The sequence below is a fragment of the Streptomyces sp. NPDC127092 genome, assembly GCF_042722475.1.
GTDB lineage: Bacteria > Actinomycetota > Actinomycetes > Streptomycetales > Streptomycetaceae > Streptomyces.
Window position 1 is genome coordinate 72,321 of sequence record NZ_JBHXFE010000025.1, and the last position, 51,799, is coordinate 124,119.

40 protein-coding genes are annotated in these 51,799 nt (G+C 71.4%); 19 read left to right on the top strand and 21 right to left on the bottom strand.

Annotated features, from left to right (window positions below; all coding sequences use genetic code 11):
- Nucleotides 1-153: 153 nt before the first annotated feature.
- Nucleotides 154-2,325, bottom strand: coding sequence for a M4 family metallopeptidase (locus ACFWJO_RS21505; RefSeq protein WP_386867357.1), 2,172 nt, complete (start codon nucleotides 2,323-2,325; stop codon nucleotides 154-156).
- 178 nt (nucleotides 2,326-2,503) lie between these two features.
- Here ACFWJO_RS21505 and ACFWJO_RS21510 point away from each other — a divergent pair, with 178 nt between their 5' ends.
- Nucleotides 2,504-5,239: a LuxR C-terminal-related transcriptional regulator gene (locus ACFWJO_RS21510; RefSeq protein ID WP_386867359.1), complete on the top strand. Its 2,736-nt coding sequence runs from the start codon at nucleotides 2,504-2,506 to the stop codon at nucleotides 5,237-5,239.
- A gap of 121 nt (nucleotides 5,240-5,360) precedes the next feature.
- On the opposite strand, the gene ACFWJO_RS21515 is transcribed toward ACFWJO_RS21510, so the two are convergent.
- The 3 genes from ACFWJO_RS21515 to ACFWJO_RS21525 form a co-directional block, all read right to left on the bottom strand.
- On the bottom strand, nucleotides 5,361-5,807 hold the full coding sequence (locus ACFWJO_RS21515; RefSeq protein WP_356549230.1) for an Lrp/AsnC family transcriptional regulator: 447 nt from the start codon (nucleotides 5,805-5,807) through the stop codon (nucleotides 5,361-5,363).
- A gap of 1,563 nt (nucleotides 5,808-7,370) precedes the next feature.
- The gene (locus ACFWJO_RS21520) at nucleotides 7,371-7,625 is read right to left on the bottom strand and encodes a hypothetical protein (protein ID WP_386867362.1); all 255 of its coding nucleotides are present in this window, start codon (nucleotides 7,623-7,625) and stop codon (nucleotides 7,371-7,373) included.
- Between the two features lie 1,007 nt (nucleotides 7,626-8,632).
- Complete coding sequence (locus ACFWJO_RS21525) at nucleotides 8,633-9,346, bottom strand: MFS transporter (protein ID WP_386867364.1); 714 nt, start codon at nucleotides 9,344-9,346, stop codon at nucleotides 8,633-8,635.
- 209 nt (nucleotides 9,347-9,555) lie between these two features.
- On the opposite strand from ACFWJO_RS21525, the gene ACFWJO_RS21530 reads away from it, so the two are divergent.
- The 4 genes from ACFWJO_RS21530 (at nucleotide 9,556) to ACFWJO_RS21545 (ending at nucleotide 18,347) form a co-directional block, all read left to right on the top strand.
- Nucleotides 9,556-10,074 carry a DUF4396 domain-containing protein gene (locus ACFWJO_RS21530; protein WP_386867366.1) on the top strand — a complete coding sequence of 173 codons (519 nt, stop codon included), beginning with the start codon at nucleotides 9,556-9,558 and terminating at the stop codon, nucleotides 10,072-10,074.
- A gap of 325 nt (nucleotides 10,075-10,399) precedes the next feature.
- The gene (locus ACFWJO_RS21535; protein WP_386867368.1) at nucleotides 10,400-14,125 is read left to right on the top strand and encodes an amino acid adenylation domain-containing protein; all 3,726 of its coding nucleotides are present in this window, start codon (nucleotides 10,400-10,402) and stop codon (nucleotides 14,123-14,125) included.
- Complete coding sequence (locus tag ACFWJO_RS21540) at nucleotides 14,118-15,416, top strand: condensation domain-containing protein (protein ID WP_386867369.1); 1,299 nt, start codon at nucleotides 14,118-14,120, stop codon at nucleotides 15,414-15,416. Before ACFWJO_RS21535 ends, ACFWJO_RS21540 begins: the two co-directional genes overlap by 8 nt.
- Nucleotides 15,417-15,590: 174 nt before the next feature.
- On the top strand, nucleotides 15,591-18,347 hold the full coding sequence (locus tag ACFWJO_RS21545; RefSeq protein WP_386867371.1) for an AAA family ATPase: 2,757 nt from the start codon (nucleotides 15,591-15,593) through the stop codon (nucleotides 18,345-18,347).
- A 26-nt stretch (nucleotides 18,348-18,373) separates the two neighbouring features.
- On the opposite strand, the gene ACFWJO_RS21550 is transcribed toward ACFWJO_RS21545, so the two are convergent.
- Both ACFWJO_RS21550 and ACFWJO_RS21555 read right to left on the bottom strand, forming a co-directional pair.
- Nucleotides 18,374-19,363 (bottom strand): helix-turn-helix domain-containing protein, encoded by a 990-nt coding sequence (locus tag ACFWJO_RS21550; RefSeq protein WP_386867373.1) that lies wholly within the window; start codon nucleotides 19,361-19,363, stop codon nucleotides 18,374-18,376.
- A gap of 110 nt (nucleotides 19,364-19,473) precedes the next feature.
- A complete protein-coding gene (locus ACFWJO_RS21555; protein WP_386867374.1) occupies nucleotides 19,474-20,466 on the bottom strand; it encodes a helix-turn-helix domain-containing protein in 993 nt (330 codons plus the stop codon).
- A gap of 365 nt (nucleotides 20,467-20,831) precedes the next feature.
- Between ACFWJO_RS21555 and ACFWJO_RS21560 the strand changes: the two genes are divergently transcribed.
- From ACFWJO_RS21560 to ACFWJO_RS21610, 11 genes are all read left to right on the top strand, one after another.
- Nucleotides 20,832-21,803: an alpha/beta hydrolase gene (locus ACFWJO_RS21560; RefSeq protein ID WP_386867376.1), complete on the top strand. Its 972-nt coding sequence runs from the start codon at nucleotides 20,832-20,834 to the stop codon at nucleotides 21,801-21,803.
- Between the two features lie 168 nt (nucleotides 21,804-21,971).
- The gene (locus ACFWJO_RS21565) at nucleotides 21,972-22,940 is read left to right on the top strand and encodes an alpha/beta hydrolase (RefSeq protein WP_386867378.1); all 969 of its coding nucleotides are present in this window, start codon (nucleotides 21,972-21,974) and stop codon (nucleotides 22,938-22,940) included.
- Between the two features lie 123 nt (nucleotides 22,941-23,063).
- Entirely contained in the window at nucleotides 23,064-23,813 is a 750-nt protein-coding gene (locus ACFWJO_RS21570; RefSeq protein ID WP_386867380.1) for a GPR1/FUN34/YaaH family transporter, read from the top strand.
- Between the two features lie 73 nt (nucleotides 23,814-23,886).
- Nucleotides 23,887-24,303, top strand: a complete 417-nt coding sequence (locus ACFWJO_RS21575) for an SsgA family sporulation/cell division regulator (protein WP_386867382.1) — start codon at nucleotides 23,887-23,889, stop codon at nucleotides 24,301-24,303.
- 80 nt (nucleotides 24,304-24,383) lie between these two features.
- Nucleotides 24,384-26,282 carry an amidohydrolase gene (locus tag ACFWJO_RS21580; RefSeq protein WP_386867384.1) on the top strand — a complete coding sequence of 633 codons (1,899 nt, stop codon included), beginning with the start codon at nucleotides 24,384-24,386 and terminating at the stop codon, nucleotides 26,280-26,282.
- Between the two features lie 204 nt (nucleotides 26,283-26,486).
- Complete coding sequence (locus tag ACFWJO_RS21585; RefSeq protein ID WP_386867386.1) at nucleotides 26,487-27,149, top strand: hydrolase; 663 nt, start codon at nucleotides 26,487-26,489, stop codon at nucleotides 27,147-27,149.
- 37 nt (nucleotides 27,150-27,186) lie between these two features.
- Nucleotides 27,187-27,729: a DoxX family protein gene (locus ACFWJO_RS21590; RefSeq protein ID WP_386867388.1), complete on the top strand. Its 543-nt coding sequence runs from the start codon at nucleotides 27,187-27,189 to the stop codon at nucleotides 27,727-27,729.
- Nucleotides 27,726-28,301: a Dps family protein gene (locus tag ACFWJO_RS21595; protein WP_386867390.1), complete on the top strand. Its 576-nt coding sequence runs from the start codon at nucleotides 27,726-27,728 to the stop codon at nucleotides 28,299-28,301. Before ACFWJO_RS21590 ends, ACFWJO_RS21595 begins: the two co-directional genes overlap by 4 nt.
- A 53-nt stretch (nucleotides 28,302-28,354) precedes the next feature.
- Nucleotides 28,355-29,212: an alpha/beta fold hydrolase gene (locus ACFWJO_RS21600; protein WP_386867392.1), complete on the top strand. Its 858-nt coding sequence runs from the start codon at nucleotides 28,355-28,357 to the stop codon at nucleotides 29,210-29,212.
- Between the two features lie 23 nt (nucleotides 29,213-29,235).
- A complete protein-coding gene (locus tag ACFWJO_RS21605; RefSeq protein ID WP_386867394.1) occupies nucleotides 29,236-30,117 on the top strand; it encodes an alpha/beta hydrolase in 882 nt (293 codons plus the stop codon).
- Between the two features lie 320 nt (nucleotides 30,118-30,437).
- Complete coding sequence (locus tag ACFWJO_RS21610; RefSeq protein ID WP_386867396.1) at nucleotides 30,438-33,203, top strand: LuxR C-terminal-related transcriptional regulator; 2,766 nt, start codon at nucleotides 30,438-30,440, stop codon at nucleotides 33,201-33,203.
- Nucleotides 33,204-33,285: 82 nt separating this feature from the next.
- On the opposite strand, the gene ACFWJO_RS21615 is transcribed toward ACFWJO_RS21610, so the two are convergent.
- The 4 genes from ACFWJO_RS21615 to ACFWJO_RS21630 form a co-directional block, all read right to left on the bottom strand.
- On the bottom strand, nucleotides 33,286-34,266 hold the full coding sequence (locus ACFWJO_RS21615; RefSeq protein WP_386867398.1) for an AraC family transcriptional regulator: 981 nt from the start codon (nucleotides 34,264-34,266) through the stop codon (nucleotides 33,286-33,288).
- Between the two features lie 63 nt (nucleotides 34,267-34,329).
- Entirely contained in the window at nucleotides 34,330-34,848 is a 519-nt protein-coding gene (locus ACFWJO_RS21620; protein ID WP_386867399.1) for a hypothetical protein, read from the bottom strand.
- A 729-nt stretch (nucleotides 34,849-35,577) separates the two neighbouring features.
- On the bottom strand, nucleotides 35,578-36,906 hold the full coding sequence (locus tag ACFWJO_RS21625; RefSeq protein ID WP_386867401.1) for a class I SAM-dependent RNA methyltransferase: 1,329 nt from the start codon (nucleotides 36,904-36,906) through the stop codon (nucleotides 35,578-35,580).
- Between the two features lie 60 nt (nucleotides 36,907-36,966).
- A complete protein-coding gene (locus ACFWJO_RS21630) occupies nucleotides 36,967-39,018 on the bottom strand; it encodes an APC family permease (RefSeq protein ID WP_386867403.1) in 2,052 nt (683 codons plus the stop codon).
- Nucleotides 39,019-39,270: 252 nt separating this feature from the next.
- On the opposite strand from ACFWJO_RS21630, the gene ACFWJO_RS21635 reads away from it, so the two are divergent.
- A complete protein-coding gene (locus tag ACFWJO_RS21635; protein WP_384418065.1) occupies nucleotides 39,271-39,939 on the top strand; it encodes a potassium channel family protein in 669 nt (222 codons plus the stop codon).
- Complete coding sequence (locus tag ACFWJO_RS21640) at nucleotides 39,939-40,613, top strand: potassium channel family protein (RefSeq protein WP_384418062.1); 675 nt, start codon at nucleotides 39,939-39,941, stop codon at nucleotides 40,611-40,613. The genes ACFWJO_RS21635 and ACFWJO_RS21640 overlap by 1 nt, the downstream gene beginning before the upstream one ends.
- A gap of 151 nt (nucleotides 40,614-40,764) precedes the next feature.
- Here the strand turns inward: ACFWJO_RS21640 and ACFWJO_RS21645 are convergent, their stop codons facing one another.
- The 8 genes from ACFWJO_RS21645 to ACFWJO_RS21680 form a co-directional block, all read right to left on the bottom strand.
- Entirely contained in the window at nucleotides 40,765-41,529 is a 765-nt protein-coding gene (locus tag ACFWJO_RS21645) for a DUF3159 domain-containing protein (RefSeq protein ID WP_386867406.1), read from the bottom strand.
- A 3-nt stretch (nucleotides 41,530-41,532) separates the two neighbouring features.
- Nucleotides 41,533-41,931 carry an OB-fold nucleic acid binding domain-containing protein gene (locus tag ACFWJO_RS21650; RefSeq protein WP_384418057.1) on the bottom strand — a complete coding sequence of 133 codons (399 nt, stop codon included), beginning with the start codon at nucleotides 41,929-41,931 and terminating at the stop codon, nucleotides 41,533-41,535.
- Between the two features lie 71 nt (nucleotides 41,932-42,002).
- Entirely contained in the window at nucleotides 42,003-42,686 is a 684-nt protein-coding gene (locus tag ACFWJO_RS21655; protein WP_386867408.1) for a response regulator, read from the bottom strand.
- A gap of 151 nt (nucleotides 42,687-42,837) precedes the next feature.
- Nucleotides 42,838-45,396, bottom strand: a complete 2,559-nt coding sequence (locus ACFWJO_RS21660; RefSeq protein WP_386867410.1) for a DUF4118 domain-containing protein — start codon at nucleotides 45,394-45,396, stop codon at nucleotides 42,838-42,840.
- 185 nt (nucleotides 45,397-45,581) lie between these two features.
- On the bottom strand, nucleotides 45,582-46,274 hold the full coding sequence (locus ACFWJO_RS21665; protein ID WP_386867426.1) for an ABC transporter ATP-binding protein: 693 nt from the start codon (nucleotides 46,272-46,274) through the stop codon (nucleotides 45,582-45,584).
- A gap of 261 nt (nucleotides 46,275-46,535) precedes the next feature.
- Nucleotides 46,536-47,312 (bottom strand): DUF3710 domain-containing protein, encoded by a 777-nt coding sequence (locus ACFWJO_RS21670; protein WP_386867412.1) that lies wholly within the window; start codon nucleotides 47,310-47,312, stop codon nucleotides 46,536-46,538.
- 1 nt (nucleotide 47,313) lies between these two features.
- A complete protein-coding gene (gene dut / locus ACFWJO_RS21675; RefSeq protein ID WP_128977708.1) occupies nucleotides 47,314-47,826 on the bottom strand; it encodes a dUTP diphosphatase in 513 nt (170 codons plus the stop codon).
- The gene (locus ACFWJO_RS21680) at nucleotides 47,826-48,410 is read right to left on the bottom strand and encodes a PaaI family thioesterase (RefSeq protein WP_386867414.1); all 585 of its coding nucleotides are present in this window, start codon (nucleotides 48,408-48,410) and stop codon (nucleotides 47,826-47,828) included. Before ACFWJO_RS21680 ends, dut begins: the two co-directional genes overlap by 1 nt.
- Nucleotides 48,411-48,467: 57 nt before the next feature.
- On the opposite strand from ACFWJO_RS21680, the gene ACFWJO_RS21685 reads away from it, so the two are divergent.
- Nucleotides 48,468-48,953, top strand: a complete 486-nt coding sequence (locus ACFWJO_RS21685; protein ID WP_386867416.1) for a DUF3093 domain-containing protein — start codon at nucleotides 48,468-48,470, stop codon at nucleotides 48,951-48,953.
- A 58-nt stretch (nucleotides 48,954-49,011) separates the two neighbouring features.
- Here ACFWJO_RS21685 and ACFWJO_RS21690 read toward each other — a convergent pair whose 3' ends face one another.
- From ACFWJO_RS21690 to ACFWJO_RS21700, 3 genes are all read right to left on the bottom strand, one after another.
- A complete protein-coding gene (locus ACFWJO_RS21690) occupies nucleotides 49,012-50,091 on the bottom strand; it encodes a hypothetical protein (RefSeq protein WP_386867417.1) in 1,080 nt (359 codons plus the stop codon).
- Nucleotides 50,092-50,103: 12 nt separating this feature from the next.
- Nucleotides 50,104-50,400: a DUF4193 domain-containing protein gene (locus ACFWJO_RS21695; protein WP_003955561.1), complete on the bottom strand. Its 297-nt coding sequence runs from the start codon at nucleotides 50,398-50,400 to the stop codon at nucleotides 50,104-50,106.
- 396 nt (nucleotides 50,401-50,796) lie between these two features.
- Nucleotides 50,797-51,799, bottom strand: a 1,003-nt coding sequence (locus ACFWJO_RS21700) for a sensor histidine kinase (RefSeq protein WP_386867419.1), incomplete at its 5' end; no start/stop codon positions are given.

A 51,799-nucleotide genomic window follows, 5' to 3' on the forward strand; every position in this document is an offset into this window, starting at 1 on the left:
GGGTAGGGCGGGGGGGGGGGGGGTGGAGGGTTAAACGCACAGGAAGCCCCGCGGAGGGGAAACCGGCCCCCCCTGGCGCGTGTGTTGCCCCCCGCGGCAGAAACCCCCGAGCGGGCCCCCGCCCCCGGGAGCACGGGTGGTGAGCGGGATCGGTCAGCCGATGGTGATGCCGTCGAGCAGGAAGATGGTGGACAGGTAGGTGTCTTCGGTGCCGGTGAACTCCAGCTTCACCGTCTGGCCCCTGTGGGCGGACAGGTCGACGGTCTTCTGGACGTATCCGGAACTCGCGTCGGCGTTGGAGTAGGTGGCCAGCGTGGCGCCGTTGACGTTGACCTTGAGGGTGTCGTAGGCGGTGGAGCCGGACTCCTGGGTGGAGACCTTCAGCCAGAAGGTGAGCTTGGGGGTGCCGGTGGAGGGCACCGCGACGTTCGACTGGGAGAGGGACTCGATGGCGTCGGCGCCGTAGCCCATCATCCAGGCGTACCAGGACCCGTCACGTGCGGCCTGCAGGGACGAGTTGGTGATGATGCTGTCGCTCTGGGTCCAGCCGCTGGTGCCCTGTTCGAAGCTGCCGTTGGTCAGCGCGTTCCCGCTGGGGGGCGTGGACGGCGAGGGGGTGGGCGTGGACGGCGAGGGGGTGGGGGTGCCGGTGCCGGGGTCGGGCAGGGCGGTGCCGACGCTGACGGCCGCCCATGCCTTGGAGAGGAGGTACCGCTCCTGGGAGTTGGCGCCGTACAGGTCGGCGGCGGCCTGCAGGGTGGCGGTGCGGGCCCCGGCGTAGTTGGTGGTGGAGGTCATGTAGGTGGTAAGCGCCCGGTACCAGACGGCTGCGGCCTTGTCCTTGCCGATGCCCGCGAAGGTGTCGTTGTTGCAGGTGGTGCCGGTGTGCGAGCGTCCGCCGATGGTCTTCGCCCCGGTGCCTTCGGCGGCGAGGTAGAAGAAGTGGTTGCCGATGCCGGAGGAGAGGTGCACGTCCACCGAGCCGGCGCCGGAGTTCCAGCAGGACAGGGATCTGCCGTCGGCGGCGGGGTTGTCCATCCGGCGCAGGGAGCCGCCGGACATGTTGAGCTTCTCGCCGATGTAGTAGTCGCCCGGGTCGCCGGCGTTGTTGGCGTAGAACTCGACCATGGTGCCGAAGATGTCGCTGGTGGCCTCGTTGAGGCCGCCGGACTCGCCGGAGTAGGTGAGGTTGGCGGTGGCGGCGGTGACGCCGTGGCTCATCTCGTGGCCCGCCACGTCCACCGCGGTGACCGGGGTGTTGCCGTTCTGCGAGGAGCCGTCGCCGAAGTACATGCAGAAGCAGTTGTCGTCGTAGAAGGCGTTGACCAGGCTGTTGTCGACGTGGACGTAGGCGCGGGCACCTCGGCCGTCGTTGCGGATGCCGGAGCGGTTGAAGGAGTCCTTGTAGTAGTCCCAGGTCTTCGCCAGGCCGTAGGAGGCGTCCACGGCGGCGCTCTCGCGGCTGGAGCTGGTGCCGTTGCCCCAGGAGTTGGTGGTCTTGGAGAAGGGCCGCGCGTTCTGCCGGGGGTTCGACTGCGGGCTGTTGTACGAGTCGTAGACGATCGTGCCGCCGTGCGCGGCGTCGGTGAGGGTGTAGCCGCCGGCGGTCTGGGTGGTCTCGATGGAGACCTGCCCGACGGTGACGCCGTTGCCGGTGCCCGTGACGCTCTGGTGCAGCTCGTACTGGTCCAGCGCCGCGCCGCTGGACGCGTCGACGATCACCGCCTCCCGCGAGGCCGGACCGTTCTCGCCCTCGCCGGTGACGGTCGAACGGTAGGCGAGGACGGGGATCTTGCCGACCGCGTACACCACCAGGGCGCTGTCCTTGCTGCTGGCCTTCGCCTTCTTCACGTGCTTGGCGTGCTTCACGGCCTTGGCGGAGGCGTCGGCGGCCGTCAGTTTCGGGGTGGTGCCGACGATCCGGACCGCGCCCTGGTGCGCCAGGTCCGAGCCGGTGATCGTGCCGTCCTCGGCAAAGTGCACCACCAGGTCTCCGCCGATCACCGGCAGGCCCCTGTAGGTGCGGTCGTAGCGCACGTGCCGGGAGCCGTCGGCGTCGATCAGGACGTCCTTGGCCACCAGGCGCTCGTCGGGGCCCAGGCCGAGCTCGCGGGCGGTGGCGGCCGCGTTCCGGCCGGCCGTGCGTATCGCCTCGCCGCGCGCGTCGGCCGTCATCGCCTTGAACCCTGCGCCGGGTTGGCCGGCGGAGGCGCCGGCGGCCGCGGTGGGGCGGGGGGCCGCGGTGGACTGGGTGGCCACCATGGTCACGGAGCCGAGGGCGAGGGCTGCCGCGACACCGGCTGCCAGGGCGTTCTTGCGGTTCATCGCAATCCTTCCGCCGGGCCTTGTCGGGGATGTGCCGCAGAACGTCATCTGGGGTGCGGGGGGCGTTCGGCAGCGGTTGGCCCGGCTGTGGCCATGAGGCTAGGGACGCGGGGCCCGGCCGACATCGGGGCAATCCCTTGACCTGGACGGCGAGGGCCGGCGGGCGCACCATGGCCCGATGCCAGACTCCGAGATGTGGATGAGCGCGTCCCACGAGGCCGGTCCCGGGCTGCCGGTGGTGCCGGAAGTCGTCGACGGCACCCGCCGGGTGGTCCTGTTCGGGCCGCCCGGAAGCGGCAAGACCACCGCGGCCAGGGCCCTGGGAAGACGGCTGGGCCTGCCCCTCCTGCGGCTGGCCCCGGGCCCACAGGACACCGGGATCCCGTACACCGGGTTGCTCGAACTCGCGCTGGCCCTCCAAACGCTGCCCGCGGCACGGAAGCTGATGGCGGGACTCGACGAGGCCGCCGACCGGCCGGGCTCCCCGGACAATGCCGGCTCGGCCCTGCGGCTGCGCCGGCAGACCGCCGCTCTGCTGCGGGAGGCACCGCCCATGACGCTGATGGTGGACAACGCCCAGTGGCTGGACCCGGCCAGCGCGGCCGTCCTGGGCTGGGCGCTGCGCCTGGCCCCGGACCTTCCCGTCATCGCGGCCGAGCGCACCTGGCGCCCGGAGGCCGCGGGTCACTGGTGCGGGGAGAACGCGTACGCGGTGCGTGTTCCGGCTCTGACGGTAGACCAGGTCGCGGCTCTGCTGTCCCCGTACCCTCTCGTCCCCCGTGAGGTCACGCGCATCCACACCCACAGCGGCGGGAACCCTGCGCTGGCTCTGGCACTCGCCCAGGTGCGCGGCCACACCGCCGCCGTGCCGATCGCCTCGGACGCCGAGGACCGCCCGGTCCTTCCTCCCCCGGGCCGCCGGTTGGTGGGCGAATGGCTGGGAACCGTGTCGGGGGAGGTCCGGGAACTGCTGACGTTCGCCGCACTCGACGACCGGCCCGACCTCGACCTGCTGAGTCGTCTCGCCGGGCCGGCAGCCGAAAGCCTCCTGGCCGAGGCCGAGGCAGCCGGACTCGTCGACCTCGAACAGCCCGACCGGACGGTGCGGTTCACCGCCTCCGCGATCGGCACCGAACTCGCGGCCCGGCTGCCGGGCCACGCACGCAGGCTTCTGCACGCCCGCCTGGCCGAGGCCAGCCACGACAGCGTCCGCCGCGACCGGCACACCGTGCTGGCGGCCGACGCCACCGACCCGCGGTCGGCCCGCCACGCCGCCCGCGCCGCCGCACGCGCCCGGCGGCGCGGCGACCACGCACTCGCGGCAGAGCTCTCCCTCCTCGCCGCTCAGCGCACCCCGTACGACGACGGCGAACTGCTCACCGAACGGGCCCTGACCGCCGTACGCGACGCCGCCCACTACGGCGACCTTCCCCGCGGCCGGACCGCCGCCCGCCTCGTCCTGGGCCACGACACCACCCCCGCCCAACGCGTCGAAGCCCTCGTCGCCCTGATCGACGCGAGCGGCCAGCACCTGCAGAGTGCGGACGAACTGTTCGCCGACGCACTCCACGCGGCGGCCGGACGATCCGACCTCACCGCGCAGATCCTCATCCGCCAATCCATCTGGGCCAACGTCAACGAGGGCGACCCCCACCGGGCGTGTGCCCTGGCCGGCCGGGCCGCCGCCCTCGCCGAGGCCGTAGGCGACACCGCCACCACCGTCATGGCCCTCACGATGCAGGCCCGCCTTCAACGCGTCCTCGGACACCCCGACGCCGAGACCACGCTCAGCCGCGCCCTGTCCCTGCCACGCGCCGCCTCCATTCCGGTCAACGGCACACCTCAGCACCTCGCCGCCCGGCACGCCCTCTTCGACGATCGCCCCGAGGAGGCCCGCGCCGCGCTGCTCCCCCTGCTCGTCGAAGCCGAGCGGACGGGAGACGCCGAGGCGACCGTGGACATCCGGCGCAGCCTCGCCGAGGCCGAACTCCGCGCCGGACGGTGCGCCAGGGCGCTCGACCACGCCCACCGCGCCCAGGCGCTGACCGACGGGACCGCCCTGTCACCCGCACCGGCGTGCTACACCTCCGCCCTCGTCGAAGGCACCGCCGGGCGGACCGACCTGGCCCTCGTCCACGCACGCCGCGGAGTCGACGCCGCCCGGCAGGAGGACAACAAGGTCTTCCTCTCCCGCAGCCTCTTCGCCCTCGGCCACCTCCTCCTGGCCACCGGCCGCCCCAAAGAGGCTCTGGAGGCCCTGGAGGAGGTGCGGGACCTCGAGGAACTCCAGCAGGTCCGCGACCCGTCCGTCCTGCGCTGGCACCCCGAACTCGCCGAGACCCTCATCGCCCTCGGCCACCTCGACCGGGCGCAGGGCCTCCTGGACGACACCCGCCGCACCGCGACCGACCTCGGCAGGCACATGGTCCTCCCCCCGCTCGAACGCGCCCAGGCGCTCCTGGACGCCGCCCGCGGCGACTACGACACCGCGGCCCGGCGCCTCACCGTCGCAGCTGACCGGCTTCGCCACCTCCCCCTCGAACGCGGCAGGACCCTGCTGGCGCTCAGCCACACCGAACGGCGCGGGCGCCGACGCGCCAGCGCCCGCGCCGCCGCGCAAAAAGCCGCCGACCTCTTCACCGCCCACCAGGCACACCCGTGGGCCGAAACCGCCGCGCACACGCTCAGCCGACTGGAAGCCGTCCCGGCGGGCGAAGACGCCCACCCCCGCCTTACCTCCGCCGAGCAACGCTGCGCCGAACTCGCCGCCGCCGGAGCGAGCAACCGCGACATCGCCACCACCCTCACCGTCAGCGTCAAGACGGTCGAAGCGACCCTCACCCGCGTCTACCGGAAACTCGGCCTGCACTCACGCGTCCAACTCGCGCACACCGTCACACCGGCACACGAGTGACCCGCCCGGACGGCTCCAGCCGCATCCGGGTTCAGTCGTGTACCGGGCGACGACGTCGGGCCCGCACCACCGATCGGGCAGACGGACGGCCTCCGGGCCCCAGCACGACGTCGTTTCGGGGTTACGGGCTGCCGGCTTGCTCGGTCGGGCGGGTCCAGGTGTTCATGATGATGAAGGTCTTGGTGCCCTCCACCTTGCCGGTCCGGCGTACGGCGTTGATCACCTGCTGAAGATGCTTCACGTCCCGGACCCGGAGCCTGAGCAGGGCGTCGGAGGTGCCGGCGATGCTGTGGCTCTCCTCGATCTCCGGGATGCTCTGGGCGATGCCCTGGATCTCGTCACTGTCGGTCGCGCCGAGCAGGCGGATCTCGATGAACGCCTGAAGCATGCCCGCCCGGCTGTCCTCGATGACCGCGGTATAGCCGCGGATCACACCCTCCCTCTCCATGCGCTCGATGCGGCGGGCGCACGGAGCCGCCGAGAGTCCCACAGCACGCGCGATCTCCGACACGGGCGCCCGCCCGTCCCTGCGGAGGATGTTCAGTATGTGGCGGTCGATCGTGTCCACGGCCAACTCCCCAAATCGTGCGCGCCACGCACGAGTCGCGCGTCGAAAGCCCCATAGCTTCTTGCAGGTCGAGTGAACCACGCTCGACATGTGCGTGATGATGCCCGGCCTGTCGCCTGGAGGGCGTCGCCCTGTCATCGTCTTGGTGTCCGGGTGATCCCGGCAGGAGGCTCGCACCGGCCAACCCCTACGGCGCGAACTCCGACCAGGTGACAGGTGCGCGGGTATCCCCAGCACCCCCCGCGGCCGGCCCCACATCCTGGGGTCGGCCGGGCACCGAGCCAGGCCCGCCGGCAGCGATCACCGCGTGGGGACCTCATTCCGCCTCCCTGCGTCGCGGCGAGCTCGCTGTGGACCTGTGAGAGCTGGCCGAGGCCGTCCGCACGCACCCACGGTGCGCGTCCTGGACGCCGGAATAGCCCAGGAGCATCCGCTGCTGAAGGCGGCGCTGCAGGAACGCCCTACAGTGTGCTGCCCGGCGGAGCCCCGGCTGACCGAAATGGACACGGCACAGTTCCCAGAACGGGAATCGGACGCTTCCGCCGATGCCTTGATACGCCGTGCCAGCCCAGTATTTGAGTCCCACATAGACGAGGACTTCGATTATCTCGCGCTGTCACTCGGTGGTGAGATAACGCCGTTGCGGGCTGACTCGAGCCGAAGGCGGGTCATGGGAACGGCAGGTCAATGAGCGGCAGCTTTCGGCGCTGCAATGGGTGAGCGCTGGTTCCCCTGCTGGCGAGTGGAAGACGAGCTCATAGAAGACCACGGGCCAGGCACTGCAGAATCGGGGGCTGGTCACGGTCTCCAGGAAGGGCGGCCAGTGGAGCGTCATCCTGTCGAGCGCCGGCCGGCATTACCTGACGCACGGCACCTACCCTCTCCGCAAGTCTCGCCCGCGGAAGACTCAGGCAGCCCCTCCCTCCGCAACCGCCGCCCATCCAAGCGCAGGAGATCCCGGCCGCCAGGCGAAAAAGCCGCGCCCTTTCCCACAGGCGCGTTCTCGGAACAGCTGTTGCAAGAGCTCGCGGAGGCGGCGGCCGGATCGTCATGAGTGGGTCCGGAGTTGGAGAAGTGGCCCTCCCGCGTCGCCGCGGCACGCAGGTCCGAAGGGATCCCGGAGACGAAGGAACTGTACGGGGGCTGGTGCCGTGGCGCGTACGAGATCAAGCTCGTCGACGTCCCCGCCTGGCGCCTGGCGGCCCTTGAACCCGTCTCTGTGCCCTCGCGGCTTGCGCGGCCGCACAGCGCGGTGCGGGCCATGCAGAGCGAACCGCAGCCGCTGGGTCTGACCAAGCCGGTCCAAGGACGTGCCCTCAGGCTTATCCAGGCGCTGATCACCGCCGCCGAGAAGGCAGGACATTCCAGTGCGGCAGGGCAGACCGGCTTCGCGCCCCCGTCCCATCGCCGACGAAGGGCATCTCCCCACTTCACCATCACCGCGCAGGGCCAGACCGTGGAGTTCCTCGTCCTCCAGGAGCAGGACCGGACCGAGCACGTCGCCACCGACAAGGAGGTCGCCGAGGCCAAGAGGAACCCCTGGATCAGGATCCCCCGCTTCGACTACACCCCGTCCGAACGGCTCCGCTTCGTCCTCAGCGGCGGCCAGCCGCACCGGGCGAGCGAATGGGCCGACACCCCAACCGTCCCCTCGAAGACCAGCTCGCCGAGATCGCGCAGGAGGTCACGCTTCGCGGCGAAGCCGCCGAACGCAGACGTCTCGACGAGATCGAGGCGGCCCGCCAGAAGCGCATCCGCTGGGAAGCCGCCATGAAAGAAGCGCGCGTCCAGTACGCCGAGGCGTACCGCGTCCGGCACTTCGAAGCGCAGGGAGCGGCATGGCGCCACACCACCCGACTCGGGGAGTACGTGAGCGCCGTACGCACCCGGGTCGAGACCATGCCCCCAGGCCAGACCAGGACCGAAGCCGAAACATGGATCGACTGGGCGGCAGCACGCGTGGAGCATCGGAACCCGCTGAACACACCGCCCCGGCTGCCCGACATCCCCGAACCACGAGCCGACGATCTCAGGCCCTTTCTCGGGCGCTGGAGTCCCTACGGCCCTGACGCAACACGCGCCAGACACCCCACCCAGTGTCACGGAACGTCATTAGCGAGAAGCCGATGGGACAGGGGCAGCCAACAGCTCGGCAGCCAATGCCCCAACCACTTCAGGGTGCCTCCCACCACACGGCTGAGGACTCCATCCGGCGGTCACCAATCACGCATGACCACCCATCAGATATCACGCCGTCCGTGCGTCAAACGTGCGTCACGTGCGTCAGATATGCGTCAAGATATCGCCCGTAACACACGTAACGCCCATCATGCACACTCAGAGAAACAACAGGTCAGCGGCCCTTTTCAGCAGGCTCAAGGATCGCCACGCACTCCACGTGGTGCGTCATCGCAAACATGTAGAGCCAAAACAGGTTAAGGAAAACCGCTGGTCAGCGACGCGCGAAGAGCAAAACGGACGCAAGGCCAATGTGCATTACGGGCGCGATGGGCACTGTGCGCGATCTCTGACGCACGTCCGGATCGTGTATCGACCCACTGCACAGACATTAAGGAAGAAAAGGGGTAGAACTGTTGCGGTGAGAAGTACGGCAAGTGCTGACAGCAGGAATGTCCGGCTTCCAAGGGAGTCGACCGCCACCGGCGCGACCGCGACGCCGAGGGGCCTGAGGGCCTAACGGCTCAGCATGTCGAGGGAAAGAACACGACCCAAGGTCTCGTTCGGGACGCTCCGCTGGAGAGTGCTGATCCAGACGACCCCGCCGAAGGCGTATCCGGCCCCAGTGGCGAAGGCCGCCAGCCCGATCAGCGGCACGGGCGCGGCGTATGCCAGGCAGGCGAGCTGGAGCCTGCGGCCGCTTGCGCGCAGATGACGCTGGCGCCCGCGTTCCGCGGTGTCCATCGCGCGGCCACCATGCCTCCCGCCAGAGCGCCGAACGCCTGGAGGGCGATGAGAGGCCCGTAGGAGGTGAAGCGGCCTCCTTCCCGCAGCAACTCGGGAAGGAGGAAGAGGAGCGGGCCGATCACGACGAGGGCATGTACCGACCCCAGCATCATGATGACCAGCATCCAGGGCCTGAACCGCACCTCACCGAATCCGGCGCGTGTTTCCACCATGCGTTGCGCGACGGCGACCGCGCCGGTCGAGGGTCCTTTGCGCCGAGGAGCGCGAGGATGCTCACCAAGAAGGTCACCACGTTTGAGGAGCAGGACGCTGTCCGCGCCGTGGACCGCCAGGAGGATTCCGCCCAACGCCGGGCCTATGACGGCGGAGAACTGGAGGGCGGCCGACCGCAGCGCGTTCGCTGCCGGAATCGACTCCGGAGGCACGAGCGACGGTATGAGGGCTCCGAAAGCGGGCCTGACGAAGGCAGCGCCGACGCCCATCATCGCGGCCAGTGTCATCAGCAGCCACAGAGGGAGATCAGGGGTTGCGAAGAGAAAACCGAGGACGGCCGCGCGAGTCCGAGAAGGTCGGCCGCGGCCATGTCTCGCGCCCGGGACGACCGGTCGACCCACACGCCGGCGAACAGGGGGTCACGGGGATCGTTCGCGGCGCGTGGAGTGTCGCCGGGCATTGCGGATGTGCAGCCCTGGGACAGGAGGGGGCGCTTTGGGGATAGCAGTGAGTAATTTCCCTTTCCTACGGTGAGCGCGATCAACGGCGCGGAACGGAGCACAGACGCCTGTCCGCCGCAGCAAGATGACGAGCAGAGAGGCAACCTTTCGTGAACCACTCCCACGGGACGCCCCACCGATCGACCCACTCCGCACACGCCACCGGGCCGGAAGGCACAGCGCACCACCGCACAGGCGCTTCCTGGGGCATCGCGGCAAAGGCGACCGCGCACTGTCTGAGCGGTTGTGCCGTCGGCGAGATCCTCGGCATGGTCGTCGGTACCGCCTTGAGATGGGGCAACCTTCCGACGATGGTCCTCGCGATAGCACTGGCCTTCGTGTTCGGTTACGCGACCACCCTGACCGCCCTCCTACGGGCCGGGCTCGCCCTGAGCGCCGCGTTCAAGGTCGCCCTGGCCGCCGACACCGTCTCCATCGCCGTCATGGAGGTCGTCGACAACGGCATCATCGCCCTGGTTCCGGGCGCTATGGACGCTCATCTGACGGACGGCCTGTTCTGGACATCGCTGCTGGGCGGATTCGTCATCGCGTTCGTGGTCACCACTCCGGTCAACAAGTGGATGATCAGCCGCGGAAAGGGGCACGCCGTCGTCCACGCCCACCACTGACACCACCACGACCAGCGGTGGGCGCTCCTGTCGGCAGCGTGTTCACACCGCGCGGGCGTCCGTGTGCTGCGGGACGTACGCCGACCGGGCGACACACATCTGACGGTGCCACAGGTCCGGTGGGCACCTGCTGGGGCGTCGTCCCGGGCAGCGCCGGGGTTCCGGCGGGGGTGGTCGTGTCCGGAAAGCAGTGGCTGGATAATCTGCGTCCGGCGTGCGGGCTCCCGAACGGGTGCAGGCCCGGACGCCTGCCACAGGTCGGCCGGCCACGGGCCCCGCTGTCGCCGTGTGCCGGGCGACCGTCGCCCTCCGGACAGGACACGACATGCTCGACGAGGCGCCCGCCAGAACCACGGAGCCGCTCGAAAGGCCCGCCGGCCCCGACCCGTACACCGGCCGGGCCGCCTCTCCACCGGCCGGGGATCCGCCCACCGAGCCCTGGGCGGCGATCACTCACTTCGCCGAGCGGACCCCGCACGCTCCGGCCCTGCGGGACAGCCGGCGCACGGTGACGTACGTGGCACTGGTCGAGCGGGTCCGGCACCTCTCCGCCCAGTTGCGCGGGAGGGGAATCGGCCCCGGTGACGTCGTGGGCGTCCTGCTGCCGCGGAGCGCGGACTTCGCGGAGACGGTCCTGGCGATCTGGCACGCCGGAGCGGCGTACCTGCCCCTCGATCCGGCCCACCGGACAACGTGGACGGCCGAGGGCCTCCGGCAGGCCGGGGCCGTCCTGTGCGTCACCCGCTCGGAGGCCGGGGCCACGGGCGGGACAGAGGTGCCGGGCGTGTCCGGACTGCCGGTGCCGGTCGTCGACCTGGCCCGCCTCGACACATCGCGGCCGCCCGTGGTCCCCTCCCAGGGCCGGCCGGAGGCCGGAGCTCCCGAGCCCGACAGCTGGGCGTACCTCATCCGGACGTCGGGCAGCACTGGGCGCCCCAAGCTGGTGCCGGTCACCCACGGGGGTCTGCCCCATCTGGTGGCGGGACAGCGCCACGCGATCTCCGGGCTCGGGCCGGGCAGCGTGGTGCTCCAGGTGTTCACTCCGCTCTTCGACGGCTGGGTCTTCGACCTGCTCCTCGCGCTCGGTCACGGCGGGCGCCTGGAGGTGCTCGACGAGGAACGGCTCGGCCGCCCGCTTCACGCCGTGGCAGCCGAGACCGGCACCACGCACGCGACGGTGCCGGCGGTCCTCGCCCGCACCCTGCGTCCCGTGGACTTCCCCGGCCTCAGGGTGCTGCTGAGCGCGGGGGACGTCTGTCTCCCGGAGACCGCGCGGCAGTGGGCCGGGCACGTCCAGTTCGTCAACGGGTACGGCCCGACCGAGACGACCGTCTGCGCGACCCTGCACACGGTCGACCCCGCGGCCCCTCCGTCCGGCACCGTGCCCGTCGGCCGTCCGGTCCCCGGTCGCCGGATTCTGCTTCTGGACGAGGAACAACGACCCGTCATTGATGGCGAGTTCGGTGAGATATGCATCGGTGGATGGGGACTCACCCCCGGATACGTCGGTGACCCGGAGGAGACGGCGCGCCGCCTGATCACCGATCCCACGGGTACCGTCCCTGGCGGCCTGATCTACCGGACCGGAGACCGGGGGCGTCTTTTGCCCGACGGTGCGCTGGAGTTCGGTGGACGCCTGGACACGCAGACCAAGGTGAACGGCTACCGCGTGGACCCGGCCCAGATCGAGTCGGCGCTCGTACGACTGCCGGATGTCCGGGACGCGGTGGTCGTGGTGGACGAGAGCGTGGAGGGACGGCGGCTGCTCGGCTACGCCAGACTGAAGGACGCCACCTCCCCGCGGCAGAACGGGCGCGACCTGCGGGCCGAGTTGCGGGAGGCGCTCCCCGCCCACCTCGTGCCGGCCTCGGTGACGGTGCTGGACGCATGGCCGCTGACCCCGTCCGGCAAGGTCGACCGCGCGCTGCTGCCGCCGCCCGGCCGGGAAGCCGCGCCCACGGCTCCGGCGTCGGGACCGGCCGCCCGTCTGTCGCGCATCGCGGGAGAGATCCTCGGAACCGGGGCACTGGGGGCCGACGACTCCTTTACGGCGCGCGGCGGGGGCTCGCTCCAGGCCATCGAGTTCGCCGCACGTGTCCGGACGGAGATGGGGGTGACCCTTCCGCTGCGGGCAATCCTCGAAGGGGCGGTCATCACCGACCTCGCCGTGCGAGCCGTTCCCGTCGCGGAGGACCGCCCGCCGCTCCCCCCGTGCGCGGGCGAGCACGCCGACGAGTCGCACGCACCTGCCGACGAGAGCGCCGGGCCACCGCCCTGCTCGGCCGCCCAGCAGCGTGTCTGGCTCGCGGAGCACATGGCCGGCGGGACGCCCGCCTACCATGCGGCCTCCGTGGCCCGGCTCCGCGGCCCCCTGAGCGAACCGTCCTTGCGGGCTGCCCTGCAAGCCCTGGTGGACCGCCACGAGGTCCTGCGCTGCCGGCTCCCGGTCCACGACGGAACCCCCCGCTACGTAGTCGACCCCGACGCGCGCGCGGAGCTTCGGTACAGCGACCTGCGGGCTGCGCCGGACGCCGAACGAGCCGCGTCCGAGGCCGCCCTCGCCGAGGCCCGCCGGCCCTTCGACCTGTCGGCGGGACCCCTGATCCGCTGGCACCTGATGCGAACGGCGGACGAGGAGCACGTCCTCGTACAGACCGAGCACCACGCCGTTCACGACGGCCACTCGGCACGGCTCCTCCTCTCCGATTTGGTGCGGGGCTACGCGGAGCACGTCCGCCGAGGAAGCGTCGACACCCGTCGGGCCGCTCCCGGCTACGGCGCGCTGACGGCCGCCGAGCTCCACTGGACGACCGGGCCGGAGGCCGAGCGGCAGAGGGCGTACTGGCGCGCTGCCCTGGACACGCCGCCGGCGCCCTTGCCTCTGCCTGCGCGCAAGGCGTCGGCCTCTGACGCGGAGAAGGCGGCGGCCTCACAACCGGGCGCGGAGCAGCGCCTGCACCTGGACGCTGAGCTCATGGGCCGAGTAAGGGCGTTGGGGCGGGCTCACGGAGCCACTGTCTTCATGGTCGCCTTCGCCGCGTTCCTGGCCGTCCTGCACCGCACGACCGGCGCACGGGACGTGCTCGTCGGTTCGGGCATGGCGAACCGGCGCCGTCCCGGAACGGCCGGAGTCGTGGGCATGTTCGTGAACACGGTGGTGCTGCGCGGGAAGCCGCGCCCCACCCTCTCCTTCTCCTCGTTCCTCGCGGAGGTGCGCTCGACGTGCCTCGACGCGTACGAGCACCAGGAGCTGCCGTTCGAGGAGGTGATCGCCCCGCACCCGCGCAGCTCCGCCGGGGAGAGGAACCGGCTCGTGCAGACCGCCTTCAGCTTCCACGACTCCCCTCTGGCCGCCCTCCCCGAGTCACCGCTCGACATCACGGTCCGCGAGGGCCTGCCCCTGGGTGCGGCCAAGTTCGAACTCGGCGTGACCGGCTTCCCTCACCACGAGGAAGAGCCGGACCGCAGTGGGATCGGTCCGGACGGTCTGCTGCGCATACCCCGGTCCCGCGGCCCCGTCCTCCCGGCGGACCGGCCGGCCGGACTCACCCTGACCTGGCAGTACGAGACCTCGCGCCTGGACGACGACGCGGTGCGCGGCATGATGGACTGCTACGAGGCCGTCCTGCGCGCGGTGGTCGACCGTCCCGACACGCCGCTCGACGCGCTTCCGCGCTGGGCGCCCCGGACGGCGGAGTCCGTGGAGCCCGCCCCGTCGGCTCCCGGCGCGCGGGCGGAGAATCCGAGCGGTCGTGGATCCTCAGCGTCCGGCATCGGGGCGTACGGTCGCGCCGACGCGCTCGCCCGGCTGATGGGCCGGGTGCTGGGGGTGCCTGGCATGCGGCCGGAGGACGATTTCCTGGAGCTCGGCGGCGATTCGCTCGGCGCTCTCCGTTTCACCCTGCTCGCCCGTTCCGAACTGGGTCTGGACATCCCCTTGAAGTCCTTCCTCAGGGCGCCGACAGCGGCTGCGGCCGCCGGTCTGGCACGGCCGGCGGCCCAGGACCTCATCCCGGCGCGCCCCAGGAACCGTGGGAGGGAGGGTGAGTAGCGACATGCCGTCGTACGACCGTGTGTGCTTTCCGCTCGCGGACCCGCAGCGCCGGCTGCTGGGCCTGCTCGGTACCTGCGCCGACCCGTCCGCGTACGTGAGTTTCCTCGCCCATCACGTGCGCGGCCCCCTCGACCTTCCGCGGCTCCGGCGCGCCATGGACGCGCTCACCGCCCGTCACGAGCCCCTGCGAACGGCCTTCCCTGCCGACGAGGACGGCACGGTCCGGCGGCAGTGCATCGAGGAGCCCGACGCGATGCCCTGGGAACTGACGGTGCTCGACACACCACCCGTCCCTTCGAGCCCACCGCCCCTGCACAGTGAGGAGGACGCCCTCTTGCAGGGCTTCGCCCGGCGCGCGTTCGATCTGGCCCGAGGGCCTCTCGCACGCGTGCTGGTCGTACGCCGAGCGGCCGAGGACCACCTCGTCGTCCTGGCGGTCCACCTCCTGGCCGCTGACGGCTGGTCGCTGCAGATCCTGCTGGACGAACTGGGCGAGTACTACGCTGACGCGGGACGTGCGACCGCACTTCTCCCGCCGCTCGACATCCAGTACGCCGACTGGGCCCACTGGCAGGCCGGGAGAGCGGCCCGCCCGGAGGGCCCGCGGATCCCCGCCCGCCCGGTCGTCGGACCGGGGCGGCGCCTGCGTACGGCTCCCGTGCCGGTGTCGGCGGCGGAGCGCCTTGCCCGCCAGGAAGGGGTGCCGCTGTTCACCGTGCTTCTGACCGCCTTCGCCCTGGCGGCACGCGGGCCGGCGGCGCCCCGCGTGATGGTGGACGTTCCCGTCTCCGGGCGCGATCACCCACAACTCGCGGTACTCGCAGGCTACTTCACTCGGTTCCACCGTCTCGCCGTCTCGCTCCCCGACGACATCACCTTCCGGCAGGCGATGCGCCGGGTGCAGGGCGCCTGGGCCGAGGCCGAGGAGACCGATGCAGTCTTCGCCAGGCCTGCGCGCCCGCACACAAGCACGGGTCTGGCCCCGGATTCGGTTCTGGCGGACGGCGTCCCCCTCTTCTCCTACCGAGCCAGTGACGTGCAGCCGCGGCTGCGCTTGGAGGGCTGTTCCGTGACCGAAGCCGACTGGCTTCACAACGCCGCGAAAGTGGATCTCGGCCTCATCACGGACCTCGTCCGAGACGCGGTACACCCCGTGCTCGAGTTCCGTCCGTCCGTCGTCCCGGAGCGGGTGGCCGAGCGCCTGGGCCGGAACTTCGCGGTGCTCCTGGAGGGAGCAGCGGCCGACCCGGATGAGACGGTGGATCCGTTGGAGGGAGGAGTGCCCTGACGACCGCCGGAACGGGGCGCTCGGCAACTCACCCGTCCCTGCGGCCGGCACCCCGACTGCTCCGGTTTTCCGAGCCGCGGCGTGAGCATGGGCGGTACTCTCCCTGTCGGCGTCGGCACGTGCGGAGAACGGGCACAAGTCCGCCGACAGACGGGGCTTGGGGGGCGACGTTCGGTGTCTGCGACGGAGGACGGTGAACTCCTGGGCCGGGAGCGGGAGACGGCCTTCCTGGACGGCATCCTGCAAGCAGCGATTTCCCACGGTGAAGGAGCAGCGATCCTCCTCCGGGGCCCGGCCGGCATCGGCAAGTCGGCTCTGCTGGCCTGGGCACGGAACGCGGCGCGGCGGCACGGTTTCGCCGTCCTGGGAGCGGTGGGCTCCGTGGCCGAGTCGGAGCTCGCCTTCGGGGGCTTCCACCAGGTCTTCTGGCCGCTGCTGAAGCGCTCTCGGACCCTCCCACCACGGGACCGGGAAGTTCTGGAGCGCGCCTTGGGGCTGGGGGAGGAATCGCCTGCCGGCGCGACCCCGCTGGGTGCCTCGGCCCTGACCCTGCTCACCGAGGCCGCGCGCGACCGGCCGCTGCTGGTCGTGGTGGACGACGTGCACTGGATGGACGGCTCCAGCACCGCGGTGTTCACCTTTCTGCACCGGCACATCGCCGCCCTGCCCGTGGTCTTCATCGGAGCGGGCCGTGAGGACAGCCCGGCCACCGACCGGTGGACCGCGGAGCCGCTGCGTGTGGAAGCGCTGGACCCGTCCGCCGCCGAAACCCTGTTGCGCCGGTGTCACCCGACCCTGCCCGTGACAGCGGCCAGGCGGGTGCTGACGGAGGCCGCAGGCAATCCACTGGCCCTTCAGGAACTGCCCGTGCTGCCGGACGACGAGCACGACACCGGCCTGCCCGGTCGGATGCCCCTGGCGCACCGGCTGGAGTACCTCTTCGCCGAGCGGATCCGGTCGCTGCCGGCTGACGCCGCGCACACCCTGCTCCTGGCCGCTCTCGGCGGCCGGGTGGGCATGCGGAACACGGGCGCCCGGGCGACTGCGGCAGCACCCGAAGACCCGTGCGCTGTTTACCCTCCTGGCGACCCTGCGGCGGTCCTCGCCGCCGTCGAGGCGAGTGGGCTGGCGCACCTCGACGGGAACGGTGTTCTGGCCTTCCGCCATCCCCTGGTGCGCAGTGCGGTGATCTCCCTGGCTTCGCCCGAGGAGGAGCGGGCGGCCCACCGGTTCCTGGCGGGGCGGCTGGACGCCGGCGACCCCCGACGGCTCCGGCACGAAACACTGGCCGCGGTCCTGCCGGACGCCTCCCTCGCCGAGCGGCTGGCAGACGCCGCGCGGCAGATCGCGAGACGCGGCGGCGACGCGGAGGGGGCGGTGCTGATGGACCGGGCCGCCGCTCTGAGCACCGATGCCGCGTCCCACACGGCACGCCTGACGTGGGCTGCCGTCATGGCCGCGCGGGGCGGACGACTCGCTCACACCGCCGAGTTGGTGGAGGAGCTCAAGAGAAGGCCGATACCACCCGGCTCCGCTCCGCTCTTCGCCTACGCGGTGGTGTACGTCGACCAGAGTCACCGGATCGATTTCGAGTCCTCCTTCACACTGCTGCCGCAGGCGCTGGACCTCCTCTCGCAGACCGGGGTCGAGCCCTTCGAGGGGCTGGCGGAGCAGATCTACTTCAAGCTGCTGCTCGCCACCTCCTACACCGACGACCCCCGAGGCCGGCGCGCCCTGGAGAAGCACGCCGACGCCGTCTCCCCCCTGGCTAGGCTGTGCCGCGCTGTCTGGTCCGACCCGCCCCGGACCGCGCACGGCGCGACACGTGCACTCGACGTGCTCAACAGGGAGATGAGCGAGGAGCAGGAGGCGGGAGCCGCGTGGTTGCTGCTGTGGACGGCGACGGCGGTGGACGCCGCCGACGAGACGCTGTGGCGCCGCTTCACCGGCCAGCACGCCTACGCCACCCAGGGCTCGGTCGCGAAGGCCCGGTTCTACCAGGACTATCTGCGAGGCCGGTGGGAGAGCGCGGCCGCGTGCCTGCGGGAGGCGGAGGCCGCGGACGACCGCGGATACCACTGCAATGCCCTGCTGTTCCGTCACTATTACGCCCACTTCCTGGCCGGCCGGGGCGACGAACAGGGACTGCGGGAGGTGGAGGCGCTCATCGAGCCGTCGGCCTCGGGGGCTCGGATGCGGTTCGTCACCGACCACCTCGTCCACCTGCGGGCCCTGGTCGCGCTGGCGCACGGCCGGTACGAGGAGGCGTACCTGCACCTGGTCCAGCTCATGTCCCCCGGTGTCCTGCCGCGTGGTCTGCCCTGGTTCCACCTGCCGTTCTTCGACCTCGTGGTCGCCGCTGTACACACCGGGCGCCGGCGGGAGGCCACCGCTCACGTCGAGGCCGGCCGGGCGGCGCGGATGGACGACATCTCCGCTCACCACGCCTTCCTCCTCGCCGCGGCCTCGGCCGTCGCCGCCGCCGATGAGGTCGCCGACGCCTGCTACCGGGCCGCGTACGCCGTCGAGGACGCCGAGACCTGGGTCTTCGGCATGGCCCGGTTGCGGCTGGCCCACGGCTCGTGGCTGCGCCGGCGCCGGCGCGCGGAGGCATTCGACGTGCTGCACCGGGCACGCGACGCGTTCCGGCGGCTGGGCGCCGAGCCCTGGGCGGAGCGTTGCGAGGAGGAGCTGACCGCCGCGGGATCCCCGATGGCGGCGGTCGCCGGACGTGGGCGGTTGACGGGCCAGGAACGGCGTATCGCCCAACTCGCGGCGACGGGGCTGACGAACAAGGAGATCGGCACGGCCCTGCAGGTGTCACCTCGTACCGTAGCGGCGCATCTGTACAAGATCTTCCCCAAGCTCGGGGTCACCTCCAGGGCCGCGATCTCCCGGGCGCTGGCCGACGCCTCGGCCGATCAGGACTGAGACCGGTTTCCGCCAGGCGTCGGCGCCTACCGGTGGTCGCTCGGCGCGCGCAGGTACGCCGCCGACCCCGTTTCCTGGAGCGTGTCGGGCAGTGGCGTCACCTCGGCGGTGTCGTACTCGGCCCTGTGTTCCCGCCACTCGCTCGGTGACATCCCGTATCGGGCACGGAAGCACCTGCTGAAGTGGGCGGCGGTGGCGAAACCCCAGCGCTGGGCCACCACCTGGACCTTCGCCGTGCCGCCGGCGCGGCCCAGTTCCCGTCGGCATTCCTCCAGGCGGCGCTGCAGTATCCAGCGGCTGATCGTGCCGTTCTCACCCGTGAAGAGCTTGTACAGCCTGCGCACGGAGATGTGGTGGGCCTCGGCGATGGCGTCCGGGCGAAGCCGGGGATCCGGAAGCCTGGAGTTCACCCAGCGGCGGATCTCGTGCGCCGCCCGATGGTCGGCGTTCGAACGGCCGCTTCCCCCGGGGCGGGCGTTCCGCTCGGCCTCCTCGGCCACCAGGCTGGTGAGCAGGTCCGCCGCCTGGTTCATCAATCGCGTCGCCAGTCCGTCTTGTCTGGCTTCCGCTCCCCAGGGGCCTTCGGCCGTGGCCAGGGAGAGGAGCAGCGGGAGCAGCAGTGAAGCGACGCCCGTCGTGGCGTCGTACGCCCGGCCGGTCGTCCGGAGCAGGACGTCGTCCGGGTAGGGCACCAGTCGGCGGGGGACGTGCAGCACGGCCAGGGCGCTTCCCGCCGTCCAGCTCACGGTGACCGGTCTGGCCGAATCGGCCAGGACCAGGTTTCCGGACGTCTCCCTGCTCTCGTCCGTGCAGGAGAGGCCGCCTCGGAGCGGGCCGCAGACCATGATCTCGCGCGCGTTCGAATCGTCGGCCGGCATCATCGGGAGGGTGAGCGCGCGGGTCGGGTCGTCACTTGGAACGACGCCGATCCGGACGTACGGCGGCCGTCCCGGATGCACGTCGTGGACGACCGGACCGGGATGCGGGTGCGGGCCCGCTTCGTGGCGTGAAGACACAGGGGACGGCACCGTGGGCTCCTCCGGATGTTGTGCGCGACGGACCGTGCCCCACTCTCGGCGTGCCTCGGCTCCGGCACGTAGGTCGGATGACTGACGGCCGCGGCAGGTCACTTCACGGCGGCACGCTGTGCGCCCCGGGGCAGCTCCGGGCCGGGAAGGTCCTCCTCCGGGGTACGCGCGTGTCTCCACTGGCGCGGCGCCATGCCGAACGCCCCCTTGAAGGCGCGGCTGAAGTGGGCGGGACTGTGGAAGCCCCATCGGCGGGCGACGGTCGAGACCGTCGGGCTGGAGCGTTCTCGGCGTGCCAGTTCCCTGGCGCACGCCTCGACACGGCGCCACAGGATGAGCCGCCCCACCGTCGTGCCCTCCGCTTCGAAGAGCCGGTGGAGGTAGCGCACCGAGATGTAGTGGGCTTCGGCGATCCGTTCCGGGGTCAGGTCCGCGTCGCGGAGGTTCCGGTCGATGTACTCGCGGACGCGCGGCACGAGACGGGCGCGCGTGGTGCCTGGTGGCTCCTGGTCCCTTCCGAGCAGTTCGTCGGCGAGGAGGGCGACGAACTCGACGGTGTTCCCGGCGAGCAGGTCACCGGTGGCCGGAGTCACCTGGCCGGCGACGAGGGGGAGGCGTTCGAGGTAGGGGATCAGCAGGGCGGCGACGCCGCTGCGTCCCTGCACGGCGCGTCCGGTGAGGCGGAAGAGGTGGTCCGCGGGGTCGCCCAGCGTCTGCCGAGGGAGGGAGAGCAGCAGCATCCGGAAGGACTCTCGCTGGTCCAGGGCGAAGGGCCGGCGCGGGTCGATGAAGACCAGATCCCCCGGCTCCAGCGCGGTGCTCCTTCCGTCCTGCGTGAGGAGTGCCGTGCCCGACTGCTGAAGGGCGACGGCGACCCGCTCGCCCGGACTCCGGGCGATGTGCCGGGGGGTGCGGCTCAGCTGGGACGGTCCCGCTTCGACGAGCAGCAGGCTCAGGTAGCCGAGGTGAGCGATCACTGGTGACGGGACGTCGGCCGGAAAGGTGCGCATCACAAGCCGGACGGGGGCGATGAGGCTGTCGAAGGCGTCCTGCCACAGGCGGGGCGCCTCGTATTCCTGTCCCGCTGTCATGTCTCGAAGAACGTGTCCCACGCGTGCTCCTTGTTCTCGGACGCCGGCCGGTCGGCGAACTCGCCGCTCAGGGGGTGCGAACGGCCATGTGCGTTCCCCTTCATGCTTGGCCGCGCGAGAAGACCCCACATAGGTCATTTGACGTGCGGCCGTGAACCCGGCTGGAGCGTCCGTCGGCCTCCTGGGACAAGAGGTGTGCACGGACGGGCAAGTACGGCCGGTACGGAGGGGAGGCGGGGCCCGTACCTGTCCGTAGGCTTGGGGCCGTTGCCCCGGCTGCCGCTGCAGCGGTCAGGAGCGGACCGGGCCCGACGGATTCGTCAGCTCTTCCATCCCGGAATCGCGCCCATGCGCGGGAGTGTGTCGTGGAACATGTAGCTGGGCCGCCTCCGGTCCTCGAACCCTTGGCCCAGGCCTTCGTCGAGGCCCACACATGTCCGGGCGTGCCGGGCGGAGCAGGGCCCGTACCCGCCAGCGAGGTACTCGCCGCCCTGCACGGGGAGGCGGACAGGACGCCGGACGTCGAGGAGGAGTGGCTGGCACTCCCCGGCTGCGACGGCGAGCGCATCCGCGTGCGGATCCTGCGGCCGGCCGCCAGCGAGGAACTCCTGCCGGTGGTGCTCTACCTGCACGGCCTGGGCTGGACCCACACGTCCGCCACCACGCATCAACGGCTGCTGGAGGACTTGGTGCTGGGTTCGGACGCGGCCGTCGTCGTGCCCGAGTACGACCGTCCGCCGGCCGCCCGCTATCCGGTGGCCGTCGAGCAGAGCTACACCGTGGCCCGCTGGATCGCTGAGAACGGTGCCGACTGGCGTCTCGACGGCTGCCGCATCGCCGTGGTCGGCGTCTCGGCGGGCGCCAACCTCGCCGCCGCTCTGACCCTGGTCGCCAAGGAACGCGGCGGCGTGGACTTCGTCCACCAGGTCCTGGTCTGCCCCGTCACGGACGCCACCGGGCAGACGGCGTCCTACCGGCACTTCGCCGAGGGGTACTTCCTCGGCAGCGCAGTCATGCGGTGCTTCTGGCAGAGCTACGTCCCCGACACGGCACGACGCGGGGAGATCACCGCGTCGCCGTTGCTGGCCACCACGGACGACCTGCGGGGGCTTCCACCGGCGCTGGTCCTGACCGCGGAGGCCGACGTGGTGCGCGACGAGGGCGAGGCGTACGCGGCGAAGCTGAGGGCCGCGGGCGTCTCCGTCGTCTCCGCGCGCTACCACGGCACGATCCACGGCTTCATCCTCTTCGACATGCTCCGCGAGAGCGACGCGGGCCGCGCCGCCCGGACGCAGACCGTGGACATCCTCCACGTCGCCTTACACCGGGGGTGGTGAGGGGGCCGTCCAACCCGGGGCGACGGGTGGGCGGATGCGCCGTGCAGCCTCGGGCAAGGCCTGTGCACGGGGCGCCGACCCACGCCGCGCGAAGGGACATAACGTCCCGGTGTGCCGCCTCTCGGCGGTACGCCGAACGTCTTCCGTCCTCACGAAACGGGTTCTGCCATGCACGAGTTCCCTCCTGTCACCCCTGTCCTGGAGCCGGCCGCGGCGGCCTTCGCCGAGGCCACCGCCCAGCCGCCGTTCCTCTTCCAGATCCCCGTGGCGGACGGTCGCAAGGCCGTCGACGACGTCCAGTCCGGACCGGTGGACAAGCCCGACGTCGACGAGGAGTGGGTCAGCGTCGCCGTCCCCTCCGGTGGCTCCGTCAAGGCGCGCGTCGTGCGTCCCGTCGGCGTCCGGGGCGAGCTGCCCGTCATCCTCTACATCCACGGCGCGGGCTGGGTGTTCGGTAACGCCCACACCCACGACCGGCTGGTGCGGGAGCTGGCCGTCGGGGCCGGTGCCGCGGTCGTCTTCCCGGAGTACGACCTGTCGCCGGAGCACCGCTACCCGGTGGCTGTCGAGCAGAACTGGGCCGTCGCCCGCTGGGTCGTGACCGATGGGGCGGACAAGGGTCTGGACGCCACTCGTATGGCGGTCGCCGGGGACTCGGTCGGCGGCAACATGAGCGCCGCGCTCACCCTGATGGCCAAGGAGCGGGGCGGTGTTCCCCTGCTCCAGCAGGTCCTCTTCTACCCGGTCACCGACGCGTCCTTCGACACGGCCTCCTACCACCAGTTCGCCGAGGGCTACTTCCTGCGCCGCGACGGCATGCAGTGGTTCTGGGACCAGTACACGACCGACGAGGCCGAGCGCGCCCAGATCACCGCCTCCCCGTTGCGCGCCACCACCGAGCAGCTCACCGGCCTGCCGCCCGCCCTGGTCATCACCGCCGAGGCCGACGTGCTGCGCGACGAGGGCGAGGCGTACGCGAACAAGCTGCGGGCCGCCGGCGTCCCGGTGACCGCCGTGCGCTACCAGGGCATCATCCACGACTTCGTCATGCTCAACGCGCTGTGCGAGACCCACGCCGCCCGGGCCGCCATCGCGCTCGCCGTGGCCACGCTCCGGACCGCGCTCGCCAAGGACTGAACCGGCCCGGGCGGCGACGCCCGGTGGCAGGGGCCCGCCCCGCGCGGATGCCCCGGGGTACGCGGGCCGCCGGGCGTGCGTACCCCGCTCTTCCCGTTCCCCATCCGAGCAGTCAGGCAGCCCATGGACACCCCCGACAGCCCGTCGCCCGATCCGGGCGGCCCGTCGCCCGACCCAGGCGTCCCGTCGCCCACCCCCGGCGGCCGGCACCACGAACCCGATCTGCGGGGCATGACCCGCATCAACCTCCGTCCGATCGCCTCACCGATGCCCCTCGGCTTCTACGCCGTCGCCATCGCCTCGGTCATCGTCGGCTGCTTCCAGCTCGGCGTCTTCGAGCAGAACGCGGACCGGGCCGTCGCCTTCACCGTCCTGCCCGCCTTCGTGCTGCAACTCCTCGTGGGCATCCTGGCGTTCGGCGCTCGCGACGTCCTCGCGGCCACGCTGATGGCCTGCTTCTCCGGCACCTGGCTTGCCACCTCCCTGGTCCTGGCCCTCGACCCGCCGGGCGGCACGGCGGTGCTCGGCGTGCTGAACCTCGCCTTCACCGTCTTCGCCGCCCTCATGGCGAGCGTGGCCAGGGCCAAACGGGCCCTGTGGCTCGTGCTGTGCGTGGCAGTCCCCCGGTTCGCCGTGGCCGCCGCCTCCAACCTCTCCGGCATCGCCTGGCTGGGCACCCTCTCGGGCGTCCTCGCCCTGGTGCTGGCCTCCGCGGCCCTGTACGCGGCTTTCGCCCTCATGCTGGAGGACATGCGCGGTGAGCAGGTCCTGCCGATCGGCCGCAGCGGCCCGGCGCACCACGCCGTCGAGGGCGACCTCTCCGTCCAGTTGCGCAACCTCGAACGCGCGGCCGGTGTCCGTCGCACGCTCTGAGTCGCCCGGCCCCGTCCGCCCCGCGTCGGCGGCACCGGCACCCCGTCCCAGAACCGTGTTCCGAGGAGTCTCCGTGAGGCCCATCCAGCAACTCGTCACGGCGAAGGTGTTATCGCCGGACCACGGTGCGGCGCGGCTCGTGGTGGGGATCCGTCACGATCCCGGCGACCCGCTGGCGGTGCGGCTCGATTTCGCCCCCGCCGAAAGTCCCGACGAGGGTGGGGCGGCGACCTGGGTCTTCGCCCGGAGCCTGCTGGAGGACGGAGTGGTGGGGGCCGTCGGCGAGGGCGACGTCCGGGTCCGGCCCGGCGACGTCGGCGAAACGGACATCGAGCTGGTCTCCCTGTACGGCTCCTGCGTGGTGCGCTTCCGCACGGACACGCTGCGCTCCTTCCTCTCCCTGACCGAGACCCGCCTCCCGGACGTCTCCCCCCGGATCCGGACCGAGCTCGACCGGACGCTCAACGCCATCCTCGGGCGGCGCGTCTAGGGCCTCCCACCGCCCTCCCCTGTCCCGTGCGGGGCTTGTCAGGCCCTGCCCCACTCCTCCCGAGAACGAGAGGCCCCGTCATGACGACGATGCCGGTCAGCGGTGTCACCCCCTTTCCCGATCTCGACGACGGCGACGCCGCGGACCTCGTCGTCCGCAACGCCAAGATCCATACCGGTGATCCGGAGCGTCCCGCCGCGACGGCCCTGGCGGTCCGCGACGGCAGGATCACCGCTCTCGGTGACGAGGCGACGGTCGCGCGGCACGTCGGGCCGAGAACGCGGGTGGTCGACGCGCTGGGCCGCCGGATGATCCCCGGTCTCAACGACTCGCACCTGCACGTGATCAGGGGCGGTCTGAACTACGTACTGGAACTGCGCTGGGACGGTGTGCCCTCGCTGCGGCAGGCGCTGGCCATGCTGCGCGAGCAGGCCGGCCGCACCCCCAAGGGTCAGTGGATACGCGTCGTCGGCGGCTGGACGGCCGAGCAGTTCGCCGAGCGGCGGATGCCGACCGTGGCGGAACTGAACGCCGCGGCCCCGGACACACCGGTCTTCGTCCTGCACCTGTACCAGTCCGCCCTGATGAACCGCGCCGCCGTACGCGCCGCCGGCCATACCCGCGACACCCCGGACCCCCGGGGCGGGCAGATCGTCCGAGGCCGGGACGGGGAGCCGACGGGGGTCCTGCTCGCCGCGCCCAGCGCGCTCGTCCTCTACTCGACGCTGGCGGCGGCGCCCACGCTGGGCGAGGAGGACCGGAGGACGTCCACCCGGCACTTCCTGCGGGAACTCAACCGGTTCGGTCTCACCTCCGCCGTCGACGCGGCCGGCGGGTTCCAGAGCTTCCCCGAGAACTACCAGACCGTCACCGAACTGGCCCGCGCCGGGGAGCTCTCGCTGCGGATCGCCTACCACCTCTTCCCGCAGACCGCCGGACAGGAGCTGGACGACCTGCGGCGGTGGATCGAGACCGTGCGCCCGGACGAGGGCGACGAATGGCTCCGGCTGAACGGCGCCGGGGAGAACCTGACCTGGGCTGCGGCCGACTTCGAGAACTTCTCCGAGCCCAGGCCCGAACTGACCGCCGGCTACGAGGCCGAGTTCGAGAAGGCCGTCCGGCTGCTCATGGAGAACGGCTGGGGCTTCCGGCTTCACGCCACGTACGACGAGACCATCCGCCGGGACCTGGCGGTCTTCGAGAAGCTGGCGACGGACGGCCTCTTCCCGTCCGGTAACAGATGGCTCTTCGACCACGCCGAGACGGTGTCCCCGCGGAGCCTGGAGCGGATCGCGGCACTGGGCGGCTCGATCGGCGTGCAGAACCGCATGTCCTTCCAGGGCAAGGCCTTCGTCGACCGGTACGGCGCCGAGGCGGCCGAACGCACGCCGCCGGTCAGCGAGATGCTGGAGCGAGGTCTGCGGGTCGCGGCGGGCACGGACGCGACCCGGGTCTCGTCGTACAACCCGTGGGTGGCCCTGCACTGGCTCGTCACCGGGCGCACTGTGGGCGACCTCTGCCTGTATCCCCCGAACCGGCTGGCGTCCCGGGAGAAGGCCCTGGAGCTGTACACCCTCGGCGGCGCCCGGATGACGGGCGAAGGCGAGGTGAAGGGTCTGCTGCGGGAGGGTTTCCTGGCGGACTTCGCGGTCCTGTCCCACGACTACTTCGCCGTGCACGTCGACGACATCCCGCACATCGAGTCGGTCCTCACCGTCGTCGGAGGCCGGCTGGTCTACGCGGCGGCGGAGTACGAGGGCCTGGACGAGGCGGTCCCGCCCGTCAGTCCCTCCTGGAGTCCGGTGGCTCACTTCGGCGGCTACCAGGCGACCCTGCCGCCGGGAACCACGGGGGCGCGACAGGCCGACCGTCTGGCGGAGGCGGTGGCGGAGTCGGAGCAGCACCGCCAGTGGCGGGTCGCCCGTGGCTTCGCCTCCGAGGACGGCCCCCAGGTCTTCGATCCCTGCTTCGTCCTCTGAGCGGACGGCTCGGACGAGCGATGCAGTGCGGGAACAGTCCCGGCCACCCTGAGCAAAGCGCCGGGACCCTCACGGCCGTAGCGTTCAAGCAACAACAAGCCTCGTTGTCAGTCGAGTTGACCACAAGTCAGCTGCTTCGACACAGCCCGTTCCCCGCTTGCTTCTTCATCCCTTCTCGGCACTCCTCTCTTGGAAGGATCAGTCATGAACAAGGTCGACTCCGTCAAGGCCGCCCCCAGCCCCGACCTGCTCACTCCCGGCAACGCGATGATGCTGTTCGTGGACCACCAGCCGCAGATGTTCTTCGGCGCGGCCAGCTCGGACCGGGCCGGGGTCATCAACGCCACCGTCGGTCTCGCCAAGGCGGCCACCGTCTTCGACGTCCCCGTCGTGCTGTCCACCGTCGCCGCCGAGTCGTTCTCCGGCCCGCTCCTGCCGCAGCTGCGGGAGGTCTTCCCGAAGCACGAGATCGTGGACCGCACCACGATGAACGCCTGGGAGGACCCGGCGCTCGTCGAGGCGGTCAAGGCCACCGGCCGCAGCAAGATCATCCTCTCCGGGCTGTGGACCGAGGTGTGTCTCGTCCTGCCCGCCCTCTCCGCCCTCAGCCAGGGCTACGAGGTGTACGTCGTCGCCGACGCCTCCGCCGGCGTCACGCCCGAGGCGCACGAGCACGCCATGGCGCGCATGACCGCGGCCGGTGCCGTCCCTGTCACCTGGCTCCAGGTACTGCTGGAGCTGCAGCGCGACTGGGCGCGCGGGGAGACGTATGCCCAGACCCTCGACGTGGTGAAGGAGCACGGCGGCGCCTACGGCATGGGGGTCGTCTACGCCCAGTCCATGATCGACCCGCACGCCGCGGGCTGATCCCGTTTCCGACGTCCACCACCCAGGAGGCACGACGATGGACATCGGTCTGCTGGTCCTGCGGCTCCTCGCCGGGCTTCTCGTCGCCGGGCACGGAGTGCAGAAGGTGAGCTTCCGGCTCGGCGGCAAGGGGCTGGCGGGCGGGGCCGCGGAATTCCGGGGCGACGGCTTCCGCGGCGGCGCCCTGACGGCCGTCGCCGCGGGCGGCGCCCAGATCGGGGCGGGGCTGATGCTCGCCGTCGGCGCCTTGACCCCGGCCGCGGCGGCCGGGGTCATGGGTGTGATGACCGTGGCCGTGACCGTGAAGCTGCCACACGGCCTGTGGGTTCAGAACGACGGCTACGAGTACCCGCTGGTCCTCGTGGTCCTGCCCGCGGTCCTCACCCTCACCGGCCCCGGTCGCTGGTCCCTGGACGCGGCCGTGGGCCTGACGCCCTGGTCCGCCTGGTGGACCCTCGTCGCCGTGACCGGCGGAGTGGGCAGCGCCCTGGTCGTCCGTGCGCTGCTCCACCGTCCCGCGCCCACGAGTCCCGGCGCCGGGCCCCGTACCCGCCCCTCAGACATCCGGAGTGGAACATGACGGCTCCCCCGTCCCTCGACACCCCGCCACCGCACCAGAGCCGGAAGGCAGAGGAGGTGCAGGCGTTCGGCACCGTGCAGCACGTGGGGATCGGCCTCTCCCCCGACGGCCGGCTGTACTCCTGCCGGCGCCTCAACCTCCTGCTGGCCGACACCCAGATGCTGTACGCGCTCTACAAGAAGCACCACTGGCTCATGCGGGGACCCACCTTCCACCAGCTGCACCTCCTGCTGGACCGGCACGCGGAACAGCAGTCGGCGATCGTCGACCTCCTCGCCGAACGCGTCCAGAGTCTCGGCGGCGTCGCCGTCGGAGACCCACGGCACGCCGCCGAGATGACCCGTGTCCCCCGCCCGCCCGACGGCGTGGAGGAGGTGCCCGCCATGCTGTCGCGTCTCCTGGAGGCACACGAGACGATCCTCGCCGACGCCCGGGACGCGGCACGCCGGGTGGCGGACCTGGGCGACGTCGGCAGTGAGGACCTGATCGTCTCCGAGGTCATCCGGACCGGTGAGACGCACACCTGGTTCCTCGGCGAGCACCTGGTCGACACCCCGCTGACCCGCGCCTGAGAGGCGCGTTCCGCCCCCTCGTTCGACCCACCCCGTACAGAAAGCGCATCCACATGTTCCCTGCCCAGCCCCTGTCAGCGAAGGGTGTCTCGCGGCGCACGGCGATCACCGCCGGTGCCGCCACGGTGGCCTCGCTCGGCATCGGGACCGCCGCCGCGAGCCCCGCCGCCGCCCAGGACCGTGCCCCCTCCGGGAAGCACCGGCCCACGATCGTCCTGGTCCACGGCGCGTTCGCCGACGCGTCCAGCTGGTCGCCCGTCATCGAACGGCTCCAGGACCGCGGCTACCGGGTGCTCGCCCCCGCCAACCCGCTGCGCGGACTGCACCACGACGCGGCCCACATCACCGCCGTTCTGGAAAGCGTCGAAGGCCCCGTGGTCCTGGCCGGCCACTCCTACGGCGGAGCGGTGATCACCCAGGCCGCCGCGCGCAACCCCGGCGTCCGGGCGCTCGTCTACGTCGCGGCGTTCATGCCCGACGCCGGCGAGGTGCTCGGCGAACTGTCGGCCCGATTCCCGGGCTCACAGCTGGCACCGGCACTCACCCAGGTGCCCTCACCCGCGCCCGACGGCTCTCCCGGCCTCGACCTCTACATCAGGACCGACCGTTTCCACCAGGTCTTCGCCCAGGACGTGCCGCGCGACACCGCCCGTACGCTGGCCGCCGTCCAGCGTCCGCTCAGCGCCACCGCCTTCGGCGACCAGGCGACGGCGGCAGCCTGGCGCGCTCTGCCGTCCTGGACGCTGATCGCCACCGATGACCACGGCATCCCGCCGGAGCTCCAGCGCTTCCAGGCCCGGCGCGCGGGCTCGCACACGGTCGAGGTCCCCAGCTCACACCTGCCCCTCCAGAGCTTCCCCCACGCGGTGACGTCGCTCATTCGATCGGCCGCCGACGCCGTCCGGCGCTGACTCCACTCCCGAAGGACTCTGCCGTGTCACTACCCTCCGAGAACTCCTACGCCCGTGACCTCGCCCAGGTCGAACGGGCCAATGCCGACGGACGCGTCCCCGTGGTCTTCGTCCACGGCCTCTGGCTCCTGCCCACCAGCTGGGAGCGATGGGCGTCCGTGTTCGACGCCGCCGGTTTCGTCCCGGTCATGCCGGGCTGGCCCGACGACCCCGAGACGGTCGAGGAGGCCAACGCCCACCCCGAGGTCTTCGCCGGCAAGAGCGTCGGCCAGGTGGCCGACCACTTCTGCGACCTCGTGCGGAAGCTCGACCAGAAGCCGGTGGTGGTCGGGCACTCCTTCGGCGGCCTGATCACGCAGATCATCGCGGGCCGCGGGCTGTCCCGTGCCTCGGTGGCCATCGACCCGGCCCCGTTCCGGGGCGTGCTGCCCCTGCCGCTGTCCTCCCTGCGCGCGGCCAGCGCGGTACTCGGCAACCCCGCCAACTACCACCGGGCCGTGCCGCTCACCTACGAGCAGTTCCGGTACTCGTTCGCCAACGCCGTCACCGAGACCGAGGCGCGCGAGCTGTACGAGACCTTCGCCGTCCCGGCACCGGGTGAACCGCTGTTCCAGGCCGCGGTCGCGAACGTCAACCCCTGGACCGAGGTGAAGGTGGACACCCTGAACCCCGACCGGGGCCCCCTCCTCATCCTCTCCGGGGAGAAGGACAAGACCGTTCCGTGGGCCATCGCGAACGCCTCGTACAAGAAGCAGGTACGCAACGAGTCCGCCGTCACGGAGATCCAGGAGATCCCGGGACGGGGCCACGCCCTCACCATCGACAGCGGATGGCGCGAGGTCGCCGAAACCGCCCTCGCCTTCCTCAGCCGCCACGTCGACCCCGCGGGTTCGGACGCGACATGATCACCGACTGACCCCCGCGCCACTCCGAGCGGCCGGTCCGGACCCCTGGGTCCCGGACCGGCCGCTCCGCGTTTTCCCCTCCGACGCCCGACGGACCCGCCCTCCGCCGGCGGGCGGAAGAGGCCGAAGAGTCACCCCGCGACCCGGCGCTGAGGAGTTCCCGCCGGTGGACACCGAGAACTCTGGCCCGTGGCTGCAGGGCTTTGGCCTGTGCGTGCGCGACCGCCGGTTCCGCTCCGCCCGCGACCTAGCGTCGAAGCGTGGTGGGAGCGCGGCCGCGCCACGGTTCGACGCAGTCACGGTTCTCAAGGAGCGGCACGATGACGTCCGACGGCATGGCGGGAGCACCATCCCGGCTTTGTACGTCACTGACCGGGCGCGCTGCCCCCTGGGCAGCCCTGCGGAACGCCGTGCTCGCAGCTCCGGTCGAAGGGCGGGCGCTGTGGCTGCGCGGAGAGGCCGGCATCGGCAAGACCGCGCTGCTGGACCAGGCCGTCTCCTTCGCCTCGGAACAAGGGATGCGCGTCCTGCGCGCCGCCGGCACCGCGCCAGAGTCAGGCGTGGCCTTCGATGTCCTGCGCCGGCTGGTCCAGCCTCTGCTGGACCGGCAGGACGTGCTGACCGCTTCCCTGCGCCACTGTCTGGAAGAAGCCGCAGCAGGCACGCCTCCCGCAGTTCCGGCCGTCGCCGCCGCCACCCTGGCGCTGCTCGGCGGGATCGCCGACGAACAACCCCTCCTCCTGGCCGTCGACAACCTCCCATGGGTGGATGCGCCCAGCGCCGGAGTTCTGGCCTTCCTCCAACGCAGACTCACTGCCGCGCCGCTCGTCCTCATCTGTGCCCTGCGCGCGGAGGACGCATCGGGCCTGGACACCACCGGTGCCGACGTCTGGGACCTCGCTCCCCTGACCCCCGCCGAATCGGCGGCGGTCCTGCGCCACCGCCGTCCCGACCTCCCAGCGAAGACCCGAGCCCGTCTGGTACGGGAAGCCGCCGGCAACCCGCTGGCTCTGGTGGGGAGCGCGTCGCGAACGGGGTGCTCTCCCAACGCGTTTCAAGTTTCAGCGCCGGCCGCACTGTCACCAGGCGATCAGCTGGAGCACGACTTCGCCCTCCGGCTGAACGCCCTGCCTCCAGGGACTCGGTTCCTCCTCCTGCTCCACGCGCTCGCGGGCCACGAGGAACGCAGTATCCGCGTGGCGCTTGAGGCAGCGGACGCCGCTGGGGCGGCGGCATCGGAAGACACTCTGGTGGCGGCCGAAAGGTCCGGCCTGGTCCGGCTGCAGCACGCCCGGCTGACCTTCCTGCACCCTCTCGTCCGCACGTCGCTGGTAAGGACGGCCTCCGCCCCGGACCTGCGCCGCGCCCACGCGGCCCTGGCCGCCGTACTGCCCCATGACGACGAACGGCGTGCCACCCACCTGGCAAGCGCCGTAGCGGGTACCGACGACGGCGTGGCGGACCACCTCGTGGAGGTCGCCCGCCGCACGATCCGCCGCGGCGGTCACCACGAAGCCGCAACACTCCTGGAGCGCGCCGCGCGGCTGAGTGCCCGTCCGGAAACACGTGGCGCCAGGCTCACGGCCGCCGCCAACGCGGCGGCCATCGGCGGACAGCCGGCCGTCGCCGCCCGCCTGCTGGCGGAGGCCGAGGACAACGGCGTAGCCGCAGACAGCCGGCCCCTGTGGGAGCTGACCGACGCCTACGTGCGGTTCGAGGTGGACGGTGACTTCTCCCCCGCCGCTACCCGCCTCCCGGCACTGCTCGCCCATCTGCCCCACCGCACGCCGACGGCGGACGACGCCGTACCGGACACCCTCCATTTCCTGCTTCATCTGACGGCCGCCTTCTCCGGCGATCCGGCGCTCCAAGACGCTCTGCGTGCGGAACAGCCTTTCCACGGGGCCGTCGCACGGTTCTGCTTCGACCTCTGGAACCGGCCCGCCCTCCAGGCCCCCGGCGGAACACGGCGTCTTAGGCACCTGATCGCAGCACTTTCGCCCGAGGAGGAGATACAGCAGGCCTGGCAGCTGCTGTGGATCGCGGCTGCCCTCGACTGCGTGGGCGAGCACGCCCAACTCTGGCACCGCGTGGTTCAACGAGCGCCTTATCTGACCCAGGCTCACGTGAGCCTCGCCACGTGCGGGGATGATTATCTGCGGGGCCGATGGGACCGCTGTATCTCCGTCTCCCGCCAGGGCGCGAACACGGCTCGCGAGCAGGGCTGCGGATTCCACGCGCGTCTGTTCCGCCTCACCGAGGCCGCGGCGCACGCGGCCCGTGGCCGGCAGACAAAGGCCGAGGCAATCCTGGAGCGGATCGAGCCCTGGGCGAGGGAACGCGGCCAGTCCTACATCCTGCGCCGGATCATCAGCATCCGCGCCGTCCTCGCCCTGTCCCTGGGAAAGGACGAAACCGCGTACGCCCTTGCGGCCCTCCTCACCCCGCCGGGTACGTTCCCCGAGCAGGAACCGCATGCCCAGCACATGTTCCTCACCTTGGTCGAGGCGGCGGTACGAACCGGGCGGCGCGCCGAGGCGCTGCGCCACGTCGCGGCGGGCCACACGATCCGCATGGGAGACGTCGGCCCCCGCCACGCTTTCCTGCTGGCTGCTGCCGAGGCGATGGGCGCCGAAGGTGAGGACGCACACACCCTCAGCGAGGCCGCCTACGCGATGCCGGGAGCGGACGCATGGCCCTTCGAGCTGGCGCGCCTGCACCTGCGCCACGGCGCGTGGCTGCGGATCGCCCACCGCCCCGAGGAGGCCCGTGCCCACCTGCTGACCGCGCATACGCACTTCACCCGGCTCAAGGCGGAGGCATGGGAGCTCAGGGCCGCGGAGGAACTCAGGGCTGCCGGCACGGTCGTCGCGCGGGCCCGGCCGACCGAGGTCTGGCAGTTGTCCCCCCAAGAGCTTCGCATCGCGCGGCTCGTGGCATCCGGCCTGAGCAACGGGCAGATCGCCGAGCGGCTGAAGGTGTCACCACGCACGGTGGGCACCCATCTCTACAAGATCTTCCCGAAGGTCAACGTGGCCTCCCGCGCGGCCCTGGCGCACGCGGTGCGCGAAGCGTACGACCGGTGAGCGGCCGGAACGCCCGCGAACTGCGGGAGCGCGAGTCCGGAAGTCATCTGGCAGGCGACGGAGTTCTCCTCCCCGGGGGCGGTCAGGCGGTGGGCCGGGGGCTCGTCCCCTGCCTCGCCTGTTGCCTCCACTCCCGGGGGGTCACGTCATAGGCGTACCGGAACCTGCGGGTGAAGTGGCTCGGGCTGGAGAACCCGCAGCGTGCCGCGACGGCCGCGATGGTGAGGCCCGCGTGATCGGGGGAGGCCAGCATCCGCCGGGCGGTGGCGAGCCGCTCGTTGATCACCCACTGCTCGAGGCTCAAGTCGGCGTCACGCAGCACCTGGTAGAGGTGCCGGACCGAGACCCCGTGCGCGGCGGCGATGCTCTCCGCGCAGAGGCCGGGGTCGGTGTGGTGTCGGCGGACGTGGGCCATCACCCGGGTGAGCAGGGTCTCGTCCATCACCGACCGCACGACCGGCGTGCGGGGGTCGTGCGCCGCGGATACCAGGAGCGCGCGGACCAGGTCGGCGGTGGCACCTGCCAGAGCGGTCGCGCCTGGGTCCCGGGCCAGTCGGCCCGGATTCCGCCACATGTCCCGCAGATGGCGCAGAACGAGGTCATGGAGCGGACTCGCCCGCAACTGGAGAGAGGCCCTCACCACCGTCTCCACGGGCAGGCCGATCCGCTCGACGTCGAAGACCATGGCCTGGGAGCCCCCGTTGCCCGACCATCCGTAGATGCGCGGCGAGAGCTCGTGGAAGACGCAGACGTCATCGGGCCCGAAGGTCATCCGCTGACCGGCGACCTCCGCCCGACCCGTTCCCCGGTGCTGGAGCGACACCGACACGACCGGGTTGCTGCGCTGACTGCGGATGTGCGCGGGGGTGCGGTGGGCCTCGAACCCGCTGTTGTACGTGGAAAACATGGGAATGTCCCCGACGTTCCACAACTCCATCCGGGCGTGGACGCCCTCGGGGGTCTTCTCATGGACGATGTGGTTGGGCACCGACTCGTTCGTCATCCCGTGGCGGAAGGCCTCCAGCCGTTCGGCGGGAGGCAAGGCGTCAGTGTCCAGCAGCAACAACGTTCCTCCACCTGTGTGACACGGCTCGGAACCCAATTCTCTCCGCGCTTGTGGCCGTGCTCAAGACACTTCGGAAGTGGATGCCCTTCCACGGTCCGGGCTCGCCTGCCGGTCGTTCGCGCGGAGCCGCGGGACCGTGTGGAAGATGCAGAAGGAGCCGAGGTTGAGAAGATGCCCTGCGATCGTGATCCCGTATTCGGAGCTCGTTATGCGTGGCGACTGTGGCCGACCGCTGAGCAACTCCCTGGTGTTCGCGTCATCGATCCAGGTGAGTGTGATCGTCAGCTCGCGACTGAATGGCGATGCTACGCAGCGGCCCTCCACCAGGAGGCGAGCCATCCGCAGAGCAATCCGATCGGTCATAGACATGTCTGCCGGGATGGGGAAGTCCTGTTCACAGTACCGCTGAACTACATCGAGGTCCTCCAGGAACAGCTGCAGCTGCAGCTGCAGCTGCGCCCAACGGCGGTTGTCATCTGCAGTGCCGCTCTCCGGCAGACGCTGCGCGCCGGCGAGTTGGCCGTGAATCATGACCCGGAAGTCGCCGCCGAGCGAAAGGCGCCGACGCAGCCGGAACACCTTCAGTGTCTCTGCGGGACTGAGGCCGGCAAGGTCGAATTGCTACGCGAGCTTCGCGGGGGCCGATTCATCGAACGGACGTAGCACCCGACGCAACGCACCCGGTAGATCCACCTCGATCGAGCTTCCCAAGGAGCCAGAACCTCGCGCCCTAACTCGCCGAGGCCAAGAAGAACTCCTGGATCAGGATCCCCCGCTTCGACTACACCCCATCCGAACGCCTCCGCTTCGTCCTCAATGGCGGCCAGCCGCACCGGGCGAGCGAATGGGCCGACACCCCCGCGCGCTCCCTCGAAGACCAGCTCTCCGAGATCGTGCAGGAGGTCACGCTTCGCGGCGAAGCCGCCGAACGCAGACGTCTCGACGAGATCCTGGCGGCCCGCCAGAAGCGCATCCGCTGGGAAGCCGCCATGAAAGAAGCGCGCGTCCAGTACGCCGAGGCGTACCGCGTCAGGCACTTCGAAGCGCAGGGAGCGGCATGGCGCCACACCACCCGACTCGCGGAGTACGTGAGCGCCGTACGCACCCGGGTCGAGACCATGCCGCCGGGGCAGGATGCCTACGCCCCACAGCCGAGGGCTCCACCCGGCGGCCGCCAAATATGTATGACGACCCGCCAGAAACCGCCCCGTTCGTGCGTCAAACGTGCGTCACATGCGTCGAATATGCGTCACGATATCGCACCTAACGCACGTAACGCCCATAACGCACAGTCGGAGAAACGCCAGGTCAGCGGCCCTTGTCAGCAGGCTCCAGAATCGCCACGCACTCCACGTGATGCGTCATCGGAAACAGGTCGAACGCCCGCAGCGTCCGCACCCTGTAGCCGCCCTCCCTGAAGTACGCCAGGTCGCGGGCCAGGGCCGCCGGGTCGCAGGCCACGTAGGCGATGCGGCGGGCGCCGAGTTCCGACAGGTGGTGGACGGTCTGCTTGCCGGCGCCGGCGCGCGGGGGGTCCAGGACGATGAGGTCGATGTCCGTGATGCCGGTGCGCGGGAGGACCGATTCGACCTTGCCCTGTTCGATGCGGACGCGCGGGTAGTCGGCCAGGTTGTGGCGGGCGTCCTCCACCGCGCGCTTGCCGGACTCGATGCCGAGGACCGCGCCCGTCTCGCCGAGGCGGTCGGCGAGGGCGCCCGCGAAGAGGCCGACGCCGCAGTAGAGGTCGAGGGCCGTCTCGCCCTTGCGCGGGAGCAGGCCCTGCATCACGGCGAGGACCAGGGTCTGGGCCGCCTTCGGGTGGACCTGCCAGAAGCCGCCGTTGCCGACGCGGTAGGTGCGGTCGTCGGCGCGCTCGCGGACGAAGGGGCGGCCGTGGACGCGGTGGACGCCGCCGTCCTTCTCCTCGACGCGCAGGACCGAGACGGGCTTGTCCAGCTCCACGAGGGGCAGCCGGGCGCCCGGGCGCGGGGTGAGGATCACCTGGCGGTCCTGGGAGCCGGTCGCGGCGATCGCCTCGATCGACGCCATGCCCTCCCAGGTGCGCTTCTCGATGCCGAGTTCCGAGACGCCCTGCGCCGCGATCATGCAGTGGTCGATCACCTCGACCTCGTGCGAGCGGTGCTTGCGAAGGCCCGCCCGGCCCTCCTCGTCGACCGCGTACTGGACGCGCGTGCGCCACTGCGGGACCTCGCCCGCGGGAAGCTTGTCGCCCTCGGCCGGCACGACCGTGCCGTCCCAGCCGGCCTCCTCCGGCGTCAGGCCCGCGAGCCGCTTCAGCTGCTCGGCGATGACCTCGCCCTTCAGCCGGCGCTGGGCGCCGGGCTTCGCGTGCTGCCAGTCGCAGCCGCCGCACTTGCCGGGGCCCGCGAAGGGGCAGGGCGCCTCGATGCGGTCCTTGGAGGGCGTGATGATCTCCACCGCGTCGGCGCGCAGGAAGCGGGAGGTTTCCTCGCCCTCCGTGACCCGGGCCAGGACCCGCTCCCCCGGCAGCGCGTGGCGGACGAACAGCACCCGCCCGGCCTCCGTACGGGCGATGCAGTGACCGCCGTGGGCGACCGGGCCGACCTCGACCTCGTACTCCTCCCCGACCAGCGACTCGACAGGGGTGTTCTGCATGGCGGGGAGCTCCAAGGGAAAAGTGACGGTGGGCCGCCGTTCGGACGGCAGCCCACCAGTCTAGTTGCTCTTTCCGGCCGTTTCCTTCTGGCCCTTCTCGACCGGGCCGCGGCGCACCGAGCCCGGCGCGTTCCACTCCTGGCGCTTGCGCGCCCGCTTCTTCGCGGCCTCGGAGGACTGGAGCTGGTACGGGACCGAGGTCACCATCACGCCCGGGGTGAAGAGGAGCCGGCCCTTCAGGCGCAGGGCGCTCTGGTTGTGCAGCAGGTGCTCGTACCAGTGGCCGACGACGTACTCGGGGATGTAGACCGAGACGGCGTCGCGCGGGCTCTCCTTGCGGAGGTTCTTGACGTAGTCGATGACCGGCCGGGTGATCTCGCGGTACGGCGAGTCGAGGATCTTCAGCGGCACGTTGATGCCGCGCCGCTCCCACTCCTCCTTCAGCGCCTTCGTCTCCGCCGGGTCGACGTTGACGGTGAGCGCCTCCAGCTCGTTGGCGTGCAGCAGCTTCGCGTAGGCGAGGGCCCGCAGGGTGGGCTTGTGGAGCTTGGAGACGAGGACGACGGAGCGGACCCGGGAGGGCCGGACGTACTCGTCGGGGCGCTCCTCGGCGGCCCGGATCTCGTCGGCGACGGAGTCGTAGTGCCGGCGGATCGCGGTCATCGTCACGTAGAAGATCACCATGCCGAGCAGGGCGACCCAGGCGCCGTGGGTGAACTTGGTGGCGAGGACGACGACCAGGACGAGGCCGGTGAAGAAGGCGCCGAAGGCGTTGATCGCGCGGGAGCGGATCATGTGGCGGCGCTTGGCGGGGTCCTTCTCGGTCTTCAGGTGCCGGTTCCAGTGCCGGACCATGCCGACCTGGCTGAGCGTGAAGGAGACGAAGACGCCGACGATGTAGAGCTGGATCAGCCGGGTCGAGTCCGCCCCGTAGATCCAGACCAGCAGCGCGGCGGCGCCGGCGAGCAGCACGATGCCGTTGGAGAAGGCGAGGCGGTCGCCCCGGGTGTGCAGCTGGCGGGGCAGGTAGCGGTCCTGCGCGAGGATCGAGCCGAGGAGCGGGAAGCCGTTGTACGCGGTGTTCGCGGCCAGGAAGAGGACGAGCGCGGTGGCGGCGGCCAGCAGGACGAAGAAGAACGTCCCGTCGCCGAAGACGGCGGCGGCGACCTGGGAGATCACCGGGTCCTGGACGTAGCCCTCGCCGACCGGCTTGCCGTCCCGGAGCAGGTCGTGGGCGGGGTTCTCGGCCATGCGGACGTCGGTGGCCATGGCCAGGAAGATGATGCCGCAGAACATGGTGACGGCGAGGCCGCCCATGAGCGCCAGCGTGGTGGCCGCGTTCTTCGACTTGGGCTTGCGGAAGGCGGGCACGCCGTTGGAGATGGCCTCGACGCCGGTGAGCGCCGCACAGCCGGAGGAGAAGGCGCGCAGCAGCAGGAAGAGCAGGGCGAAGCCGGCCAGGCCCTCGTGTTCGGCCTTGATCTCGAAGCCCGCGGTGGGGGCGGTCATGGTCTCGTCGAGGACGAGACCGCGCCAGGCACCCCAGACGATCATGGCGAAGACGCCGAAGACGAAGACGTACGTCGGGATGGCGAAGAGGCCGCCGGACTCCTTCACTCCGCGGAGGTTCATCAGCGTCAGCAGCACGATGACGGCGACCGCCGAGGCCACCTTGTGCTCGACGACGAACGGCACGGCGGAGCCGAGGTTCTCGATGCCCGAGGAGATGGAGACCGCGACGGTGAGGACGTAGTCGACGAGCAGGGCGCTCGCGACGGTCAGTCCGGCCTTGGGTCCGAGGTTGGTCGTGGCGACCTCGTAGTCGCCGCCGCCGCTCGGGTACGCGTGCACGTTCTGCCGGTACGAGGCGACGACCGTGAACATCAGCACGACGACGGCGAGCGCGATCCACGGGCTGAAGTGGTAGGCCGACAGGCCCGCGACGGAGAGGACGAGCAGGACCTCGCCCGGTGCGTACGCCACCGAGGACAGCGGGTCGGAGGCGAAGACGGGAAGGGCGATCCGCTTGGGGAGGAGGGTCTCGCCGAGCTTGTCGCTGCGCAGGGCCCGTCCGATGAGGATCCGTTTGGGCACGTCGGTCAGTTTGGACACAACAGAGGATCGTAAGCGTTCGAAACCGGCCACGAGGACCATCACCCCGATCCGCACCGAATCTCCCAGCTCCCCGCCCGAATGGGCTGATCGCCACCTCGGCTGGGTCGGCGTCAGGGTTGCCGCATAAGCTCGGACCGGAGCGCACGCCTGTGCGTGTCCGCCACGGCCCGGGCCATGCGGGCCAGGAAAGTTGTGAGCAGGGTGTATTCGCAGGTCAGCAAGACGATCAGGAGTGCGGGGTAAGGGGACGTGCACATCGTCATCATGGGCTGCGGGCGAGTGGGAGCCGCTCTCGCGCAGACCCTCGAACAGCAGGGGCACACCGTCGCGGTCGTCGACCAGGACCCGACGGCCTTCCGCCGACTGGGCTCGGGCTTCGGCGGGCGCCGGGTCACGGGTGTGGGCTTCGACCAGGACACCCTTCGTGAGGCGGGCATCGAGGAAGCCGGTGCCTTCGCCGCGGTGAGCAGCGGCGACAACTCGAACATCATCGCCGCGCGGGTCGCGCGCGAGATGTTCGGCATCGAGAACGTCGCCGCCCGCATCTACGACCCGCGGCGCGCCGAGGTCTACCAGCGTCTGGGCATCCCGACGGTCGCCACGGTCCGCTGGACCGCCGACCAGATGCTGCGCCGGCTGCTGCCCTCGGGCGCGGAGCCGCTGTGGCGTGACCCGAGCGGCGGAGTGCAGCTCGCCGAGGTGCACACCTCTTCCGCGTGGATCGGCCACAAGGTGAGCCGGCTCCAGGAGGAGACGGGCGTGCGCGTGGCATTTCTCACCCGGCTGGGCGAAGCGATTCTGCCGACCTCTCAGACGGTGCTGCAGGAGGGCGACCTCGTGCACGTGATGATGCGCACGGACGAGATCGACAAGGTCGAGGCGGCCTTCGCCGAGGGTCCCGAGGAGGGCGGTCACTGATGCGTGTCGCTATTGCGGGCGCCGGCGCGGTGGGCCGTTCCATCGCGGGCGAGCTCCTGGAGAACGGCCACGAGGTCCTCCTCATCGACAAGGCCCCGACCGCCATCTCGGTGGAGCGGGTGCCGCAGGCGGAGTGGCTGCTCGCCGACGCCTGCGAGATCACGTCGCTGGACGAGGCCGCGCTGCAGCGCTGCAACGTGGTCATCGCGGCGACCGGCGACGACAAGGTGAACCTGGTCGTCTCGCTGCTCGCCAAGACCGAGTACGGCGTGCCGCGCGTGGTCGCCCGGGTCAACAACCCGAAGAACGAGTGGCTGTTCAACGAGGCGTGGGGCGTGGACGTCGCCGTCTCGACGCCGCGCCTGATGTCCGCCCTGGTCGAAGAGGCGGTGAGCGTCGGCGACCTGGTCCGGCTGCTGCGCTTCAGCCACGGCGACGCGAACCTGGTGGAGCTGACGCTGCCGCCGGAGTCGGCGATCGCGGGCACGCAGGTCGGGGACGTCGCCTGGCCGCAGGACACCTCCCTGGTGACCATCATCCGCGGCTCCCGGGTCCTCACCCCGAGCCCGGAGGAGACCCTGGAGGCGGGTGACGAGCTGCTGTTCGTGGCCACCCAGGCCCGCGAGGAGCAGCTGGAGGAGCTCCTCTCGGTCCGCCGGGAGAGCGCCGAGTAGCGCGAGGAGCGCGAGCGGCGCCGGATGGCGCGAGGAGCGCCGGCTCCGGAGTGCGTACGGTACGCGGAAAGGGGCCCGGGACCTGTGACAGGTCCCGGGCCCCTTTCCGTTTTTCCGGATCTTCCGCGCAGACGAGGGCTACGGCGAGGGGCTACTGCTCCGTGCGGCCGCCCTGGGCCGCGGCCTTGCGCTCCTTCTCGGCCTTCTCCTCGGCCTCCATCTCCGCGAACACGTCGATCGGCGGCGGTGCCTTGGCGAGGAACACCCAGGTCAGGTAGACCGCGAGCAGGAACGGCGGGATCTTGAGGGCGACGAGGACCCAGCCGAGCTGGGTGGTGTCCGCCCACCAGTACAGCGGGAAGAGGATCGCGCACTTGGCGAGGAGGATCAGGCCCCAGGCCCAGCTGGCCTTCGCGTAGGCCTTCTTGCGGCCCGGGTTACGGGTGCGCCAGGAGAGGTTCTCCTTGAAGACGGGGCCGAGGATCAGACCGATCAGCGGCACTCCGGCCAGGGTCGTGATGATGTACGCGAGGCCGAGGCCGAGGGTGTACAGCATGCCCGGCAGGTAGAAGTCCTTGGCGTTGCCGGTCATCATCGCGAAGACGACACCGAACGCCACGCCGAAGACGCCGCTGAAGGCGTGCTTGACGGTGTCTCGGCGGATCAGCCGGACGGCGACGAGGACGAGCGAGACCCCGAGCGCGGCGATCGCCGAGAAGTGCAGGTTCTTGTTGATCGTGTAGATCGTGACGAAGAGCAGTCCCGGCAGGACCGTCTCCACCATGCCGCGCACTCCGCCGAAGGCCTCGAACAGGGCGGCCTCGGTCACCGCCTTGTCCGCCTGGGCCCCCTGGTCGGGGGTGCCCGGGCCGGCCTCGGCGCCCTGGTCGGTGGTCGGCTTGTCGACTGACGTCACCGGCTACTCCTGTCCGAGCGGTCGGAGCTCGTATTTGGGGTTGAAGAGGACCCGCCGGCCGTGGCTCATGGAGATGCGGCCGGAGGCGATCAGCTTGCGGCCCGGTTCGATGCCCACGATGGAGCGGCGTCCCAGCCAGACGACGTCCAGCGGCGCCGTGCCGTCGAAGAGCTCGGCCTCCAGCGCGGGCACGCCCGCCCGAGGGCGCAGGGTGACCGTGCGCAACGTACCAGTCACCTTGACTATCTCGCGGTCCGAACAGTCGGAGATCCGTGTGCACCCCGAGGCCGCGGAGTCCTCCTGCAGCTCCACCGACTCCAGCTCCGCCTGGGAGGTGGAAAGGCGGTCGAGCATGCGGCGGAAGCGTCCGGCGGGCTTCTCTGTACGCGGTGCGGCACTCATACCTCAAAGCGTACCGGCCGCCGCCGTCACCGAACCCGGCCCCGGACCCCGCACCGGAACGGGCACCGGAGTCAGTGTTCGAAGCGGTAGCCCATGCCCGGTTCGGTGACGAAGTGGCGCGGGTGCGAAGGGTCCTGCTCCAGCTTCCGGCGCAGCTGCGCCATGTACACCCGGAGGTAGTTGGTCTCGGTGCCGTACGAGGGGCCCCAGACCTCCTGGAGGAGCTGCTTCTGGCTCACCAGGCGGCCGCTGTTGCGGACCAGCACCTCCAGGAGGTGCCACTCGGTCGGGGTCAGCCGGACGTCCTTGCCGTCCCGGTGGACCTTCTTGGCGGCCAGGTCGACCGTGAAGCCGGCGGTCTCGACGACCACGACGCCGTCCTCGCGGCCCACCGGCTCGGCCCGGCGGACCGCGGCGCGCAGCCGGGCCAGCAGCTCGTCCATGCCGAAGGGCTTGGTGACGTAGTCGTCGGCGCCCGCGTCGAGCGCCTCGACCTTCTCGTCGGAGGTCTGCCGGGCGGACAGCACGAGGACCGGCACCCGGGTCCAGCCGCGCAGGCCCCTGATCACGTCGACGCCGTCCATGTCGGGCAGTCCGAGGTCGAGGACGACGACGTCGGGATGGCGCTCGGCGGCGAGCCGGAGGGCGGTGGCGCCGTCGGGCGCCGCGTCGACCTCGTACTTCCGCGCCTTGAGGTTGATCACCAGGGCGCGGACGATCTGTGGCTCGTCGTCGACCACGAGGACCCGGGTCATGGAGGGGGACCTTCCTGTTCGTCGTTACGTGTACGGCTGGTCGTGTTCGTGTACGGCTCGTCGTCACGGCCACGGAGAGGGCTACGGCTGCTACGGCTACGGCTACGGCGCTGCCGCGCGCGTCACGGGCCCGGCGGGGCGGACGTCCGGGTCATGTGAGGCTGCGGACGGGCGTCGTGGCGGTGCCGGGTTCCGGGGGCTGCGGGGCTCCGGCCCGGGCGGTGCTCAGGGTGAGGACCATGGTGAGCCCGCCGCCGGGGGTGTCCTCGGCGGCGAGGGTGCCGCCCATGGCCTCGACGAAGCCGCGGGCGACCGCGAGGCCCAGGCCGACGCCGGCGCCGCGCGGGGCGTCGCCGAAGCGCTGGAAGGGCTCGAAGATGCCGTCCTTGCCCTCGTCCGGGACCCCGGGGCCGCGGTCGGTGACCCGCAGTTCGAGGCGCTCGCCGAGGACGCTGGCGGAGACGGCGACCGGGACGCCGTCGGGGCTGTACTTGACCGCGTTCTCGACGATGTTGGCGACGGCCCGTTCGAGGAGGCCGCGGTCGACGTCGACCATGGGCAGCGTCTCGGGGATGTCGAGCTCGACGCTGCCCTCGGGGACTCCGCCGAGCGCCATCGGCACCACCTCGTCCAGGTCGGTCGGGCGGATCAGCGGGGTGACGGTGCCGGTCTGGAGCCGGGACATGTCGAGGAGGTTCCCCACGAGGTGGTCGAGCCGGTCGGCGCCCTCCTCGATGCCCTCCAGGAGCAGGGTCCGGTCCTCCTCGGACCACTCGACGTCGTCGGAGCGGAGGGAGGACACGGAGGCCTTGATGCCGGCCAGCGGGGTGCGCAGGTCGTGGCTGACGGCGGCGAGCAGCGAGGTGCGGATCTTGTTGCCCTCGGCGAGCTTGCGGGCCTCCTCGGCCTCGTCGACGAGCCGCTGACGGTCCAGGACGACGACGGCCTGGGCGGCGAACGCGCCGAGCACCCGGCGGTCCTCGGCGGGCAGGACCCGGCCGTTGAGGGCGAGCGCCAGGTGGTCGCCGACGGGCATGTCGACGTCGGCGTCCTCGGGCCGTGACACCGGACGGCTGCCGACGCTCGCGGCGCAGGTCCACGGTTCGAGGTCGCCCTGGCGCTCCAGGAGGGCGACGGAGTCCATGGAGAAGGTCTCCCTGACCCGTTCGAGCAGGGCCTCGAGGCTGCTCTCGCCGCGCAGGACGCTGCCGGCGAGGTACGACAGCACCTCGGACTCGGCGCGCAGCCGGGCGGCCTGCTGGGTGCGGCGGGCCGCCAGGTCGACCACGGAGGCCACGGCCATGCCGACGCCGAAGAAGACGGCGATGGCCACGATGTTCAGCGGGTCGGCGACGGTCAGCCGGTGCAGCGGCGGGGTGAAGAACCAGTTGAGGAGCAGGGAGCCGATGGCCGCCGACGCGAGGGCCGGCAGGAAGCCGCCGAGGAGCGCGGAGGCCACCGTCAGGGTGAGGAAGAGCAGCATGTCGTTGGCGAGCCCGAGGTCCGCGTCGACATGGGTGAGCAGCAGGGAGAGCAGCACGGGCCCGGCGACGCCGACCAGCCAGCCCCAGAGGGTCCGGGCCCTGCCGAGGCGGGCGCCGCGGGCGACGGGCAGTCCACGGCCCTTGGCGGCCTCCTCGTGGGTGACGATGTGGACGTCGAGGTCGGGGCCCGATTCACGGGCCACGGTCTGGCCGACGCCGGGCCCGAAGACGTACTGCCAGGTGCGGCGGCGGCTGGAGCCGAGCACGATCTGTGTGGCGTTGACGCCGCGCGCGAACTCCAGGAGCGCGTGGGGCACGTCGTCGCCGACGACGTGGTGGAACGTTCCGCCGAGATCCTCGACGAGGGTCCGCTGAACCGCGAGCTCCTTCGGAGAGGCGGAGGTCAGTCCGTCGCTGCGGGAGACGTACACGGCGAGGACCTCGCCGCCCGCGCCCTTCTCCGCGAGCCGCGCGGCCCGGCGGATCAGCGTGCGGCCCTCCGGGCCGCCGGTGATGCCGACGACGATCCGCTCGCGCGCCTGCCAGGTGGAGCGGATGTCGTGCTCGCCGCGGTACCAGCGCAGGTACTCGTCGACCCGGTCGGCGGTCCACAGCAGTGCCAGCTCGCGCAGCGCCGTCAGGTTGCCGGGCCGGAAGTAGTTCGACAGGGCCGCGTCGACCTTGTCCGGCTTGTAGATGTTGCCGTGCGCCATGCGCCGCCGCAGGGCCTGCGGCGACATGTCGACCAGCTCGATCTGGTCGGCCCGCCGCACCACCTCGTCGGGCACGGTCTCCCGCTGCCGCACACCGGTGATCGACTCGACGACGTCGCCGAGCGACTCCAGGTGCTGGATGTTCACGGTCGAGACCACGTCGATCCCGGCCGTGAGGAGCTCCTCGACGTCCTGCCAGCGCTTGGCGTTCCGCGAGCCCGGCACGTTGGTGTGCGCGAGTTCGTCGACGAGCGCGACGGCCGGCCGGCGGGCGAGGACCGCGTCCACGTCCATCTCGGTGAAGTCGGTGCCGCGGTACTCGATCCGCCGCCGGGGTATCCGCTCCAGGCCGTGGAGCATCACCTCGGTGCGGGGCCGGTCGTGGTGCTCCACGAACGCGACCACGACGTCCGTGCCCCGCTCGACGCGGCGGTGCGCCTCGGACAGCATCGCGTACGTCTTGCCGACGCCCGGTGCCGCTCCCAGGTAGATCCGTAGTGTGCCGCGTCCCATGCCCATGACCTTACGTCCAGCCAATCGGACATTCCGCACGGGTCCGGACCAGGCGGGGACGTATTGACGTGATCCTGACGCGCACTGTCCGAGGGCTCGCTGAGCATGCCGTCTCAGTGCTCGCTGAGCGCGCTGGCTCAGTGCTCGACGAGCTCGCTGTCTCGGTTCTCGACGAGCTCGCCGGCTCAGTTCGCGACGAGCTCGCCGGCTCCGTGCTCGATGATCTCGCCGTCGCGCAGCTCCAGGACCCGGTCGGCGAGGCCGAGGAGCTGCGAGTCGTGGGTGGCGACCAGGGCCGTGCAGCCCTCGCTGCGCACCACGGCCCGCAGCAGCTCCATGACCGCGAGGCCGGTCTCGGCGTCCAGCTGTCCGGTCGGCTCGTCGGCGATCAGCAGCGCGGGCCGGTTGGCGAGGGCGCGGGCGATGGCGACCCGCTGCTGCTGTCCGCCGGAGAGCTCTCCGGGGCGCTGGGCGGCGTGATCGGCGAGCCCGACGAGGGAGAGCAGCAGAGCGACCCGCTCCTCGCGCTCCCGGGGATCGGCCTCGCGCAGCCGCATCGGCACGCCGACGTTCTCGGCGGCGGTCAGGATCGGTATGAGACCGAAGGACTGGAAGATGAATCCGATCCGGTCCCGGCGCAGCTCCAGCAGGCCTTCCTCGCCGAGCCGAGCGAGGTCGGTGCCGTCGATGACGACGCGTCCCTGGTCGGCGGTGTCGAGGCCGCCCACGAGGTTGAGCAGGGTGGTCTTGCCGGAGCCCGAGCGGCCCTTCAGGGCGACCAGCTCGCCGCGCGGGATGTCGAAGGACACGCCGCGCAGGGCGTGCACGGCGGCCGCCCCCGTCCCGTACGAGCGGTGCAGGTTCTCCACCCTGACCATCGGCGCGCCGGCCGGGTCGTCGACGACGGCCGTGCCGGTCCGCACGTTGCTCTCACTCACCGTGATACCCCCCTGGATCGAACGTGTGCGCCGTCAGTATGGGCACAGGGCGGCGACGGGTGCCAGGCCTGTGGATAACCCGCCGGGGCTTGCGGCGGCCGGGAGGACGAGGCCGGGGAAAGCCCGGTGGCCGCCCCCGTTCGGGAGCGGCCACCGGGCTCTGTCACGTGCCGCTCGCGCGGCGGTCGTGCGGCGTCGGCGTCAGCGGATCTCGGAGATCTCCGGGCCGCGCTGCAGCTGGCCCATGCCGCCCGAGAAGCGGGAGCCGCCCTGGTCCTCCTGCTGCACGCCGTCCGGCACCATCTGGGCGTCGTTCGGCAGCTTGAGGACGATCGGGTCACGCGGGGCCATCGGGCCCTCGCCACGGACGACCACGGTGTCCCGGACGATCTGCTCCAGGAGACCGGCGGCCTCGGGCTGCACCGCGCCCTGACCGGAGATCACACCGCGCAGGAACCAGCGGGGCCCGTCGACGCCGACGAAGCGCACGAGCTGGACGCCCCGGTTGCCGTCCGGCAGCTGTACGGGCACCTGGGCACGCAGCTCCCAGCCCAGCGGACCCTCGACCTCGTCGATCACACCGCCCTGCTGGGTGATGCCGTTCGCGATCTCCTCGCGGACCTCGCCCCAGATGCCCTCCTTCTTGGGCGCGGCGAAGGCCTGCAGCTGGACGGCGCTGTCGCGCAGCACGACGGTGGCCGCGACGATCGCGTCGCCCGCCACCTCCACACGCAGCTCCATGCCCTCGACACCGGGCACGAACATGCCGCCGAGGTCGACGCGGCCCTCCTCGGGCTTGCTGACCTCGGAGATGTCCCAGGGACCGTCGGGCCGAGGCGCCGGCGGAAGGTTCACCCGGCGCTGCCCCTGGGCAGCGTCGGTCGCGTCCGCCCCGTCCTCGGGGGTCACCGCGTCGACGACCTGCTCGGCCTGGCCCGCGGCGTCATCGGCACCGCTCTTCTTGCGACGTCCGAACACGTCACTGTCCTTCCCGGTCGGATACGACCGAAGCGTATCGATTCCCACCCGTAGTGCCGTCCACGGCGGCATGACCGCCGGTGGACCCGAAGCCCCCCTCGGCCCGCGCGGAGCCGGGAAGCTCCGCGACCTCGTGGAAGCGCACCTTCTCGACCTGCTGGACGACGAGCTGGGCGATCCGGTCGAACCGCTCGAACCGCACGCTCTCGCGCGGGTCCAGGTTGACCACGATCACCTTGATCTCTCCACGGTACCCGGCATCGACCGTCCCCGGGGCATTCACGAGCGCGACTCCGCAGCGGGCCGCGAGACCGGAGCGCGGGTGCACGAAGGCGGCGTAGCCGTCGGGCAGCGCGATGGAGACTCCGGTGGGCAGCACGGCCCGCTCCCCCGGGGCGAGCTCGGCGGCCTCGGTGGTCACCAGGTCGGCGCCGGCGTCGCCGGGGTGGCCGTACGCGGGGATCGGCACCTCCGGGTCCACGCGGCGGATGAGTACGTCGACGGGATTGCGCATCAGGGGTTCACCTCGAAGGCGCGGGCGCGCCTGACCTGGTCGGGGTCGGCCATGGCGGCCCGGATCTCCTCCGGGCGGCCGTTGTCGATGAAGTGGTCGACCTTGACCTCGATGAAGAGGGCGTCGGCGCGGACGGCGACGGGGCCTTCGGGCCCGCCGATCCGGCCGACGGCGGTCGAGTAGATCTTGCGGCCGTGCACGGCGGTGACCTCGGCCTGGAGATGGAGCACGGTGCCGACCGGCACGGGCCTGGCGAAGTCGGTCTCCAGGCGGCCCGTCACGGCGATGACCCGCAGCAGCCAGTTCAGGGAGCCGAGGGTCTCGTCGAGCGCGGTGGCGAGGACGCCGCCGTGCGCGAGGCCCGGGGCGCCCTGGTGGTCGGTCGTCACGGTGAACTCCGCGGTGACCGTCACGCCCTCGCCCGCCCGCGCCTCCAGGTGCAGCCCGTGGGGCTGCCCGCCGCCGCACCCGAAGCAGTACTCGTAGTGCGCACCGAGCAGCTCGCCGGGGGCGGGCGCGTCGGGGTGGCGTACCGGCGCTATGGCGTCGGCCGGCGGCGTGAGAGCGGCAGATGTTCCAGTCACAGGCGCAGACCTTACCCGCGCGGCCGGGCACGGGTCTCGCCGTGCCAAGCTTGGGGCATGCAGCAGCCCTCCGTGCCCCCGACCGCGCCGGCCTTCGACGAGCGTCTGACCGCGCCACGCTCCTGGTGGCTCATCGCCGGTCTCATCGGTCTCTCCGGCGCCCTGGTCATGTTCCCGCTGGGCACGGTGCCGACCCTCGGCGGTCTGATCGCCGCGGCGGCGCTCGCCGCGGTGGGGGTCTCGTCGTACGGCTCGGCCCGGGTCCGGGTGGTGGCCGGTTCGCTGGTCGCCGGGGACGCCAGGATTCCGGCGTCGGCGCTGGGGAAGCCCGAGGTGCTGGACGCCGAGGAGGCGCGCGCCTGGCGCACGTACAAGGCCGACCCGCGGGCGTTCCTGCTGATGCGCAGCTACGTGCCCACGGCGGTACGGGTCGAGGTGACGGACCCGGCGGACCCGACGCCGTACGTCTACGTGTCCACCCGGGACCCGGAGGGGCTGGCGGCGGCCCTGGAGGCGGCCCGGAGCGAGGCCGCGGCGGCCTGAGGCCGCCGGGGTCCTCCGGGAGCCCGGCCGAGGGCCCCGCGAGGCCCTCAGGGCGTGCCTAGAAGTCGATCTCCTTGGGGTTCTCCGGCTGCTCCAGGGGAGGCAGGGCCGGGAGGGCGTCCCAGGGGATCTGGCGGGCGCGCAGGTCCTTGCGGACGTGCCCGGCGAGCTTCTTGGTGTCGCGCCGGTTCATGACGGCGCCGACGGCCGCGCCCACCATGAACGGGGTGAGGTTCGGCAGGTTGCGCACCATGCGCTTCATGATCTGCTGGCGCAGTTCGCGCTTGAGCTGACCGCCCAGTGCCGCGTTGACGGTGGTGGGCCTGGTGGGGTCGATGCCGCGCTCCTCCGCCCAGGCGGTGAGGTATGCGGTCGAGCGCTGGGTGAGGGTGCCCTGCGGCCGCAGGCCGTAGACCTCGTGCAGCTCGGCGATGAGTTTCAGCTCGACGGCGGCGACGCCGGTGATCTCCGCGGCCAGCTCGGCGGGCATCGCGGGCGGCATGGGCAGCATGGCGGCGGCGCCGATGCCCGCGCCGACGGTGGCGCTGGCGTTGGCCGCGCCGCTGATCAGTTTGTCGGCGATCTGTTCGGGCCCGAGGCCGGGGAACTGCCGGCGCAGGGTCGGCAGGTCGCGTACGGGCACGCGCGGGGCGATCTCGATGACGCGGTCCGCGAGGTAGCCGAGGCCGGCCTTGGCGCCCTGACCGCCGCGCTTCACGCCGCGCCGTACGGCGTCGATGCGCGCGCTGTCGAGCTTGATGCGGTCGAGCTGGACGCGCGCGGGGTTGGCGACGCGTCGCAGGACGCCGCTCCTGGCGGTCCTGCCGGTGGCCTCGCTGCCGGCGTCTTCGCCGGAGGTGGCTTCGAGGGTGCCCTCGGTGTGGCCGTCCCGGTGGCCGGGGACGGGCAGGTGGTCCGGGGAGGGCCTGCCGTCGGCCCCGTGCGGCGCGTCCGCTGCTTCGAGCGAGGCCATGGGGCCTCGCTCGTCGTCACGTGCGCCAGGTGTGGGCAGGGGGGCGGAGTGCACGGCGGAGGGAGCGTCCGTGACGCCCTCTGCCGAGCCCGAGCCGCCCTGGTACGCCTCCGACCTCCCGGGGAGCCGGAGCCGCCGCTTCCGAGACGGTGTGTCGCCTGCCACGGTCACTCGATCTCAGTCGCAGTCGCGGCAGATCGGCTGACCGTTCTTCTCCCGAGCCAGCTGGCTGCGGTGGTGCACGAGGAAGCAGCTCATGCAGGTGAACTCGTCGGCCTGCTTGGGCAGGACCCGGACGGCCAGCTCCTCGTTCGAGAGGTCGGCGCCCGGGAGCTCGAGGCCCTCGGCGGCCTCGAACTCGTCGACGTCGACGGTCGAGGTCGACTTGTCGTTCCGGCGGGCCTTCAGTTCCTCAAGGCTGTCCGAGTCGACGTCGTCGTCGGTCTTGCGTGGGGTGTCGTAATCCGTTGCCATGTCGCTCTCCCCCTCTGGGTGGTTTGCGGTGTCTCCAGCGCACGTAACGCGTGAGAGGCCGGACTTGTGCCCGACCCGAGGCGGAGATTTTGCCTCACATCAAGGTCTGTTACTCAATCGACACCCAATCCGCCCTCTCACGAGTGACCGGCTTTGGGTGGCGAAGCGGACCGTACACGGTCCGGTGACCCTCCCTCACGGGTGCCACCCCGTGTACTTCCCGTCATTCAGACCCCCGGAAACCCGGACTTTTACGGGTTTTCCGAGGGAATTCGCGATCACGGAGAGTGGAGGACCAGACACCCATTCCTGTGATCGATCACACAGGACCGTCTCAGGAATGGGAACCGGAAATTCCGCGCAAAGCGAACAAAACCGGTCGGCTCGGTCAGTGTGTCAGATCGGCAGAGTGACACGCATCACGAGGCCGCCGCCCTCGCGCGGCTCGGCGATGATACGGCCGCCGTGGGCCCGTGCGACGGAGCGGGCGATCGACAAGCCGAGGCCGACCCCCTTGTCGCTCCCGGTGCGCTCCTGACGGAGGCGCCGGAATGGCTCGAAAAGGTTGTCGATCTCGTACGCCGGGACGACGGGCCCCGTGTTGGAGACCTCCAGGACCGCCTGACCGTTCTGCGTCGAGGTGGTGACCTCCACCCAGCCGTCCTCCGGGACGTTGTACCGGACGGCGTTCTGCACCAGGTTGAGGGCGATCCGCTCCAGCAGCACGCCGTTGCCCTGGACCACGGCCAGGCCGCGCTCGCCACGGAACTCGACGCCCTTGGCGTCGGCCTCGGCACGCGCCTGGTCCATGGCCCTCGAGGCGACCTCAGCCAGGTCGACCGGCTTGCGCTCGATGATCTCGTTGTCGCTGCGGGCGAGCAGCAGCAGGCCCTCGACCAGCTGCTCGCTGCGCTCGTTGGTCGCCAGCAGGGTCTTGCCGAGCTGCTGGAGCTCCACCGGCGCTCCCGGGTCCGAGAGCTGGACCTCCAGAAGCGTGCGGTTGATCGCGAGCGGCGTGCGCAGCTCGTGCGAGGCGTTGGCGACGAAGCGCTGCTGGGCGCTGAAGGCCCGCTCCAGGCGCTCCAGCATCTCGTCGAAGGTGTCGGCGAGCTCCTTGAGCTCGTCGTCCGGCCCGTCCAGCTCGATCCGCCGCGACAGGTCCGTTCCGGCCACCTGGCGGGCGGTCCGGGTGATCCGGCCGAGCGGGGAGAGCACCCGGCCGGCCATCGCGTAACCGAAGGCGAAGGCGATGATGCTCAGCCCGAGCAGGGCGAACAGGGAGCGCCGCAGCAGGTCGTCCAGGGCGAGGTCGCTCTGGTGCCGGAGACACATCGAGACGGCGTTGTTGAGCTGCTCGCCGGTGGACTTGTCGGGCAGCTCGAACCAGTCGGTGGTCGCC

Bases quoted from the DNA above. Each gene is read 5' to 3' on its own strand.
- ACFWJO_RS21625 (WP_386867401.1), bottom strand. From the start codon at position 36,906: ATGCAGAACACCCCTGTCGAGTCGCTGGTCGGGGAGGAGTACGAGGTC.
- ACFWJO_RS21510 (WP_386867359.1), top strand. From the start codon at position 2,504: ATGCCAGACTCCGAGATGTGGATGAGCGCGTCCCACGAGGCCGGTCCC.
- ACFWJO_RS21665 (WP_386867426.1), bottom strand. From the start codon at position 46,274: ATGGTCAGGGTGGAGAACCTGCACCGCTCGTACGGGACGGGGGCGGCC.
- ACFWJO_RS21535 (WP_386867368.1), top strand. From the start codon at position 10,400: ATGCTCGACGAGGCGCCCGCCAGAACCACGGAGCCGCTCGAAAGGCCC.
- ACFWJO_RS21655 (WP_386867408.1), bottom strand. From the start codon at position 42,686: ATGACCCGGGTCCTCGTGGTCGACGACGAGCCACAGATCGTCCGCGCC.
- ACFWJO_RS21595 (WP_386867390.1), top strand. From the start codon at position 27,726: ATGACGGCTCCCCCGTCCCTCGACACCCCGCCACCGCACCAGAGCCGG.
- ACFWJO_RS21650 (WP_384418057.1), bottom strand. From the start codon at position 41,931: ATGAGTGCCGCACCGCGTACAGAGAAGCCCGCCGGACGCTTCCGCCGC.
- ACFWJO_RS21695 (WP_003955561.1), bottom strand. From the start codon at position 50,400: ATGGCAACGGATTACGACACCCCACGCAAGACCGACGACGACGTCGAC.
- ACFWJO_RS21580 (WP_386867384.1), top strand. From the start codon at position 24,384: ATGACGACGATGCCGGTCAGCGGTGTCACCCCCTTTCCCGATCTCGAC.
- ACFWJO_RS21610 (WP_386867396.1), top strand. From the start codon at position 30,438: ATGACGTCCGACGGCATGGCGGGAGCACCATCCCGGCTTTGTACGTCA.
- ACFWJO_RS21685 (WP_386867416.1), top strand. From the start codon at position 48,468: ATGCAGCAGCCCTCCGTGCCCCCGACCGCGCCGGCCTTCGACGAGCGT.
- ACFWJO_RS21565 (WP_386867378.1), top strand. From the start codon at position 21,972: ATGCACGAGTTCCCTCCTGTCACCCCTGTCCTGGAGCCGGCCGCGGCG.
- ACFWJO_RS21505 (WP_386867357.1), bottom strand. From the start codon at position 2,325: ATGAACCGCAAGAACGCCCTGGCAGCCGGTGTCGCGGCAGCCCTCGCC.
- dut (WP_128977708.1), bottom strand. From the start codon at position 47,826: ATGCGCAATCCCGTCGACGTACTCATCCGCCGCGTGGACCCGGAGGTG.
- ACFWJO_RS21640 (WP_384418062.1), top strand. From the start codon at position 39,939: ATGCGTGTCGCTATTGCGGGCGCCGGCGCGGTGGGCCGTTCCATCGCG.
- ACFWJO_RS21600 (WP_386867392.1), top strand. From the start codon at position 28,355: ATGTTCCCTGCCCAGCCCCTGTCAGCGAAGGGTGTCTCGCGGCGCACG.
- ACFWJO_RS21570 (WP_386867380.1), top strand. From the start codon at position 23,064: ATGGACACCCCCGACAGCCCGTCGCCCGATCCGGGCGGCCCGTCGCCC.
- ACFWJO_RS21590 (WP_386867388.1), top strand. From the start codon at position 27,187: ATGGACATCGGTCTGCTGGTCCTGCGGCTCCTCGCCGGGCTTCTCGTC.
- ACFWJO_RS21555 (WP_386867374.1), bottom strand. From the start codon at position 20,466: ATGACAGCGGGACAGGAATACGAGGCGCCCCGCCTGTGGCAGGACGCC.
- ACFWJO_RS21660 (WP_386867410.1), bottom strand. From the start codon at position 45,396: ATGGGACGCGGCACACTACGGATCTACCTGGGAGCGGCACCGGGCGTC.
- ACFWJO_RS21585 (WP_386867386.1), top strand. From the start codon at position 26,487: ATGAACAAGGTCGACTCCGTCAAGGCCGCCCCCAGCCCCGACCTGCTC.